The 57,671-nt window shown below is 56.8% G+C and carries 42 protein-coding genes and 1 pseudogene (1 of these 43 running past the window's edge); 29 read left to right on the top strand and 14 right to left on the bottom strand.

Features of this window, described 5'->3' with window-relative positions; translation table 11 throughout:
• Positions 1-515 carry the 5' portion of a catalase/peroxidase HPI gene (katG, locus tag ACR0AO_RS20245; protein ID WP_480607708.1) on the bottom strand. Its footprint begins 1,651 nt before the window's first position, so only the first 515 of its 2,166 coding nucleotides appear in the window; it begins with the start codon at positions 513-515; its stop codon lies off the left edge, out of view.
• A gap of 272 nt (positions 516-787) precedes the next feature.
• Between katG and ACR0AO_RS20240 the strand changes: the two genes are divergently transcribed.
• On the top strand, positions 788-1,693 hold the full coding sequence (locus ACR0AO_RS20240; RefSeq protein WP_480607706.1) for a beta-keto acid cleavage family enzyme: 906 nt from the start codon (positions 788-790) through the stop codon (positions 1,691-1,693).
• On the opposite strand, the gene ACR0AO_RS20235 is transcribed toward ACR0AO_RS20240, so the two are convergent.
• The 6 genes from ACR0AO_RS20235 to ACR0AO_RS20210 all read right to left on the bottom strand — a co-directional run bounded on the left by ACR0AO_RS20235 (position 1,685) and on the right by ACR0AO_RS20210 (position 6,053).
• On the bottom strand, positions 1,685-2,947 hold the full coding sequence (locus ACR0AO_RS20235) for a DUF4384 domain-containing protein (RefSeq protein ID WP_480607704.1): 1,263 nt from the start codon (positions 2,945-2,947) through the stop codon (positions 1,685-1,687). The two genes, ACR0AO_RS20240 and ACR0AO_RS20235, sit on opposite strands and share 9 nt — an antisense overlap.
• A gap of 113 nt (positions 2,948-3,060) precedes the next feature.
• Positions 3,061-3,471 (bottom strand): ExbD/TolR family protein, encoded by a 411-nt coding sequence (locus ACR0AO_RS20230; protein WP_480607702.1) that lies wholly within the window; start codon positions 3,469-3,471, stop codon positions 3,061-3,063.
• The gene (locus tag ACR0AO_RS20225) at positions 3,468-3,899 is read right to left on the bottom strand and encodes an ExbD/TolR family protein (RefSeq protein WP_480607699.1); all 432 of its coding nucleotides are present in this window, start codon (positions 3,897-3,899) and stop codon (positions 3,468-3,470) included. Before ACR0AO_RS20225 ends, ACR0AO_RS20230 begins: the two co-directional genes overlap by 4 nt.
• 12 nt (positions 3,900-3,911) lie before the next feature.
• Positions 3,912-4,532 (bottom strand): MotA/TolQ/ExbB proton channel family protein, encoded by a 621-nt coding sequence (locus ACR0AO_RS20220; RefSeq protein ID WP_480607696.1) that lies wholly within the window; start codon positions 4,530-4,532, stop codon positions 3,912-3,914.
• A 3-nt stretch (positions 4,533-4,535) separates the two neighbouring features.
• Positions 4,536-4,910, bottom strand: coding sequence for a hypothetical protein (locus tag ACR0AO_RS20215; protein ID WP_480607694.1), 375 nt, complete (start codon positions 4,908-4,910; stop codon positions 4,536-4,538).
• Between the two features lie 72 nt (positions 4,911-4,982).
• Positions 4,983-6,053 (bottom strand): hypothetical protein, encoded by a 1,071-nt coding sequence (locus ACR0AO_RS20210; RefSeq protein ID WP_480607691.1) that lies wholly within the window; start codon positions 6,051-6,053, stop codon positions 4,983-4,985.
• A gap of 207 nt (positions 6,054-6,260) precedes the next feature.
• Between ACR0AO_RS20210 and tssA the strand changes: the two genes are divergently transcribed.
• The 22 genes and pseudogenes from tssA (at position 6,261) to ACR0AO_RS20100 (ending at position 35,919) form a co-directional block, all read left to right on the top strand.
• The gene (gene tssA, locus ACR0AO_RS20205; protein ID WP_480607688.1) at positions 6,261-7,304 is read left to right on the top strand and encodes a type VI secretion system protein TssA; all 1,044 of its coding nucleotides are present in this window, start codon (positions 6,261-6,263) and stop codon (positions 7,302-7,304) included.
• Between the two features lie 62 nt (positions 7,305-7,366).
• Complete coding sequence (gene tssB, locus ACR0AO_RS20200; RefSeq protein ID WP_480607686.1) at positions 7,367-7,882, top strand: type VI secretion system contractile sheath small subunit; 516 nt, start codon at positions 7,367-7,369, stop codon at positions 7,880-7,882.
• Between the two features lie 2 nt (positions 7,883-7,884).
• Positions 7,885-9,381, top strand: coding sequence for a type VI secretion system contractile sheath large subunit (tssC, locus tag ACR0AO_RS20195; protein ID WP_480607683.1), 1,497 nt, complete (start codon positions 7,885-7,887; stop codon positions 9,379-9,381).
• Positions 9,382-9,455: 74 nt separating this feature from the next.
• The gene (locus ACR0AO_RS20190) at positions 9,456-9,965 is read left to right on the top strand and encodes an Hcp family type VI secretion system effector (protein WP_480607679.1); all 510 of its coding nucleotides are present in this window, start codon (positions 9,456-9,458) and stop codon (positions 9,963-9,965) included.
• Positions 9,966-10,045: 80 nt separating this feature from the next.
• A complete protein-coding gene (locus ACR0AO_RS20185; protein ID WP_480607678.1) occupies positions 10,046-10,861 on the top strand; it encodes a type VI secretion system accessory protein TagJ in 816 nt (271 codons plus the stop codon).
• Positions 10,854-11,348, top strand: a complete 495-nt coding sequence (gene tssE, locus ACR0AO_RS20180) for a type VI secretion system baseplate subunit TssE (protein ID WP_480607675.1) — start codon at positions 10,854-10,856, stop codon at positions 11,346-11,348. Before ACR0AO_RS20185 ends, tssE begins: the two co-directional genes overlap by 8 nt.
• Positions 11,349-11,351: 3 nt before the next feature.
• Positions 11,352-13,226, top strand: coding sequence for a type VI secretion system baseplate subunit TssF (gene tssF, locus ACR0AO_RS20175; RefSeq protein WP_480607672.1), 1,875 nt, complete (start codon positions 11,352-11,354; stop codon positions 13,224-13,226).
• On the top strand, positions 13,190-14,212 hold the full coding sequence (tssG, locus tag ACR0AO_RS20170) for a type VI secretion system baseplate subunit TssG (RefSeq protein WP_480607669.1): 1,023 nt from the start codon (positions 13,190-13,192) through the stop codon (positions 14,210-14,212). The genes tssF and tssG overlap by 37 nt, the downstream gene beginning before the upstream one ends.
• A 30-nt stretch (positions 14,213-14,242) precedes the next feature.
• On the top strand, positions 14,243-16,948 hold the full coding sequence (gene tssH / locus ACR0AO_RS20165) for a type VI secretion system ATPase TssH (protein ID WP_480607666.1): 2,706 nt from the start codon (positions 14,243-14,245) through the stop codon (positions 16,946-16,948).
• An 81-nt stretch (positions 16,949-17,029) separates the two neighbouring features.
• Positions 17,030-18,265 carry a hypothetical protein gene (locus tag ACR0AO_RS20160; protein ID WP_480607663.1) on the top strand — a complete coding sequence of 412 codons (1,236 nt, stop codon included), beginning with the start codon at positions 17,030-17,032 and terminating at the stop codon, positions 18,263-18,265.
• Between the two features lie 60 nt (positions 18,266-18,325).
• The gene (locus tag ACR0AO_RS20155; RefSeq protein ID WP_480607661.1) at positions 18,326-19,180 is read left to right on the top strand and encodes an ion transporter; all 855 of its coding nucleotides are present in this window, start codon (positions 18,326-18,328) and stop codon (positions 19,178-19,180) included.
• Positions 19,173-19,649: pseudogene (gene tssB / locus ACR0AO_RS20150) on the top strand (type VI secretion system contractile sheath small subunit); the annotation flags it as partial. The gene ACR0AO_RS20155 and the pseudogene tssB (ACR0AO_RS20150), both read left to right, overlap by 8 nt.
• A 504-nt stretch (positions 19,650-20,153) precedes the next feature.
• Positions 20,154-23,537, top strand: coding sequence for a type VI secretion system contractile sheath domain-containing protein (locus tag ACR0AO_RS20145; protein WP_480607799.1), 3,384 nt, complete (start codon positions 20,154-20,156; stop codon positions 23,535-23,537).
• A gap of 50 nt (positions 23,538-23,587) precedes the next feature.
• Positions 23,588-25,717 (top strand): type VI secretion system Vgr family protein, encoded by a 2,130-nt coding sequence (locus tag ACR0AO_RS20140; RefSeq protein ID WP_480607658.1) that lies wholly within the window; start codon positions 23,588-23,590, stop codon positions 25,715-25,717.
• An 11-nt stretch (positions 25,718-25,728) separates the two neighbouring features.
• On the top strand, positions 25,729-26,322 hold the full coding sequence (locus tag ACR0AO_RS20135) for a DUF6931 family protein (RefSeq protein ID WP_480607655.1): 594 nt from the start codon (positions 25,729-25,731) through the stop codon (positions 26,320-26,322).
• A gap of 2 nt (positions 26,323-26,324) precedes the next feature.
• Positions 26,325-26,630: a PAAR domain-containing protein gene (locus ACR0AO_RS20130; RefSeq protein WP_480607652.1), complete on the top strand. Its 306-nt coding sequence runs from the start codon at positions 26,325-26,327 to the stop codon at positions 26,628-26,630.
• A gap of 9 nt (positions 26,631-26,639) precedes the next feature.
• The gene (gene tagH, locus ACR0AO_RS20125) at positions 26,640-28,061 is read left to right on the top strand and encodes a type VI secretion system-associated FHA domain protein TagH (RefSeq protein WP_480607650.1); all 1,422 of its coding nucleotides are present in this window, start codon (positions 26,640-26,642) and stop codon (positions 28,059-28,061) included.
• A 48-nt stretch (positions 28,062-28,109) separates the two neighbouring features.
• Positions 28,110-29,450: a type VI secretion system baseplate subunit TssK gene (gene tssK, locus ACR0AO_RS20120; RefSeq protein WP_480607648.1), complete on the top strand. Its 1,341-nt coding sequence runs from the start codon at positions 28,110-28,112 to the stop codon at positions 29,448-29,450.
• A gap of 94 nt (positions 29,451-29,544) precedes the next feature.
• On the top strand, positions 29,545-30,942 hold the full coding sequence (icmH, locus tag ACR0AO_RS20115) for a type IVB secretion system protein IcmH/DotU (RefSeq protein WP_480607645.1): 1,398 nt from the start codon (positions 29,545-29,547) through the stop codon (positions 30,940-30,942).
• Positions 30,942-34,511, top strand: coding sequence for a type VI secretion system membrane subunit TssM (tssM, locus tag ACR0AO_RS20110; protein WP_480607642.1), 3,570 nt, complete (start codon positions 30,942-30,944; stop codon positions 34,509-34,511). The genes icmH and tssM overlap by 1 nt, the downstream gene beginning before the upstream one ends.
• Complete coding sequence (gene tagF, locus ACR0AO_RS20105; RefSeq protein ID WP_480607639.1) at positions 34,511-35,197, top strand: type VI secretion system-associated protein TagF; 687 nt, start codon at positions 34,511-34,513, stop codon at positions 35,195-35,197. The genes tssM and tagF overlap by 1 nt, the downstream gene beginning before the upstream one ends.
• Positions 35,194-35,919, top strand: a complete 726-nt coding sequence (locus tag ACR0AO_RS20100) for a PP2C family protein-serine/threonine phosphatase (RefSeq protein ID WP_480607636.1) — start codon at positions 35,194-35,196, stop codon at positions 35,917-35,919. Before tagF ends, ACR0AO_RS20100 begins: the two co-directional genes overlap by 4 nt.
• Positions 35,920-35,945: 26 nt before the next feature.
• Here ACR0AO_RS20100 and ACR0AO_RS20095 read toward each other — a convergent pair whose 3' ends face one another.
• Both ACR0AO_RS20095 and ACR0AO_RS20090 read right to left on the bottom strand, forming a co-directional pair.
• On the bottom strand, positions 35,946-38,114 hold the full coding sequence (locus ACR0AO_RS20095) for a serine/threonine protein kinase (protein ID WP_480607633.1): 2,169 nt from the start codon (positions 38,112-38,114) through the stop codon (positions 35,946-35,948).
• 40 nt (positions 38,115-38,154) lie between these two features.
• Positions 38,155-38,784, bottom strand: coding sequence for an OmpA family protein (locus tag ACR0AO_RS20090; RefSeq protein ID WP_480607630.1), 630 nt, complete (start codon positions 38,782-38,784; stop codon positions 38,155-38,157).
• Positions 38,785-38,903: 119 nt separating this feature from the next.
• Here ACR0AO_RS20090 and ACR0AO_RS20085 point away from each other — a divergent pair, with 119 nt between their 5' ends.
• Positions 38,904-39,749: a M15 family metallopeptidase gene (locus tag ACR0AO_RS20085; RefSeq protein ID WP_480607626.1), complete on the top strand. Its 846-nt coding sequence runs from the start codon at positions 38,904-38,906 to the stop codon at positions 39,747-39,749.
• Positions 39,750-39,819: 70 nt separating this feature from the next.
• Here ACR0AO_RS20085 and ACR0AO_RS20080 read toward each other — a convergent pair whose 3' ends face one another.
• Positions 39,820-40,566, bottom strand: a complete 747-nt coding sequence (locus ACR0AO_RS20080; RefSeq protein WP_480607622.1) for a hypothetical protein — start codon at positions 40,564-40,566, stop codon at positions 39,820-39,822.
• Positions 40,567-40,710: 144 nt separating this feature from the next.
• Between ACR0AO_RS20080 and ACR0AO_RS20075 the strand changes: the two genes are divergently transcribed.
• The 4 genes from ACR0AO_RS20075 (at position 40,711) to ACR0AO_RS20060 (ending at position 48,638) form a co-directional block, all read left to right on the top strand.
• The gene (locus ACR0AO_RS20075) at positions 40,711-41,091 is read left to right on the top strand and encodes a hypothetical protein (protein ID WP_480607619.1); all 381 of its coding nucleotides are present in this window, start codon (positions 40,711-40,713) and stop codon (positions 41,089-41,091) included.
• A gap of 530 nt (positions 41,092-41,621) precedes the next feature.
• A complete protein-coding gene (locus tag ACR0AO_RS20070; RefSeq protein ID WP_480607617.1) occupies positions 41,622-43,142 on the top strand; it encodes a ShlB/FhaC/HecB family hemolysin secretion/activation protein in 1,521 nt (506 codons plus the stop codon).
• Positions 43,087-47,577 carry a two-partner secretion domain-containing protein gene (locus tag ACR0AO_RS20065; protein WP_480607615.1) on the top strand — a complete coding sequence of 1,497 codons (4,491 nt, stop codon included), beginning with the start codon at positions 43,087-43,089 and terminating at the stop codon, positions 47,575-47,577. The genes ACR0AO_RS20070 and ACR0AO_RS20065 overlap by 56 nt, the downstream gene beginning before the upstream one ends.
• A gap of 629 nt (positions 47,578-48,206) precedes the next feature.
• Positions 48,207-48,638 (top strand): hypothetical protein, encoded by a 432-nt coding sequence (locus ACR0AO_RS20060; RefSeq protein ID WP_480607612.1) that lies wholly within the window; start codon positions 48,207-48,209, stop codon positions 48,636-48,638.
• A 2-nt stretch (positions 48,639-48,640) separates the two neighbouring features.
• On the opposite strand, the gene ACR0AO_RS20055 is transcribed toward ACR0AO_RS20060, so the two are convergent.
• The 4 genes from ACR0AO_RS20055 to ACR0AO_RS20040 form a co-directional block, all read right to left on the bottom strand.
• Entirely contained in the window at positions 48,641-50,017 is a 1,377-nt protein-coding gene (locus tag ACR0AO_RS20055) for a hypothetical protein (protein WP_480607609.1), read from the bottom strand.
• 3 nt (positions 50,018-50,020) lie between these two features.
• Positions 50,021-52,843 (bottom strand): peroxidase family protein, encoded by a 2,823-nt coding sequence (locus ACR0AO_RS20050; RefSeq protein ID WP_480607606.1) that lies wholly within the window; start codon positions 52,841-52,843, stop codon positions 50,021-50,023.
• A gap of 13 nt (positions 52,844-52,856) precedes the next feature.
• Complete coding sequence (locus ACR0AO_RS20045) at positions 52,857-54,587, bottom strand: thiamine pyrophosphate-binding protein (RefSeq protein WP_480607603.1); 1,731 nt, start codon at positions 54,585-54,587, stop codon at positions 52,857-52,859.
• Positions 54,588-54,816: 229 nt separating this feature from the next.
• Positions 54,817-55,842 carry a GlxA family transcriptional regulator gene (locus ACR0AO_RS20040; protein WP_480607600.1) on the bottom strand — a complete coding sequence of 342 codons (1,026 nt, stop codon included), beginning with the start codon at positions 55,840-55,842 and terminating at the stop codon, positions 54,817-54,819.
• A 165-nt stretch (positions 55,843-56,007) separates the two neighbouring features.
• On the opposite strand from ACR0AO_RS20040, the gene pdxR reads away from it, so the two are divergent.
• Positions 56,008-57,513 carry a MocR-like pyridoxine biosynthesis transcription factor PdxR gene (pdxR, locus tag ACR0AO_RS20035; RefSeq protein WP_480607597.1) on the top strand — a complete coding sequence of 502 codons (1,506 nt, stop codon included), beginning with the start codon at positions 56,008-56,010 and terminating at the stop codon, positions 57,511-57,513.
• Positions 57,514-57,671: the final 158 nt, after the last annotated feature.

Below are 57,671 nucleotides of genomic sequence, written 5' to 3'. Positions count from 1 at the left end.
CCAAACCCAAAAGTCCTGCCGCCCATCGATTCAATGGCGCAGTTTCCGGCCAAAATCATCAGGTCGGCCCAAGAGATCTTGTTGCCGTATTTCCGCTTGACCGGCCACAGCAGGCGGCGTGCCTTGTCCAGGTTGCCGTTGTCCGGCCAACTGTTCAGAGGAGCGAACCGCTGTTGCCCGGTGCCGCCGCCGCCGCGCCCGTCGCCGGTGCGATAGGTTCCGGCGCTATGCCAGGCCATGCGAATGAAAAGCCCGCCATAGTGGCCATAGTCCGCAGGCCACCAATCCTGACTGTCGGTCATCAGGTCATAAAGATCTTGCTTGAGCGCCTTGAGATCCAACGACTTGAACTCTTCGGCATAGTTGAACGCCTCGTCCATCGGATCGGACAACGAGGAGTTCTGGTGAAGGATTTTCAGGTTCAGCTGGTTCGGCCACCAGTCACGGTTTGAGCGGGTTCCAAGTGCCGTGCTTCCGTGCATGACCGGGCATTTGCCTATATCGTTACCGTCCATAATTCTCTCCTGCGTGTATGCGTTGAATGAGTTGGCCCAGAATGGTGCGCGCGTTTCGGGAGAAAGCTATCAGACCAATCCCATCAATTTAAGTTGCATTTATCAATCACACCGATAATCATTGATTATAGCTTAAAAACCTCTCTCGGCAGCTTCTGTCAGCATCATATTGCGACTGCCGTTCCGGCCTTTACGTTGCCACCTTGACTGACCGGTCTTCGGATACCTAGAAAATAACCAGCGGCCCACGCCTGCAAGACGGCATTTGGGCAATGGATATGTCAGCGGCGGACTCGATGATGGAAAAAGCGATTATCTGCTGTGCGTTGAACGGCGTTTTGACCGACCCCAGACAACATAATGTGCCGGTCACACCGCAGGAAATGGCGGAAGAGGCGCGCAGAGCATACGAGGCCGGGGCCGCCATCGTTCATATTCATTTACGGCAGCAGGATAAGGGTAAAGGGCATTTGCCCAGCTGGGACATTGATCTGTCACGCGAAGTGCAGGCCGCGATCCGGGATGCCTGCCCCGGTATCATCATCAATCACACATCCGGGGTGGTGGGCCTCGACTACCAGGGTGCTCTTGACGTCATCAGAGCCACAAAGCCTGAAATCGCGGCATGCAATGCGGGGTCGCTGAACTATCTGAAGACCCGAAAGGATGGGTCATGGGCGTGGCCGCCGATGCTGTTCGACAATCCGGTTGCCAAAATTCAGGACTTTCTGAACGCGATCCAATTTGCTGGTTCAATTCCGGAGTTCGAATGCTTCGATACCGGCATCGTTCGCAGTGTCGGGATGTACCGCCGGGCCGGTATGTTCTCGGGAACAGCGCAACTGAATTTCGTTATGGGCGTGGCGTCAGGACAGCCCGCGCGGGCAGATTTGCTGCCGATTCTTGCGGATTTGGCGCCGGACGATTCCAGATGGCAGGTGACAGCTATCGGGCGCGATGAAATCTGGCCCCTCCACCGCAAAGCTGCCGAACTTGGAGGTCAATTGCGCACGGGGCTCGAGGACACATTTTATTTGCCGTCCAGAGAAAAAGTGACATCAAACGGGCAATTGATCGAAGAAATGGCGCGTATGGCCCGAGAGATCGGGCGTGAAATCGCGACGCCGCAGGAAGCAAGGGAAAGTCTGGGCATCAGGGTGGTTCGGCCATCAGGGTGATGTCGTGACAAAGAAATACACCCATTCACCTTTGAAATCCGGGTTGTCGGCCCGAAGAGCGCGAACCCTTTCCCGCAGCCAGTTCAGATAGCCATCGGCAGGTTCACTCAGGGGACGGATGTCATCATATAGCGGCTCGGAAGTGGCGAAGGCCACCGCGATTTCCTGACCGAACGGGGGACCGATGGTGATGTACAGGCCAGGATCGCCGGGGTCTTCCGCTCCGACCCTGAGGGTCGATTTTGCCGGTGATTTTACAAGATCCACGCTTTCATTCGGGCTGAGATGAATGACCCTACCATCCGCGTCGAAATAGTCGACATAGACATAGGCGTCATAATCCGGTGCGGTCAGCTCGAGTACAAGTTGCTGGCCTTCGGAATAGCGAAACTCGCGGGCATGGGCATCTTCACCAACCAACAGAGGGTTAGTGATCTGATCCGTTGACTGTGGCAGGCCGACTTCGCCTATGCCCGCCAGGGCTCCACATTGCGGCCGCGGCAGGATCAGTAAATTGTCGGTTATTGCGATGCTTTCACCCATTTGGGCTTGCAGGGCTGCGACTATCGGCGCTTGCAGGCCGTGTTCGGGCACGTGCCCGACAATTTCCAGAGTATTGTTTTCGGGGTGAAACTGCACCTGCATCCGCGAGCAGGGAAGCCGGGACAGAACACCGGCAATCCCGTCCCGTAGTTCGACCGATGCGCGGCCTGCGCCATCGGGGTCGACAAAACTCTGAAACGCCGCGACTGAAACCGGATCAATGGCCGCGTCTCCGGCGCCGGCAAACGCCAGGGCTGCGGTCATCGCGGTTTCAACAGGCGCCGCTGCGACTAGGGGTATTGCCTGGGGTGTTCCGAGTTCGGCCGAAACCGTTTCTGGCCGGCCGGGGGCAACCGGATCGCCATATTCGGATTGGATCTGAACCGGATTGCTGAAATCAGAGGTTTGTCCGGCAACGATCACGATTGGTTCGGGAATGACAGAAGCTGGAATTGCTGCGTCGATGTTCTGCACTTGCGCCGCAACAGGCTGAAAAGGGGTCTCGGTGGCCTTGGCTCCATGATCCTGCAGGGGTTTCAGGGCAATCGTGTCCGGGGCCAGCTTTTTCCCGCTCGAATGTGGAATGGCGCCCTGTCCGATGCGGTGCCCGCTGGCATCTGAAGACGCCGCTGTCTGGCTTTCGGGTTCCGCTTCATGGGCATCTGAACGCTCGACTCGATAGGCCGACAACCGCATCTGCGTGTCTGGCACTGATTGTTCCTGAACCGGGTCCGGTTCGAGTGACCAAAGAAGAATTCCACCGAAAACAGTGTGTAATATTGCCGACCCAGCCAGCCCGAGCCCCCAGACAGCCGGTGCCCCGGTCATGACCCGTCCGGGGACGGCGTGACCACCAACACCACATCCCGCGCTCCGCGCTGTTCCAATCTGGCGATCAAGGGCAGGACATTGCGCAGTTCCGCATCTTTATGCGCATTAATGCGGACGAGAATATCAGGAGTGTCTTGCAATACCTCGATCAGAGTTTTGATGATCTTTTCGGCACCCGCCTCTATTCCATCCAGCGCCAATGCCCCCGTTGCGCTGACCGATACCGTCATGCCTCCGGCCGGCATATCCGCTCCCGTTTCCGCTTCGGGGGGCAAGACATCGAATGGCGCGGTTGCATCCATACGTCCAATGAGCATGAAAAACACCAGCAGAAAAAAGACGACGTCGATCAGGGCGATGATTGTCTCAGGCTGCGTTCGCGGGGTGGGGCGGGCGATCCTCATGGGCGGGCCTCCAGCCGCACGACCCTCATTTGCGTGACCCCTGCGCGTGTAATGGCGTCCATGACGGCCACCAGCGCCTGCATGGTTGCGCCTCCGGTTGGCAGGACAATCACATTCGGCGGGCGCTCTTGCGCGATACGGTTTCGTAAAATCTCGCTGAGTTCCTCCGTGCTCAACCCGCGCCCGCGCATCACGGGAACCCCGTCAGCCCCGAGCCGGATCAACATCGCTCCACCTTGATCCGGAGCAGATGCCGACGGCTCTTGTCTCTGATCTTGGTGAGACAGGGCAGGGATCATGTCGAGGTTCAGATAGGTCGACGTGACCATGAAAAAGACCAGCAGGATCAGCAGTACGTCGATCATCGGCACCAGCGAAATCAACCCTTTCTGATGCCGTGGACGTTTCAGGATCATTTCGCCAGCCATTGCCGCGTGCCCTCAGCCTGCGCCACGTTCTTCGATGACCATCAGCCGCCCCACCGCGTTTTCGATCGCCTGTGCCCCGCGTTCCGCGCGCGCATTCAGCAATGTTGCACCCACGGCCGCGGGAATGGCGACCAGCAAACCCGCTGCGGTCGTCAACAGCGCCTGCCAGATGCCCCCTGCCAGAACCGAGGCATTTGCCGACCCCTGCGCCATCTCCAGTTCCTGGAATGACTGGATCATGCCTGTAACGGTCCCCAGCAGCCCAAGCAGAGGGCTGATCATCGCAATGAGTTCGAGTGCGCGGATCATGCTGTTCATCGCGGCGAATTCCTCGTTTCCGCGACGGGTCAACTCCGCCAACAACGCAGGCCCCCTGAACCCTTCGGCCAAGGCCTGCATGGCATAGGCGCAAACGCGATCCGCCGGTGCGTTGCCTGCTGAGAGCCGGGATTGCGCCTGAGATTTTTCGCCCTCGGCCCATTGCGCCAGAGCAGCGTCCCGCATCGGGCCACCGGAGGTTACGGGCCACAAGCGTATCGTCTTGACCAGAATCAGCGCCAGCGAGAACAGGGAAAGGACGGCCAAAAGCGCGATGATCGGTCCTCCGGGACCCAGATTTTCGAACCCGCCCATGATCTATTTCGCCAAGGCTGCGGCAGTTTTACTGCTCAAGTCCAGGATCGGAAAACAATCCGTCGGCTCCGCATTCTGCGGCTTGCAGGCCGTCAGGTCGTGCAACAATATCTCGGAAATATTCCCACAGTCGATTTCGGGAATTTCAAACAGCTTCAGAACAGTGCGCTGAACAGGCAAAGGTGCCGCATCTATCGAGAGCAAACGATCGATGACCCCGCCGCCATCAAGAACGGCCAAAGACATTTCAAATTGTTCGTAGCTGTTGCCGGTTTGATTGCGAAACAGGAAAAACGCACGGCACCCGCCGGTTTCGATCGACTCGAACTTGTTAAGTTCGACAGTCAGCCGGCCATCCTCTGCGCTGGCACCGGACATAGTTCCAAGGACGGCGCCAAATACGGTGAGCGCCAGTTTCCTAAATTTCATGTTTCCCTCCGCTTTCCCTGATCATTTCATGTTTTTCAGGGCGTCGTTCACTTTCCTCAGCGAACCGGTGATTGTCGATCTGATGTTGGTTTCGACAAACCCGTTTTTGTCGACAGCCTTGAAGAACTCCGAGTTGGCGACATTCAGATGATTTCGCATCTGCTTTCTTGCAGCCACTATCAGCTTGCTGCGTTTGGTGTCGGAAGCTGCCCGCCCCAACTCGTCCAAAAGCGTTTCCAATGTCGTGTCCATCTGCGCAATCGGCCTGAACTGCCGCGCAATTTGGCTGGTGGCATTCTGTATGCCCGGCTCATCCCTGGTCGCAACATCTATTGCGCCAAGCAATGCACGCACATTCTTTGCCACGCCTTTTCGGGCGGCAATCCAATCTGTTCGCGCCCGTTCCAGAACCGCTGGATCGGGGCGCTCGGCATCAGTCGCGGACACATCCGCTTCCTGCTTCAGTTCGGTAATCCGTTGCGCCAGACGCGCCATCGACCGGGGCGCGGAGGCCAGATCGCCAGCCTTGATCATTTCCGCAATCACCTTTGCTTCGGACGTGGCGTGGCGTTGCGCTGCAGGTCCGATGCGGGCGGCGTGCAAGACCAGATCACGCAATTGCTGCAATGCTTTTTGTTTGGCCTGTCGGTCACCTTCCGGTTCGGATCGGTCGGAAACCGAAAGGTTTTCGGTCGCCTGACCGGGTTCCGCATCACCTGAATCGGGCTGCGCGGAATCTGTACGATCCTCACCATCGTCAAGCACCGCCCCATCAGCATCGGTCACGATGACTTTCGCAGAAATACTGTGCGACTTCAGGTATTTGCGGACCCGCTTGGCCAGATTTGGCTGCATCAGCTCGCAGGCGAGCGTCATCTGATTTGCCTCAGCCGTCAGCAAACCAAACGCAACTTTGGGAGAGCTTCCTTGTCTTTTGGCTTCTTTTCCCAGTGCCGATGGCGGCTTGCGCCGGTCAATGAAAAGCAGATCGTCATCCTTGGAGCCGATACAGAAAGCAAATCCCAAAGGCTGCTTTCGGGCGATACCCACCATCTGCCGCAACTCAGCGCCGGTAACTGGTTCGATTCCCATTGGAAACTGCCTCGCGCGCAATATGAATTTGACTTTGAAGAGACAATAAGGCTGACTGTGGGTCAAGACAGGAGCTGGGAATATCGATCTTGCAACAGTGGTTGTTTTTTTCGTATTGGCACACGCCTCGGCGATCAGAGGCAGTAGCATGTGCTGCAAAGAATTAATCAACTTCGAAAAAACTAAAAAAGACGCCCTGAGGAATGAATGGATCTGTCAGCCTATCTAGAACCCCGTGATGCAAACCCGCCAAGTGGCGAAAACCTTGAATACGAAGCCGTCTTTACGGATCTGGAATTGGCGGCACAGCCCGGCGAAGAACGGCAGATGGGCAGCGAGGTCGTGGCGGCGGAAGAGCAGGATTGGCCAGACGTCCGTTCCAAAGCTCTTGCGGTTATGGAGCAAAGCCACGAAATTCGTGCAGCGGTATTCCTGAGTGAAGCGGTCCTGCATTCGTCCGGTCTGCCTGAATTTGCCGTGTCGCTGGGATATATTCGCGGGCTTCTCGAAGAGTATTGGGAATCGTGCCACCCGGAATTGGACGAGGATGACGGCGACGCGACCATGCGTATCAACGCCGTGCAGGGGCTTGCTTCGTCGGATCGGGTGATACGCGCTTTGCGGCGGTGCCCTTTGACCGACAGCCGCATGTTCGGCCGCCTTACCCTGCGCCATGTCGACGTTGCCGAAGGGGCGATAAACGCACCCGGCGATATGGAAAACGTGCCGGACATGAGCGCAGTGTCGGCCGCATTCAAGGACACCGACGACGACGTTCTGGAAGCCAATGCCGAGGCAGTCAAATCTGCGCTTGAGCACCTCCAGGCCATTGATGCGGTATTCAATGAACAAACGCCCGGCGAAGGCCCCGACCTTGAAGCCCTGACGGAAGCCGCCAAGCAGGTTCAGCGCGTTCTGTCGCAACACGGCGGCGCCGGACCGGCACCTTTGGCCGAAACCGTGGACGAACAGGAAACCGCCGATACGCCTGCCGCATCGACGGGTGGGACGTCTGTTGCCGGTGGCGGCGCAGTCAATTCGGCGCGGGATGTGACGATGATGCTGGACCGGATTATGGACTATTACGCGCGGTGTGAGCCCTCCAGCCCTATACCGGTTTTGCTGGAAAGAGCAAAACGGCTCGTCAATGCCGATTTTTTGACAATAATCGAAGATATGGCGAAGGAAGGGCTGGACGAGGTTCGGCGGATCGGTGGGATCAAGCCAAAGGACGATTACGACTCGTATTAACTGCCAGCGTTTGACAGCGCGGGCAGATCAACAGAACTGAAGAATGGATTGAGGAGCAACAAATGGCCGACAGTTCACAGAAATTCATAGCGCGAAACAGGGCGCCAAGGGTTCAGATTGAATATGATGTGGAACTTTATGGCGCTCAGAAAAAGGTTCAGTTGCCCTTTGTGATGGGCGTCATGAGCGATCTGGCGGGCAAATCCGAAGTTGAACAGCCCCCGGTTGCCGACCGAAAGTTTCTGGAAATAGATGTTGACAACTTTGACGACCGGATGAAGTCGATGGCCCCGCGCGCCGCGTTTACGGTTCCCAATACGCTCACCGGCGAAGGCAACATGGCGGTCGACATCACGTTTGAATCGATGGACGATTTCAGCCCGGCCGCCATTGCCCGCAAGGTCGAACCGTTGCGCGAACTTCTGGAGGCCCGCACGCAATTGTCCAACCTGATGACCTATATGGACGGCAAGACCGGCGCCGAGGACCTGATTTCGAAAATCATCCAGGACCCGGCATTGCTGAAAACGCTGGCGGCTCAGCCCAAGCCGGGCGGTGAAGCGAGCGAGGAGGAATAAACATGGCCGATGAAGAAGCTCAAGTCCAACAGGCCGAAGGTCAAACCGCGTTCGGGTCGTCCGAGTTCGAGGCGCTGTTGCAAAGGGAATTCAGGCCCAAGTCCGATCAGGCGAAGACGGCGGTCGAATCCGCTGTAAAGACGCTGGCGGAACAGGCCCTGGCGAATACTGCGCTGATTTCGGACGACGCGCTTCGTTCGATCGAGGGCATCGTCGCGGAGATTGACAAGAAACTGACCGAACAGGTCAACCTGGTCCTGCATCACGAAGAATTCCAGCAGATGGAAAGCGCGTGGCGCGGCCTGCACTATCTCGTGAACAATACCGAGACCGATGAACAGTTGAAAATCCGGGTCATGAACATCTCCAAAAAGGATATGCACAAGACCCTGCGCAAATTCAAAGGCACCGCCTGGGATCAGTCGCCCATCTTCAAAAAGCTGTACGAAGAGGAATTCGGTCAGTTCGGCGGTGAGCCCTATGGTACCCTGGTGGCCGATTATCACTTTGACCACAGCCCGCAAGATATTGAATTGTTGGGGGAAATGGCCAAGGTCGCGGCGGCGGCCCATGCGCCTCTGATTACCGGGGCCAAACCAAGCCTGTTCCAGATGGACAGCTGGTCGGAACTTGCAAATCCGCGCGACCTGACCAAGATTTTCCAGACACCGGAATACGCATCCTGGCGGTCCCTGCGCGAAAGCGAAGACTCCAAGTATATTGGCTTGGCAATGCCTCGGTTCCTTGGCCGTTTGCCATATGGGGCCAAGACTGAGCCGGTCGAGGAGTTCGCTTTTGAGGAAGACACCGAAGGCGCGGACAGCAACAAGTACAGCTGGGTGAATGCAGCCTATGGCATGGCCGTGAATATCAACCGGTCGTTCAAGCAATATGGCTGGTGTTCGCGTATTCGCGGCATCGAAAGTGGTGGTGCGCTGGAAAACCTGCCATCGCATACCTTTGCGACCGACGACGGTGGCGTTGATCAGAAATGTCCAACCGAAATCGCCATCGGGGATCGCCGCGAGGCAGAACTCGCCAAAAATGGCATGATGCCGTTGATCCATCGCAAAAATTCGGATCTGGCAGCCTTCATCGGTGCACAATCCCTGCACAAGCCGGCGGAATACAACGATCCAGACGCCACCGCGAATGCCAACCTGGCCGCGCGGTTGCCCTATCTGTTCGCGACCTGCCGCTTTGCCCATTATCTCAAATGCATGGTTCGGGACAAAGTCGGGTCGTTCAAAAGCCGCAACGACATGCAAGACTGGTTGCAGGAATGGATCAACGAATATGTTGATACCAATTCGGAAATTTCTTCCGAAGCCGAGAAAGCACGCAAGCCCTTGTCGGCAGCCGAAGTCGTTGTTGAAGATGTCGAAGGAAACCCCGGATATTATACGTCCAAGTTTTTCCTGCGGCCGCACTATCAGCTGGAAGGCTTGTCCGTTTCGTTGCGATTGGTCTCGAAACTTCCATCGGAAAAAGGGGCGTAGAAAACGCCTTGCCATGAACATCCGCAGCACTGTTGTGCTGCGCTGCCCTAAACTCGCCTCAGGAAGGAAATAAAATGGAAAATGTATTTATCAAGATCGACGGAATTCCCGGTGAAGCCCGCGAATTGAAGCACAAGGATGGCAAGTGGATTCCAGTGAAATCCATCGAATGGAGCGCTGAGCGCACTCTGGACATGACCGATCTTGGAACCACGCAGCGCGGGTATGCCAACGCCAATTTCGGTAAGGTCACTCTGACCACCGAACTGAGCATCGCTTCGGCCAAGATTGCTCAGTATACTGCCAGCGGCAAGGTAACCCCCGAAGTCGTGATCCATATGTGTCGCGCGGGCGATGATGTCGCCAAGGGCATGGAACCCTATCTTATCTGGACTTTGCGCCATGCCATCATCGACAGCTATTCGGTAACCGGCGGGGAAGAGCAGATCCCGGAAGAAAACTGGACATTGGCCTATCGCGGGGTCGCGTTCGACTATTTTCCGTCCGACTTCGAGTCCGGCAAGATTCAGAAGGACAAAAAAGAAACCTTCAAGTGGAATCTGGAAACCGGCGACTACAGCTAATCCGGCTTGCACCTGTAGCCGGGCAGTTCTGTCTGCCCGGTTCAGCTTTGTTTTGAACCGTTGTCGCTGGAGTTGATTTGATGACGCCGGAAGAATTTCTGAAATCGGGTGATCTTGATGGAACGCTTGCAGCGTTGCAGGACAAGGTTCGCGCCAATCCGGCAGACGCGAAGCTACGCATATTTTTGTTTCAGCTGCTGTGTGTTCTGGGCGACTGGAAGCGTGCGATTACGCAGCTGAAGCTGAGCGCCGAGATGGACGAAGGCGCCACGATGATGGCCAAAACCTATCGTGAGGCAATTATCTGTGAAGTATATCGCGAAAAGGTCTTTGCCGGCGAAAAAGACCCACTGATTTTTGGCGAGCCGCAGGAATGGCTGGCCCTGCTGATAGAAGCCCAAAAGTTGCTGGCGCGAGGCAAGACCGAGGAGGCTGCCGCATTGCGCGCGCGGGCGTTTGAAGTGGCCCCCACGACCAAAGGCATGGTCGACGGAGAGCACTTCGAGTGGATCGCAGACGCGGACATGCGTTTGGGTCCGGTCCTGGAGGTGATCGTCAATGGCCGGTATTTCTGGCTGCCGTTTGCGCAGATACAGCAAATCGATATCGAAGCCCCGACAGATCTGCGCGACGCCGTCTGGACGGCTGCAGTGGTGACCTTGTCGAACGGCGGTGAAGTTGCTGCGCTGATTCCGACGCGTTATCCGGGGACACACCAGCGTGGTGACGACGCACAGAAGCTGGCGCGGGCCACCACATGGGAAGATGCCGGGGCCGATACCTTCGTTGGGCTCGGGCAAAGACTTCTAACGACCAACAATTCCGACATCGCGCTTTTGGATATGCGCGCGCTCACGCTGCAGGCCGATGGCGGAGAAACGGCCGACAATGGCTGACAAGACTCTCGCCGAGCGCCTGCAACCTTCGCTTTTGGATCGGCTGACCGACGACGAACCGGGAAACCTGAAAGAGGGTCGTGACTCGAGGGTGATCGATATTGTTCGTCTGCGCGAGATTATTCAGCGCGATCTTTCTGTTTTGCTGAATACCAGCGATCACTCGGATCTGATCGACGCCCAGACCTATCCGAACGCGTCAAAATCCGTGTTGAACTATGGCGTGCGCGAAGCTACCGGACGGTTTTCGACACTGGAACAGGCCCGCGAAATCAAAAGGCATATCCAGTCGGCGATCGAAACCTTTGAACCACGAATCGCCAAGGGCACGGTCGGAGTGGAATTGCGGTCAGAGGCGCGCGCGGGCGAAATGTTTGTTGAGTTCGACATCCGGGCCGTGATGTGGGCGCAACCGATGCCGCTTGAGCTGTACCTGCGCAGCAAGGTCGATGTGACCACCGGCGAGGTCGCCATCGAGCGGAGCTAGGGAATGGATACAAGGCTTCTCAAACATTACGAGAACGAGTTGGCTTTCCTGCGTGAAATGGGCGCGGAATTTGCCGAGGCCTACCCCAAGATTGCCGCCAGACTGGGCATGGAGGGGTTGGAGGTTCTGGACCCTTATGTCGAACGGCTTTTGGAAGGCAGCGCGTTCTTGGCGGCACGGGTTCAGTTGGCACTGGATCTGCAGTTTCCTGTTTTTACCAGCAACCTTCTGGAAATCGTATACCCACACTATCTGGCGCCGACCCCGTCCATGATGGTGGCAGAGTTTGTGCCGGACGTGGAAAATGCGGCCCTCACGGAAGGTTACCCGTTGCCACGCGGCTCGGTCATCCGAAGCCGCCTGATGGAAGGAGAGCAAACACCTTGCGAGTTTCGGACTGCTTCCAAAATGACTTTGTGGCCCGTCGAAATCACGGAAGCGGAGTATATCGATGGCCGGGGCGAGCTTGTTGCCGCGGGAGTGGCGCAGAATGTCAACGCCCGCGCGGCAATCCGGCTTAGGCTGAAGCGGTCGGACAACAAGCCCATTTCCGAGCTTACGATGGATTCCCTGATACTCCACCTGAACAAGCAAAGCGGTCAGGCATGGCGCCTGCATGAACTGCTGTCGTGTCAGTGTCAGGGTGTTGCAGGCAGGTCCACCGACCGCCGCGCCGACTGGACACAGCAACTGCCGAAGGGGGATATCGTGCCACGTGGATTCGAACGCGATGAGGCGCTTCTTCCCACGCCACGCCGTTCATTCGACGGGTATCGGTTGTTGCAGGAATATTTCGCAATGCCCGAACGGTTTTTGTTCGTCGAACTCAAAGGGTTGCAGCCAGCACTGAAACGATCGGAAGGCACCGATGTCGACATCTATGTCCTGCTAGAGGAAGGGATGAGCGATGTCGCGCCTGTAGTGACGCCATCGGCGTTCACATTGAATGCGGTGCCCGCCATCAACATGTTCCGCCGGCGATGTGACCGTATTCAGGTGACTTCCAAGGACACCGAATTTCATGTGGTTCCCAGTCGAACCGCCGGCTTGGATTTCGAAGTCATTTCGATCGAGGCCGTGCGCGGCATTCGCAGCGACGATGAGGGCGATCTCGATTTCCGTCCCTTCTATTCTGCCACCGACCTAACCGCGGCTGGCGACAGTCACAGCGCCTATTACACAATTACGCGCAGGATGCGTCAGCGAAACGAAAAAGAGCGATTGCGGGGCGTGCGCACGACCTATCTTGGCTCCGAAGTTTACCTGACTCTTGTGGACCGAACGCAAGCGCCGTATTCGCCGGACCTCAACCAACTGGCCATCGAGGCGGTCTGTTCAAACCGTGACCTGCCCATGTTGCTGAGCAATGGCGGCAGCGGAATGTTCCAACTGCCCGAAGGCGGGCCGGTCAAGGCCATCCGGACACCGGTCACTCCGACGCGACCTCATGCGACATTGGCGCAGGGCGATGCCGCCTGGAAGCTGATAAGCCATTTGAGCCTGAACTATCTGTCCATCGCCGGAGAAGGCGAAAGCGGTGTGGGTGCGCTGCGCGAATTACTTGGGATTTATGCGCCGCTTGGCGACCGAGTGATTGAAAAGCAGTTGGAGGGCATTCTGTCGGTGAACAGCCGACCTATCGTGCGCAGGATGAGCGACGAGGTGCTATCGACAGCCGTCCGCGGTCTGGAGATCACCGTCACCTTCGATGATGATTTTTTCGAGGGCACCAGCGTCTATGTTCTTGGCGCCGTGCTTGAGCGATTTTTTCAGAAATACACAACGATAAACAGCTTCACCGAAACGGTGCTAAAGACGGAACGACGGGGAGAAATTGCAAGATGGAAACCGGCGACCGGCCTGGGCCGGATCATCTGAGCCGACTGGCGTCCGAGCCTGAAAAACACCATATCTTTCAGGCGCTGCGGGTGATCGAAGCCCACTTCAGGGATGCCCCGCGCCTTGGGGAATCCCGCCGCCCGAGTGAAGACAAAGTGCGGTTGCAACAAGATGCCAGTCTTGCCTTTGCACCCACAACGGTAACCCGTTTCGTTCCGGGAACAGAGGACAAACCGGCGCAACTCGGCAATCTGTGGTTCGGTTTTTTTGGGCCGCAAGGCCCGCTGCCGCTGCATTTGACTGAATTCGCGCGTGACCGGCTGCGCAATCATCGTGATCCGACGCTCACCGCTTTTGCGGATATGCTGACGCATCGCCTCATGAGCCTGGTGTACAGGGCCTGGGTCAGCGGGCAGCCGGCACCGAGTTTCGACCGGGCAAAGGACCCGTTCGAACAGCGTGTCGCCGCCCTTGCCGGCTTCAAAGGCGCCCGGATGCGGGATCGGGACGCAATGCCGGATCATTCCCGAAGGTATTTCGCGGGTCATTTGGCATCGGGTACGAAAACGGTCGAAGGTTTGGTTTCGATCCTTTCGGCCTTTTTTCACGTGCCGGTTTCCGTGCAGCAGTTTGTCGGATCCTGGCTTGACCTGGAACCGGATGACACCTGGCGTCTGGGTGCACCCGCCGGACTGGGCCAGTCGACCAGCATTGGCAACCGGGTCTGGTCGAGATCCGTCAAGTTTCGCATCAGGCTGGGTCCTTTGTCGTACGAAAACTACCAGCGTCTGTTGCCTGGCGGGGCCTCTCAGAAGCGACTGCAGGCCATCGTGAGAACCTATGTGGGCGATACGCTGGACTGGGATGTCAACCTGGTTCTGGCCGGGGATGAGATCCCACGCGCATCACTGCGCGGGTCGACCCGGCTGGGCCACACGAGCTGGTTGCGCACACGCGACGACGGTGAAGAAAAAAGACCGGATGCGGAGGATCTGCTCCTCTATCCGGATTTCAATCATGCATGATCATGCAGAACCGCATGGAGGGAACTCGACATGACAGAAATCAGCCGCGTGGCGCTTTTCGGAAAGTTGAACAAGCTGGGGTATCAGGCAATCGAGGGGGCGACCGTGTTCTGCAAGATGCGGGGCAATCCCTATGTAGAGGTCCAGCATTGGCTGCATCAGATCCTGAACACACAGGACAGCGACATTCATCGGATCATCCAGCACTACAACCTTGATCCCGGCAAGATCGCTTCGGAATTGACCCGCTCACTTGACATGCTGCCACGTGGGGCTTCGTCGATTTCGGATCTGTCCGATCACCTGATGGATGCGATGGAGCGCGGCTGGGTCTGGGGCTCGCTGCTCTATTCCGACAGCAAGGTGCGCACCGGCTATCTGATATTGGGAATGCTCAAAACGCCTGCCTTGCGTAACATTCTGAAATCCATGTCACCCGAGTTGGGGAACATCGGACCCGACGATTTGGCCGACAATTTCCAAGCAGCCACTGACGGTTCGCCCGAGGCCGGCCTGGGCGCGCAGGACGGCACGAAAGTCGGTGGCGGGGCCGAACCGGGAGAGGCGAGCGGGGCGATGGCCCCGGGTGCAATGGGCAAGGGCGAGGCGCTGGAACAGTTCTGCACCGATCTGACCGAACAGGCCCGAAAAGGCGAGATTGATCCGATTGTGGGGCGTGACGAGGAGATCCGCCAGATCGTTGACGTACTCATGCGGCGGCGGCAGAACAACCCGATCCTGACCGGTGAAGCCGGGGTGGGCAAAACCGCCGTGGTTGAAGGGTTTGCACTGCGGATCGCCCGTGGAGACGTTCCCCCGGCTCTCAAGGACGTGCGGCTTCTGGTGCTGGATGTGGGTCTTTTGCAGGCCGGGGCCAGCATGAAGGGCGAGTTCGAAAACCGCCTGCGGCAAGTCATCGACGAAGTTCAGGCAAGCCCCACGCCGATCGTGATGTTCGTGGACGAGACACACACACTCGTCGGCGCGGGCGGTGCTGCCGGAACCGGTGATGCGGCAAACTTGCTCAAACCAGCCCTCGCGCGCGGCACTCTGCGCACCATCGGCGCAACCACTTGGGCGGAATATAAGAAATACATCGAAAAAGATCCCGCGCTGACCCGCCGGTTCCAGGTCGTGCATGTGGAAGAACCGGATATTCCAAAGGCTGTTCTGATGATGCGCGGCATCGCCTCGATGCTGGAAAAACACCACCGGGTGCAAGTGCTCGACGAGGGGATAGAAGCCGCTGTGACATTGTCGGCCCGCTATATCCCGGCACGGCAATTGCCGGACAAATCGGTAAGCCTGCTGGACACCGCCTGTGCCCGAGTTGCTGTTTCACAGCACGCGGTTCCGGCCGAGGTTGATGATAGTCAACGCCGGATCGAGGCATTGACGACCGAGTTGGAAATCATCGAACGCGACGAAACCGCCGGATACGATGTGGCTGACCGCCGCGTCGCGGTGGCCGCTGCCAGAGAGGCGGAACAGGCGCGGCTGTCGGAACTAACCCAGCGCTGGGAAAGTGAGAAGAAAGTTGTCGAAGAAATTCTGAACCTGCGAGCCAAACTGCGCGAAGGCGGTGCTCCCGTTGACGCACCGATTGCCGAAGGAGAAGGCATCGAAAGCCCGTTGAGCGAAGAAGATCGCGCCGGGCTGCTGGACGATCTTAAAGCCAGAAACAAGGAGCTGGAAGAAGTGCAGGGCGACAGCCCCCTGATTCTGCCGATTGTCGACCATCAGGCTGTGGCCAGCGTTGTGGGCGACTGGACCGGCATCCCGGTCGGCCGCATGGTCAAGGACGAGCTCGAGACAATCCTGAACCTGGAAGAGCGGTTGGCGCAACGGGTGATCGGCCAGGATCACGCGATGAAGATGATCGCCAAACGTATCCAGACCAGCCGGGCGGGGCTCGACAACCCGAACAAGCCCATTGGTGTCTTCATGCTGGCTGGCACCAGTGGTGTCGGCAAGACCGAAACGGCCCTTGCGCTGGCCGAGGTGCTGTATGGCGGCGAACAAAACGTCATCACCATCAATATGAGCGAGTATCAGGAAGCCCATACTGTCAGTTCGCTGAAAGGTGCGCCCCCCGGATATGTCGGGTACGGTGAAGGCGGGGTCTTGACCGAAGCCGTCCGGCGCAAACCCTATTCAGTGGTGTTGCTGGATGAGGTTGAAAAAGCACACCCGGATGTGCACGAGATATTTTTTCAGGTTTTCGACAAGGGCGTGATGGAAGATGGCGAAGGCCGTCTGATCGACTTCAAGAACACGCTGATTCTGCTCACTTCGAATGTCGGCACCGAGATGATCATGGATATGTGCGCCGATCCCGATCTGATGCCTGATTCCGAAGGTCTGGCCAAGGCGCTGCGCGATCCGCTGCTCAAGGTTTTCCCGCCCGCGTTGCTGGGGCGTCTGGTTACAATCCCTTATTTTCCGCTCACCCCGGACATGCTGGGCGAGATTACCAAATTGCAATTGGGTCGGATCAAGAAGCGGGTTCAGGAAGCGCATGGCGTGCCGTTCGAATACTCGGATGCGGTGGTCGAAGAAATCGTCAACCGATGCCAGGAACTCGACAGCGGAGGACGGATGATCGACGCGATCGTGACCAACACCATGCTACCCGATATCTCGACCGAATTCCTGCGTCGTATGATGGAAGGAAAAGAGGTGGCCAAAGTTGTGATCGACCTCACTGACGGCGACTTCACTTACCGGTTTGACTAAGATGGCAACGACGAAAACCGATAGAAAGTCGACGACACCAAGCCCCGTTCGGCAAGCAAGATCACAGGGAGACTAAAACGAATGTCCAAATCAACAGTCACGACGGCGAAACTGCCGATTGTCGATCTGGTTCGAAACAAGCCCAAGCTGAAGCACATCGAAATCCCGGTATACCGTGCCGACGTCCTGATCGAGATTACCCGGACGAACAAACTCAAGAAGCCCTCCGAAGTGCCCAGCACGTCGATGAACCGCTACAAGGCTGTCGCCGAAGCGGTGATGCTGAACTATGAAAAGGTCATCAAGGATGAAGCGGTCCGGCTGGACAAGAAAATCGACGACCTCATGCAGGAGCCGTCGAAGCAGAGCCTCAAACAAGCCGAGGAAATGATCCGCGAGACCAACATGAGCATCAAGAATGCTCTGGCCAGCGCGGAACCGGCGGCTCAGAAGGCCATCGAAGCGGAAGTCAAGAAAGACAAAAACCTCAAGGCTTTGTTGAAAGAAACCCGGATCAAGACCACGGTGAAAACAACCTTGGGCGTTATCAAGATTTCAGGTGCCGTCGCCAAGCTGGTGGCAACAGCCGGGGCGGACGTTACATCGTATAAGACTATCGTTGTCGAAGTGGCCAAGTTGGGCCTGGAAGTCAATCAGCAACTCAAGAACGAGGCCAAGCTTCGCAAGGATCTGCAAAAAGGGCTAGCCACCTTTATCAAACTGCGGGAATCCTCTGTGCAGCAGGCCCTGGAGCGGCAGGGCTTGCACGACGTCATGGCCAAGGATTTTTCGAACCCGATGAAGGCCATCAAAGACACTTTGTCGGGCGCGCAAAAGGCTGGCGAAGAGATCACCAAGGGACGGGACATAAAATCCATCGGAAAAAGTGTCCTTGAGTTTGCGGTAAAGAAGGTCAAAAGCCTGATCGGCGATGTTGAAAAGGCGCGGGTCGCCTATCGCAATCACACTGCCAAAACGATTGAGAAATCGGAAAAGCTGGGCGCGGCGGCAGACAAGCTGATGAAAAAGATGAAAGAGCAGAAGACGCTCAAGGATGGTGTCAGAATCGGTGCCAAATGCATGGAACTGAAACGTCAGGGCGCGGCTATGAACAAGAAACTGGCGGAACGTCAGGCGTTCCTGGAGGAAATTCAGGAGATGATGAAAGGCAACGGTCTGGAAATTGACGACCGCACCACGATCCAGAAAATCAAGGATCTGGAAAAACTGACAATCGCGGAAGAAGGAAAGGGCATCATCGATGCCATCAAGGATGTGAAAGACCTTGTCGACAATGTCGCCTCTGCAGTTGCCTGATGTGGAGATGACCGGACCTGACCCGAAACCTTTTCGCGCCTAAGGGAAGGAAACAGAAATATGGACAGACAGATCCACTCCGAAATGACCCTACGGGACCGCGCCCGGGAGTTCATCGAGCGGCGGTCGGTCACCAATACTATTCTGGGTGTCATCATCTTCAACGCGATCACCTTGGGTCTGAGCACGTCAGGTGAAGTGATGGCCCATGTCGGCGACCTGTTGAAAACCATCGACAGGATCGTTCTTACGATCTTTGTGATCGAGTTGCTGATCAAGTTCTATGCTTACGGGTGGCGGTTCTTCAGCAATGCATGGAACGTGTTCGACCTGATCGTGGTCAGTCTGGGTCTGCTGCCCGACAGGTCCGGCCTTTCCGCTCTTCGGGGTCTGCGCGTGATACGGTCCTTGCGCCTGTTGTCGGTGATCCCGCAGATGCGCGCGGTGGTTCAGGCGCTGCTGGACGCCCTGCCTGGAATGGGTGCCGTGATCGTTATGATTTCCATCGTGTTCTATGTCTTTGGCGTGATGGCAACATTGATGTATGGTGGGGTTTTCGACGAATGGTTCGGCACGCTCGGCCGTTCGCTTTACTCGCTGTTCCAGATCATGACGCTGGAAAGCTGGTCGATGGGGATTGTCCGCCCCGTTATGGAGGAATTTCCCTTTGCTTGGGCATTCTTCGTTCCATTCATCGTCATAACCGCATTTTCGGTTCTCAATCTTTTCATCGGTCTTCTGGTGAACACAATGCAATCCGCAGTGGAGGCCGAAGCCGAAGTCGAATTCGAGAACATCCGCGAACTGGTGCGCAGCGAGACCGACATTGTGGACGAACACGTCCTGGCAATGCATGACGAACTGCGTGCGTTGCGGCGGGAAGTGGCCGAACTCAAAGGACGCACCGATGGTTGACAGTTCTCAAAAGTTCATTGCACGAAACCGGGCACCAAGGGTTCAGATCGAATATGACGTGGAACTTTATGGAGCGACGAAAAAGGTCCAGTTGCCTTTCGTCATGGGCGTGCTGAGCGATCTAAGCGGGAAATCACAAACCGGGCAACCGCCGATATCGGATAGAAAGTTTCTGGAGATTGATGTCGACAATTTCGACGACCGAATGAAGGCGATGGCGCCACGCGTTGCGTTCGCGGTTCCCAATACCCTGAGTGGAGAGGGCAATCTTTCCGTCGATCTTACCTTCGAGAAGATGGCGGATTTTTCACCGGCGGCGATCGCTGCGAAGATCGAACCCTTGAAGGAGCTGCTTGCGGCGCGCATGCAGTTGGCCAACCTGATGGCCTATATGGACGGCAAGGCTGGTGCCGAGGCCCTGATCGAAAAAATCCTTGCCAACCCGGCATTGCTTGCTTCGCTGGCGTCCGGAGACACAACCCCGGCCTTGCAGGACGCGGCATTGGAATCTTTGCGAGCTGCGGACATACCTGAAGAGCCGGAGAAAGACGAACAAGCCCAGGCGCTCGAGGCGCTCAGGACTGCCGACGTCGCTGAAACGGTTGAAGACACCTCCGTTTCCGAGGCGCTGGCATCCCTGCCGGAGGCAGTCGAAGCAACCGACGATGACGGTTCTGCCGACATTCTTTCAAATCTGACAAACGAGGCTCCTGAAGCGGAGGACCGGGACACCTCTGTAGCCGATGCGCTTGCATCTTTGCCAAACGCTGAGATTTCGGAAGAGCAAGACGACTCTGCGAAGGTTCTGGAACAACTTTCAGAATCTGCTCCGATCCCGGAAGAAGATACATCCGTCGCGGATGCTCTGTCGTCCCTGCCTGACGCCGAGAACGTTTCAGAAGACCTTGGTTCGGATGGGATTCTTGCCAATTTGGCGGAGGTCCCTACCGAAGTTGAGGCCGAAGATACGTCGATGGCGGATGCTTTGTCTTCTCTGCCGCAACGCGAAGAGTCCGATAACTCTGACAACACCGATGAATACTCTGATATTCGTGAAGGCTTGTCGAGTGCGCCGGCGGAAATCGAAGACACATCTGTGTCTGACGCGCTGTCATCTTTGCCGGAAATCGAAGAACCGCTGGATACGGATTCGTTGGACGGTGCTCTCGACAGTTTGACGCGTGACGTGTCAGAATTGGAAAGTGAAGACACATCTGTTCCCGACGCGTTGTCTTCTCTGCCCGAAATCGAACCGGCAGATGTTGAAGATGAATTTGACGATATTTTCAGAGATTTGTCGGATTCGACGACCGAAACTGAGAACGAGGATACGTTCGTTGACGATGCCTTGTCATCGCTTCCCGATATTGAAGACATAGAGGCTAGAAAACAGCCACGCGACATTCTCGAAGATCTGGCCGACGGCGGACAAAACGCCGAAAGCGAGGAGATTTCCATTTCAGACGCCTTGCGGTCATCGGAGAAACTGGAAGACGCCGTACCTGACACTGAAGCCGCCGACATCTTGGAAGGTCTTTTGGATGATGAGCCGGAGCAAGAGGACAAGAACACAACGGCCGCGGATGTACTGTCTTCCATTCCTGAACCGGAGGTGACCTCAAAGGAAGACGTCGCGGATGACATACTCGCATCCTTGCCGGATCTTGACGTAGATTCACAGGACCCAACAGCACCGTTGGACGACGCCCTGCCTTCCTTGCCCGAGGCAGGGGCCGAGCCGGAACTGGCAACGGAACTTGATAACCTTCTGGACGACCTGACCGGGTCGGAATCGACGGAAGAACCGACAGAGGAAACCGATCTTGATGAGTTTCTGAGCGATTTGGATGCCTCAGACGAAAACCATTCCGACGATTTTGACGAACAAGATGACCTGCTGAACGATTTGAACCTGTCGGAAGATCAATCGGAAATGTCAGCCGGGCCTGAACTGCAAGAAACAACGAATGACCTGCCGGAGACAGCGGAAGCCGAAGAAACCGACACGTCGATTGACGATCTGCTGGATGATTTTTTGGGCACGGAAGATGAAGCTGAAGAACCCACCGCCGATGCGCTTTCCGATTTGGATGATTTGCTCGACGATCTGGACGAGCCGGACGTATCTGACGAGCAATCGGTGCCGGAAACTGGGGGTGAAGAAACCGCAGCGGTCGATATCGAACCCGATGAAGGTTCGGATGCGGATGACGAACTGGACGATCTGTTGGCCGATCTGACTGATTTGGGGGATGACGTCGACGCGGCGAAAACGCCTCCGAGCGCTCAGGATGAAGAGGCCTTGCTGCACGAACTGGAAGCCATCGAGGACAATGAAGAGGACGACATTGGCCTGAGTGACTTGCTGTCGGATTTGGACATCGCCGAAGACGAGGATACGTCTGACGACCTGGACGATCTGGATGACTTGATGCCGGATGCCGAAGAGGAGAATGCCGGGCAAGCAGACACCGATGACGATCTTGATGCCCTGTTGTCGGCACTGGAAGATGATGAACCTGCGGACCTTGATAAGGTTCTGGCCGTGGTCGGGGAGGATGACACTAGTGGTTCGGAGCTTGACGATCTGCTTGGTGATCTGGACGCCGAGGCTTTGGATGACCAGCCATCCGCCGTCTCAAAAAGTACGCAAAAGGGTTCCGATCCGGAATTCGCCTTTGGCACATTGAGCGCCGACCGCCCGGAACCGCAAAAACTGAACCGAAAACGTTTTCGCATAGCCCTCTTTGGCGATTTTTCGGGACGCGCGGCGCGCGGTGATCTTGAGATTGGTGACGCTCTGGCCGGTCGCAAGCCAATCCTGCTCGACCCCGATACTGTCGAGGATGTAATCAAACGGTTCGCAACCAAGCTCGTTTTGCCCATCGGCAAGGACGGGGCCGGGATCGAGGTTCTATTGGACGAGCTTGACGACCTGCACCCTGACGAGTTGTTCGAGAAAGTTGAACTGTTCGAAGGCCTGACGAGCCTGAAGCGTCAGTTGTCCTCTGGCGCGACGGCTCAGAATGCCGCCAAACAACTGGCCGCCTGGGGCGAGCAGTTCGGTCAGGCCATCGCGCCACCGCGCAAAAGCTCGGGCGGCAACACGGTGCGAGCAGACCGGAAACTCAGCGAGTTTCAAAAGCTGATCGGGGATACCTCTGACCAGTTGGCACAGGCATCGCCGCTGGACGATCTGTTGGCCCGTATCGTCGGGCCGCATATCAGACAGTTGCCTGACGCCGATACGGTCGCGATGCAAAACGCAGTGGACGAGGCGTTCAGCGTGGCCATGCGTCTGGTCTTGCATCACCCCGAATTTCAATCGCTCGAGTCGCAATGGCGGTCGCTCGACCTGATTGCCCGAAGTGTCGAAACCGACGATACGCTGGAGGTTATGCTGTACGATATTGCCGCCGATGAAATCGCGGCGGATCTGGCGACCGAGGATGATCTGTCCAAGGCAGGCATCGTGCGTCTGCTGACCGAAGACCCGTTGGACGAAGAGAACGGGCGCGGCGGCTATTCTGCCCTGATTGGCCTTTACACCTTTGAGGAAACTCCGCCCCATGCAGAAATTCTGGCCCGCTTCGCACGCGTTGCCGCCCATATCGACGCGCCTTTTTTCAGTGCCGTCACGCCCGCCTATCTGGATATCGATGCCAAGGACAGGCACCCATTGGTGGCGCAGGCCTGGGATACGCTGCGGGCGATGCCCGAAGCCGGGCATCTGGGCCTGGCCTCGCCGCGTTTTCTGTTGCGGCGGCCCTATGGCGCGAAATCCGAACCCATTTATGAGTTTGAGTTCGAAGAATTCACCATGTCCGAGGGGCTGCGCGGAATGCTCTGGGCCAATCCGGCGGTTCTGGTTCTGATATTGCTCGCCCGCTCGTTCAAACAAAACGGCCCGTCAATGGGATTGGGGCAGATCATGAGCCTTGGGGGAATGCCCTATCATTTCGTCAATGACCGCTACGGAGATCAGGTTGCCCTGCCTTGTACGGAACGAAACCTTTCGCTGGCCAAGCATGAACATTCGGTCAATCGGGGTTACATGCCTGTATTGTCGGTCAAAGGGCGTGACGAGATCAGGTTGGGGTCGTTCAATTCGGTGGCCGGAAAGGAAATTTTGGGCCCCTGGACGGGAATGCCACCGCCAGAACCTTCGCCACCCCAGCCCGTTATTCCAAAGCCACAAGAAGGTGAATCGCAGGATCAGGGCGAACCCTCTATGAATGAAGATGATGCGCTCAGTGACCTGGACGATCTGCTGGCAGAATTCGCGGATGATACGACCGAGGATACGGATTCAGACGATATTGACGCCGACCTCGCGGCACTTTTGGATGATCTTTAAACCCGTGATGACGCTGCACCCGATGCTGGAAAGCCGGGAGAGGAGATGAAATGGCCAACACCCGAGAAGAAAAGCTGCTTTGGGTCACCGGAGATTTCGCGAAAGAGGATTGCGAACTTCGTCGCGCAGTCGTTTTTGATGGTATTAGCCAGCTGACCGAAACGCGAATAGAAGTCGTTTGGGCCAAATTCGACGTGAAACTTGAAGAATTTCTCGGCAAGCTGATGACCATCCATCTGGAAACCAGCGAGGGCAACGAACGGCTGTTCACCGGCATGGTGGTCAGCGCCAAAGTCGTGGATATTGCTGCCGGTGGCGTAATGATCGACCTGGAACTGCGGCCCAAGCTTTGGTTGCTTACCCGGCGGCGGAATTCCAGAATATTCCAGAACAAGACCGCGCCTGTCATCATTGATGAAATCCTGAACGACCACGGTGTATCACGCACTCGCAAATCGACATCAGAAACGTATCAGGAACGCGAATACTGTGTTCAATACCGCGAAACGGATTACGACTTCATCTGCCGGTTGATGGAAGAGGAGGGCATGTACTTTTTCTTTGATCACGCGGATTCCGACGGCTCGGGCGAAACGCTGGTGATTGCCGATGGGTCCGGGGCGCATTCGGCTTTGCCCGAAACTCCGAAACCGGAATTCTTCGATCGTGATGCAAGTTCGGCACGCCGGGGTGATCACATCTTTGAAATGACCAGCAATCAGCAGATCACAAGCGGGGCAGTGACGCTTAGGGATTTCGACATGGAAACCCCCTCTGCGGATCTGACCGTGGCAAGCAATATCGCCAAGGGCAGCCACAGCTACAAAAACAAAGAGAATTATGACTATCCCGGCCACTATCGGCGGGACACGGGTTTGGGTTCGACACGCGCCCGCGTGCGCATGGAGGCCGAGGCGGTCAAATTCGCAACCTGGAAGGGCGCGTCCACCGTTCGTACCATGGCAGTGGGTGGGACGTTTCAGGTTGATAACGCCGACAACCTCAAAATTCAGGATACTGCGACCGACTATCTTGTCATCAATGCCGTCCACTTCATGCAGGCGCCGGGTCAATACACCGCTGATGCCGAACGCAAGGACATCGAAAAAGACGCCTTCCCGTTCCCCAAAGAAGCCAAAGAGCTTTATTCCAACGAGTTTCAGGCCATCCCCAAGACGGAGCCGTACCGCACACCGCTGACGACACCCTGGCCCGAAATCAGTGGGCTGCATACGGCAATTGTGACAGGCCCATCCGGCGAGGAGATCTGGACCGACGAACACGGTCGGATCAAGGTTCAGTTTCATTGGGACCGCGATGGCCAGATGGACGAGAACACGACATGCTGGGTGCGGGTCGTGACCCCATGGTCGGGCAAGAACTGGGGTATGGTGCATGTTCCGCGTATCGGCCAGGAAGTCGTAATCCAGTTCGAAGAGGGCGACCCGGACAGGCCAATTTGCACGGGCATGCTTTACAATGCGGAAACACCTCCGCCTTACGAGCTTCCGGCCAATGCCACTCAATCGGGCATCAAATCCAATTCGTCCAAAGGCGGAGATGGGTTCAATGAATTGATGTTCGAGGACAAGAAAGATGCTGAACTGGTCCGTTTTCAGGCGGAAAAAGACTATGAGCAGATCGTCAAGAACAACGCCACGATCACCATCGGCATGGAAAAACAAGACGCCGGCGATCTGACCCAGACGGTGTTCAACCACGTTACCGAGACCATCAAGGAAGGCAATCACACCTTTACGATCGAACAGGGCAATCAGGCGATCACGATCGAACAGGGGGATCAGACCTTCGACATCAATACCGGCAGCCAGACTGTCACGATCAAGACCGACCAGACCGAAACCATCGAAGGTAAATCGACGCGCACCGTTACCGGTGATCATTCCGAGACGATTAAGCAGGGCAACAAGGAAACCACCGTTAGCTTGGGCAATATCACGGTCGACGCCAGCGCAGGCAAGATCACCATGACGGCGGCGCAATCGATCGAATTGAAGGTCGGTTCATCGTCGGTGAAACTCGATCCAAGTGGGGTTACAGTAAAGGGAATGATGATCACGGTAGAGGGCACCGCGAAGGCCGATATGAAAAGTCCGATGACCACCGTTGAGGGCAGTGGAATGCTGACGCTCAAGGGTGGCTTAACGATGATCAATTGAGGGGTTTGATCATGACCTCGAAATGGCAAAACTTGACCAAGGTGCCGCAACAACCGGCCGCACGTATACTGGCTGGCGCGAATGCGAAGCTGACAACCAGCCTTTCAACGCCCGCAAGCGCCATGCCGGACATAGTTCTGGCCGAGTTGGAGGAAAAGGCCGCACCGATAGATATATTGAGGTTGATGTCGGTTCTCTTGCCGCCGCGCGAACGGATTTGGTGGGCATGTCTGGCGGCCCGCGATATCATTGGCCCGGCTCCGGACAACAACACCCCATCCCTTGCCGCCGCCGAAGAGTGGGTGTTTCGCCCGTCGGCTGAAAATCGTGAAAAGGCGGCGGCGGCGGTGGATACCGCCGAACTGGACGACGAAACCGCAAAATGCGCCCAGGCAGTGGTTTATTCCGATGGTACATTGGGGCCGGGTGAGCTGTCAGAACACGCGGCCCCGCCCGGCGCAGGCGAGATCCTTGCCTTTGCGATGAATCTGGTAGCGCTGGAACACCATAAAGATGATTTTGAAGCGTATCTGCAGTTGCTTATCGACCGCGCAGTCAATATCGCCAAGGGTGGAAACGGCAAGATCGAAACACAGGAGGGCTGAACATGGGTTTCCCGCAAGCCAGAGTAACCGACCTGCACCCCTGCGTTCTGCTGGCTCCACCGCCGGCACCACCTTCGCCGGTTCCGGCTCCGATGCCGATAATGCCGCCCTGCATGACCACGGTTCTGGTGGGGAAACTGCCCGCAGCACGACTGACCGACCTGGCAACACCCGCTGCGCCGCATCCGATCATCAAAGGTTCGGCTACCGTTCTCATAGGCAAGCTGCCCGCCGCGCGGGTCATGGACAATGTCGCCTGTGGCGGCATGATCGTGAAAGGTGAATTTACCGTTCTGGTAGGAGGTTGATCACAAAGCATGTCTGTCACGCTGAAATTTCAGTCCACGGGAACGGTGCCGGGAGACGGTCGTCCGGTCGCGATGCGCGGCGGGTCTTTGACCGTCGGTCGCGCCGAAACGAACGATCTGGTGTTGCCCGACCCGGACAGAATGCTTTCGAAGAACCATTTTGTGGTCGAAGACCACAACGGCAACGTCGTCGTCGTCGATCTGAGCACCAACGGAACCTTTCTGAACTATTCCAAACATCCTTTGGGGCGCACGCCGACGCCGCTGAACAATGGCGACGTACTGATCGCCGGAAATTATGAAATGATAGTCGAAATCGGCACCGGGCAGGGCTCGTTCGAAGATGCGATCCCGGCGCCGCTGGATCAGGGCGGCATAAGCCACGGGCAGGCGCAGAACGCCCCCGACCCGTTGGCATTGCTGGACGATGCGGGACCTGAGGGCGATTTTCTGGATGATCTTCTGGGCTCAGGCGATGGCCCCAAAGGGCATTCGCAGATTGAACGGCAGGACCCGATGGATGAATTGCTGCCACCGCTGGAAGACGACGATCCGTTCTTTGGTGAACCTTCCGATCCGCATGCCGACCAGGGGGCAAGCGAGGCAACACATAATCCTTCGGCGCAGGACGCATTTTCCTCTCCCACTGCCAGCGCAGATTTTATCCCGGAAGACTGGGAAGAAGATCTGCTGTCTCCGTCAGCTTCGCCGCAGGCACCACCGAGCGATCCTTTCGCTGAATCTCCGCCACCTCAACAAGCGCCGGAGCGGCCACCGGAACCGACCCCGGGGATGCATGCCCCCGAAAAGGCGCCCCCTGCGCCATCCCAGACATCCGGGCAACCCGTCGACCATTCGGCGGCGCGGGCTTTTCTGGAGGCGCTGGAAGTCGAAGAACTGAGGATAGACGATGCCGACCTGCCCGCCACAATGGGTAGGATGGGGCGTGTTCTGCGCGCGATGATCACGGGTCTGAGGGAAATCCTGATGACCCGAACCTCGATCAAAAGCGAGTTTCGCATCGATCAAACTATGATCAGCTCGGGCGGGAACAATCCTCTGAAATTCTCGATCAGCCCTGAGCAGGCGATCGAAGCGATGGTCAAGCCGCGTGCACGTGGATATCTGGGTTCGGAAGAGGCGACCGAACAGGCGCTGACGGACATCAAGGCGCACGAGGTTGCGATGGTCACCGGTATGGAGGCCGCCCTGAAAGGGGTTCTGGCCAAACTCAGCCCGGATGAGGTCGCCGGAAAGATCGAAAGCTCTGGCGCGCTTGGAGGGCTCTTCAAAGGTAAGAAGGCACGTTATTGGGAAGCTTACGAAAATCTCTTTGAAGAAATTTCCGATCAGGCTGAAAATGAATTCCACGACCTGTTCAGCCGCGAGTTTGCGCGCGCCTACAAAGAGCAGTTGGAAAAACTGAAATAGCGTCGCAATGTCGATAATGCGGCGGCATAGAATGAGGGAGGATCGGGTTTGTCCTGGGACAGCAAGGTACTTTGGACCGAGGGGTTGTTTTTGCAACCCCACCATTTCCAGCAGGCCGACCGCTATACCGAGGCGCTGGTCGCCGGGCTGGCCCGACGGATCACGCCTTGTGCCTGGGGCGTCAGTTCTCTGGAACTTGACGATGAGGTTCTCAAGGTCGGTCAGATTGCGCTGAAGTCCTGCTCCGGGCTGACCCAGGACGGAACCGTTTTCCGGATACCGCAATCCGATGCCCATCCGCCGGCGTTGGAAGTGCCGGAAACTATCAAAGATTGCGTGGTCTACCTGACTGTGCCGCAGCGCCGCCAGGGCGCGTCCGAGGTCGATTTGTCGGGTGCCGAACAATCTGCCAGCCGCCTGCGTCCAACGGAACACGAAGTCACCGACGTGATGAGCCAGCAGAAGAAACCGGTGACTATCGGTGTAGGCACATTGCGCCTGCAATTCGCGCTGGAGGTTGACGACCTGGCGGACCGTCTGGCCATTCCGATTGCCCGCATCATCGAAGTACGCCCGGATCGTGAGATCATTCTGGATCGGGGCTTTATACCAAGCTGTCTGGACCTGCGCGCAGCGCCGGCTCTCAGCGGGTTCATGAACGAGTTGGAAGGGATGCTTGCCCACAGGATGCAGGCACTGGCCGGCCGCCTGTCCGAGGGCGGCCCCGCGAAGGGCGCGGCGGAAATATCCGATTTCCTGTTGCTGATGACCATCAACCGGGCGCTGCCGACGGTCCGGCACTTTGCCAATATCGAGAATACCCACCCCGAAACGACCTATCGTTTTTGCGCATCGCTTGCCGGTGAACTGGCGACGTTCATGAGTGCCGAGAAAGAAGCTCCGCAGTTTGAGCCCTATCAACACGACAAGCTGACCGGCACTTTTGCGCCGGTGATCCGCATATTGCGGCAATATCTAAGCTCGGTTCTGGAACAGACCGCGATTTCAATTCCACTGGAACCACGCAAATACGGGATCAGCGTCGGTGTCATCGCCGACCGCAAGCTCATCAGCAATGCGGGGTTTGTTCTGGCGGTCAGCGCCGATATCCCGGCCGAGGATGTGCGCCGCCATTTTGCAGGTCAGGCCAAGACAGGCCCGGTCGAGGAAATCCGACAACTCGTAAACTCGGCCTTGCCCGGCATCACGCTCAGGCCGTTGCCGGTCGCGCCGCGCCAGATCCCGTATCATTCGGGTGTCGTCTATTTCGAACTGGACGCGGCCAGCCCGTATTGGAACAAGATGACCACATCGGGCGGCATCGCAGTGCATGTTTCTGGCCAATATCCGGGGCTCACGATGGAGCTTTGGGCCATTCGCAACCAATAAGCAGCCAACCAGGCGTCGCGCTGTTTTCATTTGATAGAGTGATCCCTCTGGGCCAGACTGGCAGGGAAAGCTCGGGAAGATCAGGTGTAGCTTTATGTCAGATGACGATCCGTTCGCAGAACCGAACGACACCGACAAGACAGTGATACGTCCAAATCCGGGGGGGCGACGCACGGTGCATGGCGCACCGCAGCAACCCGCGGCCCCTCAGGTCGACGCGCAACCGGCACCGCCGGGTGGTGGCGATGCCTATGGCATCCCACAGTCGCGCACCGCACAGCAGCAATCCGCACGTCCGGCGGAACCTGTGGTCATGACCGGCATGAACCGGTTGAATGCCTGTGCGACCCCTTTGTTTTCCCTGATCAGCCGCATTCGCAATCGGGCACAGCACATGGACCCGGACAAGCTGCGGCAAAGCGTGGTGGCGGAAGTACGCGCGTTTGAAAACGCGGCACTTCAGGCCGGGATACCGGCGCAGACCGTGAAAATTGCGCGTTATGCCATCTGTGCAACGCTGGATGACGTGGTGTTGAACACGCCTTGGGGTGAGCAGTCCAGCTGGGCCACGCAGTCGCTGGTCGGAACTTTCCATCGCGAAACGGTGGGCGGGGACCGCTTTTATGATTTGCTGGCGCGGCTGGAGAAAGAGCCCAGCACCAATATCGAGCTTTTGGAGTTCGTCTATATGTGCCTGTCCCTCGGGTTCGAAGGCAGGCTTCGTGTCGAACAGGGGGGAACCGACAGGCATCTGCAGATTCGACTTGGTCTTGCCCGGCTTATTCGCGCGCAACGAGGCCCGCTTGAACATGACCTGTCCCCGCATTGGGAAGGTGCAGACAAACCTTATCGCGCGCTCAGCGCATGGAAACCCGTCTGGATCGCCGTTGCGGTTACCGCCGCACTTCTGGTGGCGGAATTTGCCGGGCTTTCCTATTTTTTGTCTTCCAAAACGGAAAATCTGATCGGACAACTTTCGGTGATCGATTCCGGACCGGTCGCCGAACTGCAGCGCCGGGCCCCGCCGCCGCCGCCTCCACCGCCGGAACAGGCCAAGATGGAAAAGGTCGCCGAGTTCCTTCAGCCCGAAATCGAAGAGGGGATCGTCAAGGTCTTCGAAGCCGGCAACACGTTGGTCATCCGGATTACCGGATCGGGCATGTTCGGCTCAGGCTCGGACCAGTTGCAGGACGCTTTCGTCGACCCTGTCAATCGTGTCGCTGCGGCACTGAACGACGAACCGGGTCCGGTCATTGTGGCGGGGCATTCCGACAATGTTCCGATCCGATCCTCGCGCTTTCCCTCGAACATGCATCTGTCACTGGCGCGCGCCAAATCCGTGATGCAGCAAATGGCCGGGGCCTTGCGTGATCCTTCGAGACTCAGCGCCGAAGGCCGCGCAGATAACGAGCCGATTGCCGACAATTCGACCCGCGAAGGACGGGCTGCAAACCGCAGAATCGAAGTCTTGCTGGTTCAGGAGCAGAACTGATGCTGATCAACCGACTTGTCATGCCACTGTTCCGTTCGATCTATACCATCTTGCTGGTTGTCGCGGTTGTTCTGGCTGGATGCCTGTTCTATTTCGGCCCCTTGATCGGTTGGGATGAGTGGCGTCCGTTCGATAGCCTGGCCAGGCGCCTGATCTGGGGCGGGGCGATCTTTGGCTTCTTTTTCCTGATCATGTTGATCATTTTCTTCGTCCGGCGGCGCCGCGAAAAGAAAATGACCGAAGAAATCGTGGAAACGGTTGACGAAACCGATGACATGATCGGCTCCGAAATCGGAGAATTGCGCTCCAAGTTGAAAAAGGCGATGTCCGAGCTACGGAAATCCAAAAACGGTCGCCGGCATCTGAATGAACTGCCCTGGTATGTGATGATCGGCCCGCCGGGCGCGGGCAAAACTACGGCCATCGTGAATTCCGGCCTGAATTTCCCTCTGGCCAAGGAAATGGGCAAGACCGCAATTGGTGGGGTCGGAGGAACTCGAAACTGTGACTGGTGGTTTACAGAAGACGCGGTTCTGATCGACACTGCGGGCCGCTATACGACGCAGGAAAGCGATGCCGAAATCGACAATGCGGCGTGGATAGGCTTTCTCGGGTTGCTCAAGAAGTACCGAAAACGTCAGCCCATCAACGGTGCGATGATCGCCATCAGCCTGAGTGATCTGTCGCTGCAGGACGAGTTGACGCAAAAAGAGCATGCCAAGGCAGTTCGCCGCCGTCTGGAAGAGCTGCGCGAAAAGCTCGGCGTGCGGTTTCCGATTTACGTCCTGTTCACCAAGGCCGACCTAATTGCAGGCTTTGCCGAGTTCTTTGACAATCTGGGCAAGGAAGAACGCGAGCAGGTCTGGGGATTTACCCTGCCGCTGGACCAGGCCAAGGGCGAGCATTCTCCTGTTGTCGCCTTTGACGAAGAATTTGCAGGCCTTTTGGAGCAATTGAATGCTCAGTCTCTGGAACGGATGCAGACGGAAACCGATCCACAACGGCGCGCGCTTGTCGCCGGCTTCCCGGTTCAGGTCGCCTCTGTCCGCAAGGTTGCACGGGAATTTCTGAATGAAGTCTTTCAGGAAAGCCGCTATCAGCATCGCCATATGCTGCGCGGCGTGTATTTCACATCGGGAACTCAGGAAGGAACGCCCATCGACCGCCTCATGCTGGGTATGGCGCGGACATTCGGAATTGGCCGGCAAGCCATCGGGTCGGGGCAGGGGACCGGACGGTCTTATTTCCTGACCCGCTTGTTCGAAGGCGTGATCTTTCGCGAGGCGGGACTGGTGTCGGCCGATGATAAGGTCGAGCGTCGATACAAGGTCGTCAAGTGGGGTTCGATCGCGGCGACCATTTTGGCGGCAATTGGGGCAGGTGCTTTGCTTGTACGCAGCTATCTGGGGAATGCCGACCTGATTACCGACGCACAGGACAGTGTTGGTGCCTATCAGGCCGCCGCCGCAACGCTTCCGCCCAGCCCGGTTGGGGATACCGATCTTGTCCCCGTGGTGCAGGCGCTCAACAATCTGCGCGACATGCCTGCAAATCCGGTTCTTGACGACCCCGATCCTGAACGCCGACTGACATATGGTCTGTATCAGGGCGAGGTGATTGGCACCCAGGCCGCGCAAACCTATCGCGCCGCTCTGAACCGGCGCTATTTGCCGCGGTTGCTTTTGCGGCTGGAAGAGCAGATGGCAGCCAATATCAACAATCCTGATGTCCTGTACGAGGCGCTCAAGGTCTATCTGATGCTTGGGTTGCAAGGCCCCATGAACAAGGACTTGGTGCGGGAATGGATGAATATTGACTGGACCGTATCTTATCCCGGCCCGTCGCGCGATCAGCTCAGGAACGATCTGAACGATCATCTGGATGCATTGCTCGGCCAACCCATGCAAGAGATTGCTTTGAACGGCCCCATGGTCGCGCAGATTCAGGGTATCTTGTCCGAGATGCCGTTAGCGCAAAGGGTTTACAATGGGATCATCGCCAGTCCCGTATCAACAGCGCTACCCGAATGGCGCTTGACCGAAGTTGGCGGCCCCGCAGTCACCCGGGTTCTGGTCCGCAGTTCCGGCAAGCCTCTGAATTCCGGGATCGAAGGGATATTTACCTATCGCGGCTTTAATGAGGTTTTCCTGGGTGAGGCCGTGGGCGTCGCAAAGCGCGTTCAGCGGGAAAGTTGGGTGCTGGGTCCGCGCGGCGAAGCCGAGCAGACGGAACTTGCGCTTGCCGCACTCAGCCGTGATGTGCTGGACCTGTATTACAACGACTACATCGCCCGCTATGATGCCATTCTGGGTGACATCGATATCATCCCGATGGAATCGCTCAGCCATGCCGTCGAAGTCACCAATGTCCTGTCCGGTCCGACCTCGCCCATTGTGAATATTCTGACGGCGATATCCGACGAGACCCGGCTGACCGAGGACCGCTCGGCGCTGGCGGATACAGAGGTCAGCAACAAGTTGTCTACCGTGGCCGGAATCGAGTTGCAGTCCAACACATCGGTCCAGACCCAGATTTTGCTGGAGGCGCTGGCCAAGACCGCGACAGGGCAGGGCGCACAGCCCATCGCACCCCCGGGCACCTATGTTCAGGATCGGTTCGATTGGCTGCACCAGCTGACCGCGCGCCCAGAGGCGCAGCCATCGCAGCTGGATCTGCTGATGGGGTCTCTGACCGAAGTCTATCAGGACCTCAACAAATTATCGTTCAGCGGTGTGTCCGGGGCGGATGGAGGTCAGGCGATGCAGCGGTTCCAGCAAGAAGCAGCCCGGGTTCCGGGACCGATGGAACGTTGGGCCACCCAGATCGTCAACGGGTCATCCGGCATCACCACCGACAGCACCCGTGCCTCGATCAATGCGCGGTGGCAGGCCAATGTACTGCCGTTCTGCGAGCAGGTTTTGGAGAACCGCTATCCGTTTGACCGCCGTGCCCGAGCGGATGTCGCGATCGGTGATTTTGCGAAACTGTTCGGCCCCGGCGGGATGATCGACACGTTCATGACCGACAATCTGATCAAGCATGTAGACATGCGCACGCGCCCGTGGACATGGAAAACTGGGTTGAACCAGACAGATTTGGGCATCAGTCAGGCGGTGTTGCAACAACTGCAATACGCTGCTGAAATCCGCGAAGCGTTCTTTGCAAACAGCCCGCAACCGGCAATAAATTTCCAGATCATGCCCGAAGCGCTGGACCCCAAGGCAAAAGGCGTAACATTGGAAATTGATGGTCAGGCGCTGGAGTTCCGCCACCGTGGCGGTCTTCCATCCCCCATGGCGGTCGTTTGGCCGGGGCCCGTCGGGCTTGCGCGGGTCAGTTTCGATCCGCAAAAGAAGAATATCGAAAGCGTTCTCGGCCGCGATGGACCCTGGGCCTGGTTCAGATTGCTGGATGCGGCCGAGGTGCGCCGCACCAATGTGTCCGACCGCAAGAAAGTGATCTTCAATGTCGGAGGCCGAATAGCAATCTTTCAGTTGCAGTCGGGTTCGGTGATCAACCCGTTTGCATTGCCAGCGCTTTCAAAATTCCGCTGTCCCAAGTCGTTCTGATGCCGCAGCAGGGGTTCGGAGCATTCGGCAAGATGCCATCGGCAGGCGACTTTTTCCGCCTGAACCTGCCCCAGGCCTTTGTCGCCGCTTGGGACGAGTGGTTGCAGCATTGTCTGTTGCAAGGGGCCGGTGCGAATTCCGGCCGCTGGGACGAACTTTATATGTCCGCACCGATCTGGCGTTTCTGTCTGGCGCCGGGATTGGCCGGACCGCAAAAGATCATCGGAGTGTTGATGCCCTCGGTCGACCGGGTGGGCCGCCGGTTCCCACTGACACTTGCCGCACCATTGAACAACACCAGCAGTGCTTTTCTCGATCATTTCGAGGGAACCGGAGTGTTCGAGATTCTGGAAAACCTCGCCCTTGCAGCGCTCGAAGATGACATGACCCGTGACAGGCTGAGCGCAGCTTTGAACGAAGTTGTCGCTCCACTCTCTCGGCCAGCCGCAACTCTGCAAAAATCCAACAACGGCTTCCTTTTTCGGCAGGAAACGGGGCAGGGCCATTTCCTGCCCGATCTGGCATCCGGGTTGATGTCGGGCTCATTTCGCAGTCCGAGTATTTGGAGCACAGTCGTTCAGGACTGTTCCCGCATGATGGTCTGTGAAGGTTTACCGGCAGGATCAAACGTGCAAGGCTTGTTCGACCTTCATGCCGAAATCTGGACCGAGGCAGGGCCTGCATGACTACTTCTTCCCGGGTACGTTACAGCGCACGCACGCATGTCGGGCTGAAACGCAAAGTCAACGAGGATGCGGTTCTTGCCCTGCCGGATGAAGGTATCTGGCTGGTCTCGGACGGTATGGGAGGGCATGCCGCCGGGGATTTTGCCAGCCGTCTGATAGCGGACATGGTGGCCGCTATTCCGTCGGGCTTGCTCCCGTCAGAAAAATTGCATGCTCTTCGCGGCATCTTGCGCGACGCTCATGAGAGGATACAAAAAGAAGCTTCGACAAGGGGTGGGCAGACGATCGGCGCAACGGTGGTCGCGCTGATGATGGCCAATGGCCATTTTGTCGGCCTCTGGGCGGGTGACAGTCGAATCTACCTGCTGCGGGATGGTGAAATCCAGATGCTGACATCCGACCACTCATTTGTCGCCGAGTTGGTATTGGCCGGTCAGTTGACCTGGGACGAAGCCGAGCAACATCCGCAATCCAACGCTATCACCCGCGCCGTCGGTGTGGGGGACACGCTGGAACTCGACAAGGTTCGCGGCGCACTGCAACCTGGGGACCGCTTTCTGCTGTGCTCCGACGGGCTGACGAAATATGCAACATTCGCAACGCTAAAGCGCGCCACGTCGGAAATGCCGATTGAAACCATCTCGGACCGTTTGGTTCAGCTGGCGTTGGATGGCGGGGGCGCCGACAACATTTCAGTCATCGTGGTTGATGTAATCCGGTAATCAGAAATCCAGCGGATTGGTACGCTTCACTTGCTGAGCGTGGTCAAGATCCGACTGTCCAGAGACAGAATTTGCGCGCTTTGGTTTCGGCTTTGATCCCGCAGCGCTTCGGCATACCCCACAGCGGATTCCGTTGTTGGCCGCATGTTTTCAAACAGCGGCTCATCCGAGTGAATGGCGATCACCTTGCTTTTGCCAAGCGTGCTGTCATCCACCTGAAATGCAATTCCGCCGGTCTCCTGACTTTCGGCAATGGAATAGGCGACACGGACGGATAACGGACCGCTTTGCCCGTCGCGAAGTTTCGTGATGTCGTTGTTCTGGCGGGAAACGTTCGGCAAAAGGTGGAACACATTCCCGGACACATCCAGCACGGAAACGGACAGATATCCATCCCGCGCATCGTCCGGTAGTACGACGTCGATCACCGGGTTTTCCCCCACAACAAAATCCCCGGTGGGATTGGGGGCGTTGCCCGCTTCCCCATTGCTGAAATCGATGCCGATTTCACCTGCGGGTGCCGCCGGCAGGAAGTTCTCGATCAGGCACAAGGTCGGATTCAGGACATTGGTGTCAAGGGTTACCGGACGCTCTCCTGCGACGGCGCGCAAGGCGTCGAAAAGGTTCGCCCGGGTCTGAGCTGTAGCCACGGTTCCCTTGGCCAGTATCTGGCTTTCGGGGCCGTAACCGGCGGTTGGTGGGTTCACCAGCGCCAGTTCACCACAATCGGCAAATTCCCGGAGAACCGGTGTGATGGCGTCTGCCGACAAAAACAGTTCAGTGAAATCGATGGAAACATCGCCTTGCAATCCTCCGGGCAATCCGGTGCGAAATACCTGTTCGACCTGTTTCTGAATTTCCCTGTCTCCGGTCAGACCGTTGATATCGGCCTCATTTCCGTTGAGCTCCAGCCTCCAGGAATCCAAAGGTTCAAGCGCCTGGACCGCAGCCAGCACGTCTGCACCCCAGGTGTCGGCAATGTCGCCGGATGACAGGGTGAGCTGGGCGAAACCCGCATTGTTTTCTACAATATCGGTCAGTTCTTCCTTGAGTTGCTCGGACGGCACATTGCCAATCGCGCGCGGCACGCCGTTTTCCGGTGTCTCGACAATTAACGTATATGGGCTGGCTAGCGGATAGGATGGCCCCATCAAGTCATCAAAAAGCCCTGCCACGTATCCTCCGGCACCGGCCAGTGCCAGAATCACAACGACCAGAACCGCGACGAACCCGCCGCGGGATTTGGACGTCTCTGCCTTTGGCGCAGGACGCGACGGTCGCGTTTCCCTTTCCGGCGTGGCTTGCCCTGGCTTTTCAGCACTTCGAGGCACTATGATTGTGGCATCTTCCAATGGCGCCGCAAGATCAGTTTTACGGTTGGACAGCGCCTGCAACACTTCGGACGCGCTTTGAAAGCGGTCATCCGGGTTGGGGGCGGCCATCTTGTCAATGATTGACTTCAGCGGCTCGGGCACCCCATCCGTGTCCAATGGCTTTTTCTTGTTCTCCACCACCTCCATCGGGTTTCGTCCGATATCCGGTGACTTACCACGAAAATTCGCCAGCAGCAGCGCACCTAGTGAGTAAAGATCCGTCCGGGGATCTGTCTTGCCCGAAAGCTGCTCGGGGGCCGCATAGGCATACTTCCCGGCAAATTCGTTGCCGACGATTGTCTCGGCGCCGGGGTTGGTATCTTTGGCGATACCAAAATCAATGATCACGGCCTGCGCCGGATCGCCATTACGCAAGATGATATTGTCAGGGCTCAAATCCCGGTGGACAATATTCCGGGCATGCGCCGCCTCAAGACCTTCGCACACGCGTGTGCAAATGGTCAGAAGATCTGCAGGCGACATTGGACCTTCCTTGAGCTTTTCGTCCAGTCCCGGCCCGTCCACATAGTCCATCAACAGATAAACGTGACCTTCGGCCGTCCGATGGTTTTCAGAGTACCGCACCACCGCATCGTGCCTGATTTCGCGAATTTCCTCTTCGCGCGTCAGCAGAACCAGATAGTCGTCGTTGCCCGAAAACTCGGCTTTCAGAACCTTGAGCGCGACCTGGCGGCCCGATATTACCGACTTTGCCCGATAGACATCCGATGTTCCGCCCCGGCCCAGGATCGCTTCGATACGGTATGTGTTGTTCACCAGATCACCTGGCTGGAACAGGTCGCCGGCACGGGATTCGGTCATTCGGCCCCCAAAAACTCAAGTGGTTGATATTGACTGGTATTCAGCCAAGCGCCTGGAATTCCACACGGCGGTTTTCGTCGGCACGAGGGTTATCCGAATTGTAAGGAACGGTTTCACCCAACCCTATGGCTTCCAGCCGGTTTTCAGGAATGCCGCAATCACTCACAAGATGGCGTTTGACCTCTTGCGCACGCAACAGCGACAGGTTCTGGTTATAGTCCGCCGACCCGGAACTGTCCGTATGTCCGATGATCTGGAAAACCTGAACGTTCACAGAATTCATGGCCTGGCACAGCGAGGCAAGTTTGGGTTTTTGATCCTCCCGCAGCGCCGCCGAGTCAAAATCGAAGCTGATCTGCAGATTGACCTGATCCTCTTTCGCAAGTTCCTGATAGTCGGTCGCCGTGGCTGCCACAGTCGTGCCGCCGCTCTCTTCGGTGTCCGTGGTCGTCTGTTGCGTTGACGGCACAATTACCAAGCCACGCGTCTTTTGTTTGTTGAATGCATCCGTGATCTCTTCTGCCGTCATTTCGTCCGACGTTTGCGCGCTTGCACCTTGCAAGGCGACAAGCCCGACCAAGGCTGATGCACAAATCCCGGCGAGTGATGATTTAATGAACATTGTCCGGCTCCCTGGCGCCAAATGAGAAGTTATCCAGAGATTAACCAACGTGAAATGGTGCCACAATCATTATATGTATTTGTTGCGTGTTCGACGTGACAGGTGCGGATGAGAGCCCTAGAGTATGGACGAGCGGTAAAGACAGCAACTCACAGGATAAACTGTTCATGCGTATCGTGCCTGCCATCATTCTGGCGACAGCAATCCTGCTTGCACCTGTAATCTGGTATGTATTTCCGATGCTTGTCCGTTCCGGCGAGACATTCGAAGGGCCTGCCATCGATTCAGGCGCGCGGATCGAGATCGAAATGCTAAGTCAGCAGATCGAAGATCTGAGAAACAGGCTGGAAAAGGTTTCCAGCGAAGTCGGGCGTCTTCAATCGGGTGGTGGCGCACCATTGCTGCAGCCCGATAGCCTTGACGCGGATTCCTATGGCTACGACAGCACATCGCCGAATGAAATCATCGATGCCTATGCGCAGGTTGTGCTGATTGCCAACAGGAACAAGGTAAACCGGGAGTTGGAGATCGCGACGCCATCATTTCTGGCGCAAACCTTCGGTCCACCGCGTGAAAATCTGACGGATACTTGCCAATCCATGACCAATGACCGGCTGGCCAGTCAGTTGGTTCTTGAGCAGGTGGGGCCGGTCCGGGTCCGCATGCTAAAACCTGCAATCGACTCGCTCCGTCAGGTATTCGACAACATCCGCCGGACAGATCCGGATCTGTATGCCAGAATCAATACTGCCGGGTCGCTGTGTGTGAGGCTGATCCGGGGGTCGACGTCATCGGCTTCTACCCATGCCTATGGATTGGCGGTTGATTTGAATATAGATGGCGTTCTGGACACGCTGGGCGATGGAAAAACGCAATTGGGTCTGACGATTCTGGCGGATTTCTTCCGCGAAGAAGGCTGGGTATGGGGTGCCGCCTGGGGCCGCGAAGATTCCATGCATTTCGAAGTTAGCCGGACGAAAATCGAGGAGTGGATCGAAGAAGGCCTGCTCTAGCAGCCGCTTCGGTCACCGGGGAAACTTGTCAATCGACAATTCAAACCCAGAAGGAAAGCCTGGCCTGCGGTTATCCCGCCGGTGCGTTTTCCGCCAGAACATGCGCCTCTTCAGCAAGCTTTTTTGCGAGATCAAGATCGCGCGCCCGAAAGGCCCGATCCAGTTCGGTCAGCAAAGTTTTGGCTTTGTCGCGGTCTATCGTCATCGTGGCAAATTCCTTGCGGGCAGGGGCGACAAACTCCAGATACGCATGGGCGGCGGTATTGCCAATTTTTATCGCGCCCTCCGCTGTTTCCAGATAACCAAACGCCGCCAAGAAATCGCGGGCGCGAGCCGCCTGATCCGCTTCGGTCAGGGCTGCGTGAACCTTTTTGAGTTCAGGCTTTACGCAATTGTCTTCATTTATCCGTTGTAACTCTTTTGCCTGAACAGCCACCTGCCTGAAGGCGCTGGTGTACTTGCCGTCGTCCAAAACTTCTCTCGTTACTGTCTCAATTGACTGGCGAGCGGACTCGAGCAAAGCCAACGCTCCCGCCTGATCGGGAAGAGTGGCCCGGGCATTCCGGAGCATTTTGATGCATTCTGACAATTCCGCCATGAACTGCCGGGCAGCGGACATTTTCCTCAACCCATCTACCATAGCGAAAACTCGGGTATAGACCTCGTCAAAGTCATCGTCTTTTTCCACGGCCGGCAGCCTTGACATCAACTCCAGACCCTTGGTCGCCACACGCAGTTCGGTGCGCGCTTTCCGCAGCATGATCACCGCACCAACCCAATTGTCGCTTTTGGTAAAACTCTCGGCATCATCCATCATTTCACGCACGTCCTTGAGAATTGGCCGTGCCTGACCGCCGCCGGGTGCCAGAGATTCAATCCGGGCTATTTCCGTTTCCAGTTCCGACCGCAGGCGAGTGAAATCGGCACCGCGAGAGGCCTCTTGCATCATGGCAGAGTGACGATGATCCTGCCCCTCACAAACCACCAGCGCCTGCCCGATGTCACCGCGGGCAATGGCAGCTTGCCTGCGCTTTTCGTCAGTTTTCATTCTCACGAGATAGTCGGGGATCGCTATATCTCCGCCAGTGTTTTTTTGCGCCAGTGTTTGCCTGAGCCGAACTTGAAACTTTTTCTCTTCCTCCAGATACAATATTGCTGCATCGAACTCACGATCCAGTGCGCGGGCTGTATCCTGTTCCCGGTCCAATATCGTTTCTGCTGTTTCCGGGTCGCCCTGATCGATAAGGCCGCGCGCTTTGGACACGGCGTTCACGAGCGGGTCGGTAAATGGTTGCAACAATCGCGCGCCGCGCGGTGGCATGGCCTGCACGCGCATCAATAGCTGCTCGAACTTCTGCAGAACCCGTTCGGGGCTTACCTTGTCATCGGCTTGCCGAGGGTCCGCAGGCCGCGGAGTATCTGCAAATCTCTCCAGAAAAGCCCTTTGGGACTTGGTCAGCATAAACTTGAGCTCCGGTTCAGACCTGAAGGGGGCACGATCAACCTACAAGTCAAATTGTGGCGGAATTTTGTTGCGCAGCCAACATACTTGGTTCCAGATATCACCCTGAAAGTCACCTTTGGGCGCTTTGTGCTTGCCCAAACACACAAAAAAAGAGTTCCCTGTCGAAGACCAGGTCTTTCAAATATAGTAAGGCGTCTATGCGTTTTTTCCGGTTAGCTATCCCGTCCCAATTCGTCGCACTGTGTATCTCCGCTTCGCTGGTCGGTGCGAATTACGGACCGGCAATGGCGCAATCGGCTGCAAACCTTGCTCCATCCACATTCCAGCCGCAAAACCAACGTGCCACCACGGGCCCTGTAACAGTGGCACGCGATCCGGGGGCGCAGACCCCCCCCGGATCAGACAGATTGTTCGTCACAATCGGAAAGGTCGAAATACAGGGGGCTTTGCCCCAAATGGCAGGCGCAAATCAGAATTTCATAAATACATTGGCCGGCAAGCGTGTTCCGGTATCCGAGATATTTCGGGCCACGCGCTTGTTAGAAAGCGAATATGCGGATGCCGGTTATGTACTGGCCCGGGTTGTATTGCCCCAACAAACCGTCCGGGACGGCGGGATGCTCAGGATCGTGGTGGTTGACGGATATATCGAGAAAATTGACGCGACAGCCGTCCCCGAACCCGTGCGGAACCGGATCGTTCGCCTTACGGATCCTCTTGTCGGGAAACGTGGCATCCGGCTGCAGCAGATCGAGCGCGCGCTTTTGCTGGCGGGTGATACATATGGTGTGAGATTGTCCTCGACCCTCTCAGCGGGCCAGCAGGACGGTGGCACGTTGCTCACACTTGATGGCGAATATCAACGGGTGACAGGGTCTTATGGATTCGACAATTCGCTTTCCGACGAACTCGGGCCGCTCAATCTGAGCGCGGGTGTCGAATTGAATGGCGCGCTCCAAATGGGTGAGACATTTTATGCCCGGCTGGGAGGGTCCCCGACCCGGTACTTCTCGGATTCGGCTCAATACCGTATTCTTGCCGCCGGCGTCGTTTTCCCGATCGGGCTGGACGGGTTGACCTTCAACATTGAAGGCACGTCAAGCAGGTCCACACCAGACAATGAACTCATTCCGACCAACAGCAGTTTCGACCGGCTGTCGTTCCGGTTTTACTATCCCTGGATTCGGTCACGCCGCTTTAACCTCTCCTCACAGTTCATTCTTGACCGGATAAGTGACGAGCAGAACCTCATCGGATTCAACACAGAATTTCCGATCTACGATGACGAGTTGAGTGTTTTGCGCGCTTCGCTTGATGGTAGCTGGAACTATGACGACGGCTCTTACTTGCAGGCAAGCGCGGTCTTGTCGCAGGGAATCGACGCGTTCGGCGCACGGACAACGCCGGGGCCAGGGGAAACTCCGTTGTCGCGTCAGGGGGCGGACGCGGTTTTTACCAAGCTGGTTTTGGGGTTCCAATATCTGCGGCCATTCGACAAGGACTGGAGCTTGTCGCTGCGCGGTCGCGCCCAGAGCAATTTCGGAGATCCGCTGGTGTCGTCAGAACAGATCAGCCTTGGCGGTCTCGGAGAGCTTTCGACATTTGATGCAGGCACGATCCAAGGGGATGACGGCTGGGTTCTGCGGGCCGAGGTGGCCCGGCAGTTGTCACTTTCCATTGGCGGGTATCCGTTTATTGGCAAACCATATTTGTTCGGAGCCACTGGTGTGGTAGGACTGGAAAATCCGACTGTTTTCGAACAGAGCACAACCAAAGCTTCTAGTTACGGACTTGGGATCGAATTTTTGACGATTGAAAACTCCCCGTTCCAGTCCGGTTCATTGCGAGTTGAATATGGGAGAGGGTTAAGAGATGATCTCGAACCAGATGAGAACCGCTTCAGCATCGTCGCGAGCCGAAGGTTCTGAAGTTACAAACTGCGGGTACTCTTCGCCAATCTTTCTGGGGACGATTGCAATTTTGTTGTCCTCAACCGCCCTGGCCGGTGATTTGCCAACGGGGGGGACGGTAAGCGCAGGGTCCGTAACGATTGCGTCCCCGTCTTCGTCCCAGATGAATATCTCTCAGGGGTCGGATGCCGCCATTGTCAACTGGAACAGCTTTTCCATTGGTCAGGAGGCGCAGGTCAACATAAACCAGCCTTCGGTGAACAGCGCGTTGTTGAACCGGGTGACCGGGAACACCACTTCGGAAATTCACGGTCAATTGAATGCAAACGGCCAGGTGTTCGTCGTCAATCCCAACGGTATTTTCATTGGTCCAGCCGGGCACGTGCAAACAGGCGGATTTGTCGCGTCGACTTTGGATATCACCAACGAGGATTTCCTGTCGGGCCAGTACCGTTTCAACGGCCAGGGTCAATCCGCGGCGGTTGAAAACGCAGGGCAGATTTCGATTGTTCCGGGCGGTTATGCGGCGTTGATCGGCGGCAAGGTCAAGAACTCGGGCCTCATTCGGGTGCCCCTTGGCAAGGTTGGCCTCGGCGCCGGAGAGCGGGTCACGCTGGACGTGTCCGGTGACGGTTTCCTTCAGGTTGCCGTTCCGTCGGACGGTGACGACAGCATGGATGCGCTGGTCGAGAATTCAGGATTGATCGAGGCCAATGGCGGTCAGGTACATCTGCTGGCAGCCAGCGCACGGGACGCGGCGCGGCAGGTCGTGAACATGTCAGGCGTGATCGAAGCGCAGACCGTCAGCGGACGTTCAGGCGCGGTGGTTCTGGGTGGAAGCGGTGGCGGCGTTCATGTCAGCGGAACGATCGATACCTCGGCAAAGGTCGAGCTGGTTGAAACCAGCCCACGCCCACTGGCCCGCCCGGCGCCGGGCGGGGACATCACGATTACTGGTGAGCAGATTACGCTCGCGGGCGCGAACCTGACCTCGGACGGGGCCGGAGAAGGGCAGGGCGGCCAGATCCGCGTGGGTGGTGATTATCAGGGCGGCGGTGACCTTCAGCGCGCCACCAGCGTTTATGTCGATGACGCTTCAAGCCTTTCCGCTGACGGTGGCGAAGCCGGTGACGGCGGTCGGATCATTGTGTGGTCCGATGTCTATACCGAGTTCGATGGCCTGATTTCGGCACGCGGAGGTGATCTGGCGGGCGACGGCGGATTTGCCGAAGTGTCGGGCAAGCTGGACTTGCGCTATCGTGGTCTGGCGGATCTGCGGGCACCGGACGGCGAGATCGGCCTTCTGTTGCTTGACCCGACAAACATCACCGTGCCCGGCACCATTGACGTGGCTACAATTGAATCGAATTTGGCCACCACTTCGGTTGAACTCAATACCAACGGCACCGGATCCTTGGTCATTGGAGGCTCGGGCACGGATCTTGGGGGTTCGGGCACGGATCCCGGCGACATTACAATCAACAGCGCGATTACCTGGAGCAGCTTCAGCGAATTCCGGCTGACGGCCAACCGAAATGTCATTTTGAATGCTGGGATCACTGGAACTTCTGGTGATTTCGCCATCGACGCCGGCGGCACGATCACAACCGGCGCGGGCGGAACCGTAAATGTAGGGACCTTCCGATTGGAAAATGGCACTTGGTCTCAGGTGAGCGGAACGTTGCCCGCATTTCAGGCTTCGGATTTTCAACTTGGCGGTTCCACCACCTTTTTGCGTGCCCTCGGCGGAGACGGGTCTGCTGCCAGTTCGTATCAATTGACGGACATCTACGGCGTACAAGGGGTGAACAGCACTTCGCTATCTTCGTCGAATTTCGTGCTCGCCAATGATATCGACGCCAGCGGAACATCTGGGTGGTTCGATTTTGGCGAAGGTTTCGAGGGATTCCAGCCGATCAGTTCGTTTGACGGAATATTCAATGGGGCTGGCCACACGATTGACGGGCTGTTTGTGGACCGTTCCGGCGCCGTGGGCGGGCTTTTCACCACATTAGGGAATAGCGCGGTCGTAACAGCCTTACGGCTCGAAAATGCAGACATCGTGACCGGCGGCGGAGGTATCCTTGCCGCTGTCAACAACGGAACGATTGAAGCCTCATCGGTCACGGGTTTGATGAGCAATCAATCTCCGGACGGTTTTGAGTATGCGGACTCTGGGCCATTCGGTGGCATGGTTGGAACGAATAACGGCACCATACGTGACAGTTTTTCGCTTGCGACCGTCAGTTATGAAGAACCAGGTTTCGGCTCGGGGCTGGTCGAAATCGGTGGGCTTGCCGGGGTGAACACCGGGATCATTTTCCGGTCTCACGCGGGAGGCTCGGTTATCGGGTCCGATCCGGGTTTCGGTTCAACAATCGCAAATTTCCATGCAGGTGGTCTGGTCGGTGAAAACCGGTCGGCGGGAACGATTCAGAGTTCTTATTCCATTGGTGATCTAGCATTTACCCTCGCTGGGGGCGGGGCGACAGCGGGCGGTCTGGTCGGCGACAATGCAGGCGGGACGATATCCACGTCGTACTCCACGGGCAGTGTCTCTGTATCCAACGGGACCGCAGTTACAGGCGGTTTGGCCGGCGCCAACATAGGCACGGTAAATGGTTCGTTCTGGGACACGGACACTTCCGGGCAAAGCACCAGTGCGGGCGGTACCGGGCTGTCAACGGCCCAGTTCCAGGACACGGACGGCTTTGTCGCACTTGCCGGCCCTGCGGCGTGGAATTTTGTGAATAACTGGGCCCCCGGGGCATTCGGACTCTATCCGCAGAACTACACGACCAGCCCTGTGGTTTATGTGACCTATGATCCATTATCCGCCCAGTACGGCAGCACTTTCTCTGCGACTGCAACCGGGACTGTTGCAGGTGGTCCGGGAACCTATTTGTTCGGACCCGCAGGTGACACACTCGATACATCACCGGCATTCACCAATCTTTTCTTCTCCGATGAATCCGTGGGCAGCACAACGTTTGTGACATCAACGACAACGCTCAGCAGCGCTCAAGACGTTACATACGATGTCGCGGCCTTGTCCGGAGTTGGAACCGTTACGCCCGCGCCATTGACGATTACGGCAAATGACCAGTCCAAAACCTACGGCACAACCTTCAGCTTTGCAGGAACCGAATTCACGGCTACCGGCTTGGTCGTGGAAGATTTCGTGTCCGGCATCACACTGACAAGTGCCGGCGCCGCCGAATTTTCCGATGTCGCGGGTAGCCCCTATTCGATCATCCCCAGCGACGCGACCGGAGGGGGGCTGAGCAACTATGACATTACCTATGTGAATGGTCAGCTGACCGTCGAACCGGCGGTTCTGTTCATTTCTCCCGATTTTCTGAGCCGAACCTATGGTGACGGGTTCACTTTCTCGGGGACTGAGTTTTCCACGATGGGTCTTCTGGGAACCGATACGGTGACAAGCGTAACGCTGACCAGCGATGGCGCAGCCCGGTTCGCTCCGGTGTCAGGAAGTGACGGATATGTGGTCACATCCAGCGACGCCGTCGGATCGGGCGTTGGGAATTACGACATTTTCTATGATACCGGGCTTTTGTTCGTAAACCTGGCGCCACTTACGATTACGGCACGCAATCAGGTCAAACCCGAAGGGTTTACGTTTGTCTTTTCGGGCACCGAATTCAGCACGTCGGGTCTTGTAAATCCTGCCGACAGAGTAACGTCGGCGCAGTTTCAAAGTGATGGTGCGGATGCGGACGCGACCATAGACGGGTCACCCTATACCATCTTTGTGTCCAATGCGCAGGGCAACGGTCTTTCCAACTATGACATCAGCTATGCCACCGGGATCTTTGAAGTCGTGGAAGAGATCAACGTTCCAACTCCACCGATCCCGTCGATAGAAATAACTCTTACAGTCGATACCAAGATGAGTACTGGCGGTGGGGGTGGCGGTGGCGGATCTGCCACAGGTGGTACAGCGGTAACTCCGGTCGAAGAGGCCGCCAAGACGTTGGACACTGTCGAAATCGTTTCGGACGACCATGAAGCACGGATTTCTTCCTGCGGCGGGCAGGGTGACGATGTCGCGTTGTATCTGGCCTGTCTTGCCGATGCGATGGATGACTATGCGGGTGATCTTGAAAGCATAGCCTCTGACCTGCCGCCAGGATTGGAAGGCATCGGGGATATCGTCCGTGGCGCAGCTGCCGGGGTACGAGAGGCAGGCGAGAACGCCAATCGCCGTCTGGCACTGGCAACGTCGGCCGCCGAACGCGAAGCTATCCGCCGCGAGGCGGCCACCGAAGCGCGGCGCGCAATCCAGTCAGCCCAATCCGAAATTCGCAAAGCCATCACTCTGATCCGTGCCGATGACCCGGAATTGGCCGGTTTGCAAAGACAGCAGGTCGAGACAATTGTACAAGCTGTGGGCCGCGCCGAAATCGGGTTGTCCCGTGTGCTGGAACTGTAACTCAAACCTGCCAGCCGCGTGCAAATCCGGCGGCTTTGCCCGGGAAACTTGTGGCAGGATGTTAAGCGTTTCCAGTTCGGCGACAATTTTGCCGATTTTCGTGCAATTATTCCCGGCCGCCCAATGCGCAATCCTTCAATGCCCCATGAAGTTGTTTACGCAATGCGCTGATAGCATGAGAATTATTACGATCAATGGGTTGAAGTATAATCGTGTAGACATCGAACTTTGAAAAAGTAGTTCGGGCCGTTGGTCTTGTGTGATAGTTTGAATCGCACGGTTGCTGTTTTTGGGGGGAGCCGACCGCTGCGAGTTGAAGCGGAAAGGCAAGAGCCGCGCCGCGGGATTTGCTGAAGCCAAATCGCGCTCTGTCGGGACCCCAAAAGGAATTGCGCCGTTGTGACGGTTGCGGAGATGTGATCCGTAACGCGTTGTTGTGTGGGTCGTCGTGTTAGGCGATGCGTTGTTATTGGTTTTGGGAGGGGTATCCCAATGAGTGGGGTCAAGCAAATGTGCTTGCCGTTTGTGCCACGCACAGGCAGAAACGGCAGAGGGAAGGCAGGGATTGTCCCGGTCTTTTCAAGCCGATGTATCATCTCGACCAACACCTCTGTTCGGAGGGCTGGCGGATGACAGTGTGTTACCTGCCCAGAGCGATTGATGACATTCCCGTGCCTCGTCGCATGATGCAATGGCGCCTGCCTTTTTGCTTGCTTTCACTTCTGACGGGTTATGCGCTGTATGCAGCGATGGTTTTCACCGGATTGCACCCTTTGCTCGCGCTGACCGCGCAGTTCACGCTGTGCTGGGAATTCAACCTGCGTGGCCCCGCAAGTCACGTATTCCGCATGCGCGCAGCGGCAAGGTCAGGCTTGTATGTCGCGACCAATATTGTCGTGTACCTGTCGAACGTGTACCTGTTGCATCTGATTTTGAACGCGGGTCTGGATGCTTATTTGGCGCAAGCGCTGGCTCTTGTGCCGATTGCAATCCTATCACACGTTCTGAATTCTCATACTTTGGGGGTGCAACCGCGCTCTTGTTGTTGGGACTTACTTTGATCTTAGGAAGGCCAGTTCGCATCGTGCGCACGCTGAGCCTCGGTCAGTCCGTTGTCAAAGTAGGTTTCATAGTATTCGTTTTCGACCCGGTGTGCCTGCAGCCAGATACCCGGCGCGTGAATCGCTTCACAATGCGCGGGGAACCGCCCGTGAGTGTCATGGATATACGCGCATATATCGCGTGCACAGTTTATGACGTCTTCTTCGTATTCTCCGGCTTCTTCCAGATACTTGTCTCCAAACTCGCCTTTGTAGATCTTCGCAAACAGTTCCCGGTTCTTGTAAATACCGCCCTCTCCGAATTTGCCCGCGATGACCGCGTCCACGGCATCGGACATTGAGGCGTAGTATGGAGGGCATTTGCCCTTGATCAGGTGTTCGCCATGATGGCGGAGTCCAACCGCATGAGCGCGGATGTCCCTCATCCTCGCGATTGGCAGCGTGTGCCAGCGGAACAGGTCCATGAACCGCCATTTCGGCGAAACATAGTCAAAGTTCAGCATGTTCCCAAACTTGTCCCGAAACTTGGGATCGCCAAGCAGAACCGGCGGAGAAATGGCAGCGTGAATCCAACCACCCAAGCCTAGGGCCTCGGTGACCAGAAACAGGTTTTGAATCAACAAGTCCGCCTCGATCTGGGTGCGCATCTGGCCCAGAACACCCAAGGGGATCTTGATATCCGGATTCAAAAAGCCCTTTTTGATCCAATCTTTCACTCCGGCCGGCTGATAGAAGTTCCGGTCATCCACGATCACCGGGCGGGCATGATCGGGTTGGGTTAGCAGGTACATCAACGCGTTGATGTACTGGTGCGACAGATCCACCACCGGAAAGAAAATGGTGGATCCGGGTCGGTTGGACAAGAACCGGTTGGAATCGAGATAGGCGGGAAAATCGCGCATATCGCCGGGCACATCGACGCGGCGGTTCAGAATGCGCACCTTGGCCTGCTCGGCCCGATCCAACAGCACATCCGGCGTCCAGTTCGTGGTACCGCCCGTCAGCGGATCAAGACGTCGCAGGAAATACGTGCCGCTGTCATTGATCATGAAAAAATGCGTGCCCTGCGCGTTGTCCGGGCTTCCGGCCGTGCGCCCCTCCATCACCAGATTCGGCTTGGACATGATCGGGTCACCGCTTTCGTCGTCAAAAAACGGTCGGTCCGGCATGGTCATCCCCGACGCGCCGGTTGCTGCTATCAGAATGGCCTCCTGCAGTGGGTCGAGCGGCGAAGGTTCGTTTGCCGATTGCCAGCCGAGTGAACCAGCGACCACGTTCGATCCACGGCCGACCCGCTTGGTTCTCCGGTTCCAAAGGGTGTGTGCAAGCGGCGCTTTCAAAAACGCATCAAGACCTTTCGAGGGGTTTGATTGTGCCATTGTTCACCCTCCGTCCACAACGCGCCACGGCGCAAACGCCGTACCCGTTTTCGGCAACACCGGGGCAAATTCCGGGAAATGGCGCAACAGGACCGATTTCATTCCGTTCTGTTCAATCCAATCCATGCCCAGGGGCGTGTAGACCTCTGGCCTGAAATCCGTGGTCAGAAAACGGTCCGACTGCAACCGGCGCGAGGCCATCAGGACGAAAACGCGAAACGCCGTATCGGAAAATCCAAATCCGTCGGGTGGTGTTTCCCCAAGCAGGCCGATCACCGTGTCGACATTGTCAATCTCACCGTAAAGTTCTCGGAGTGTCCGATTGGTGCCGGGGTCCGCTGTCAGGTCCTCCCATCGGGTGACCGGCGGCATGTGCAAGCCCTTGCGGAACTCGTTGTAGCGCGGCACGCGCCGCGCACGTGTCCTTACGATGTCGACCACCGACAGATCTATCAGTTCGCCGAAACGCTCGAAATTCTGAAGTGATTTCGGAAAGTTGTGCAGCGTGATCGCCCCGGGATGGGCAATTGCCAGCGAGTATAGCGCGTCCCTCAATCCCAGATTGCGTAACTGATCGTCGGTCTGCTCGCCTTGTATTTCCAGAAAACCGCGCCGCGCTTTTTCTTTTCCGGTCTCGAAATCATAAAAAACATAGTCATCCGGGATCAGAGGGTGCATCCGATAGACCGTGGCGAATTCCTCGGTCAGCGCATATCGGGCTGTGTGGTGGTCGGGCAGGGTTTCCGGGATGCCTTTCAGAGCGTGCACATCGGTCAGCCAGATACCCAATCGCGTGAGCCACGACTTCGGCGGACCGTACCAATTGGTTTTCATACCGATTTCCAGCGCCTCGGTGCCAAGAATGGCCGGGGTCCATTCGACCGTATGTATCTTGGCAATCAGGGCAGACACGATCAGCCGCGCGGTTTGATAAATCCTCTCATCTTCCATGAGCGGGTATTCACCGTGCAACGCCTCGCAGATCACATTATGCTCGCGGGCAAACAGCGTATGCATGGTCGACAGTCCCAACCACCAGCTCTCGTTAAAGCCGGTCATCTCAAAGCCATGAACATTGGTTGGCAGATACCCATCTTCCAGTTTGAGCTTCGCTCCGGCTCTCAATAACTGCGCTGCCTCCGAGTTGTTGCCATAGACTTCTGACCCGTCCCACCAATGCGAGGTTTCGTTCGCAAACAGGAACGGATCGTCACCATCGCCCAGCGGGATGTTTCCGGCTATACGCATGTCCCTTTCGTGTTCACCATCAGGCGTATTGCGCCAATCCGGATAGGCATCGGGGATTGGCACGACGTCGTCCTTTTCGCCCAGCTTTCGCCGTTCGTGTGCGACCCAGTCGTGAACCTGAAACTGTATCCAGGACGCAGCCAGAACGTTCAGGATTCTTGCGGGGATGAAGGATTTGCGATCCATCAACCTGCGGGCCACCTCTATCGGGTTGGGGCTGTTCTCCGGTTGGATCTGCGGCGGCATATTGCGTCCGAAACTTGCACCCACCGCCCCCATATTCGGATCAGACAGATCGTTGTACGTGCCGTCATAGGTTCGGTACATACGCTGGTCGGCCGTGGGCTCTGGCGGAACTTGCCGGGTAGAAGGAGAGCTTTCTTCGGGATCGGTATCGAGCAGGCTTTTCTGCCGCAAATCGTATCTCAGAGCGTCCAGATTCAGCAGTTGAATCAGCAAAAACGGGATTTTGTGCCAAGGAACGCGCCGATTTACGGCGCGCAGGGCCGAACGGGCCAAATTCCCGAAAATTCGGTTCTGCAATGGCGGCGGATGCGCCTTGAAACGCTTGCCCTGCCGATGCGCCGCCGATGCGTCATAGACCAGTTTGCGCGCGCGGTTCAGGTTGCCCAAGGGCCGGAATTCTTCCGTCGTGTTCCACGGGTTGAACGCCATCGCATCAACGGCCACGGCTTCGGCCAGTGCATCCGGGGTAGAAAGATCGCGCCGGGGTAAAACCAGTTCGGCCACCCTGATCGGGGGGCTGACCGTTTCTTCCCACTCATGCGCCGCATCTTCGATCGGGGTCTGAACTTCTGAGACGAAGCGTTGAACAAACAGTTCAAAGCGAATGTCCCCCATAGCCTGCCGAACTGCAAATTCGGACGAAAGGCGCGTCGCTCCGGCAAATTCGCCGGCAACACCGGGCGTGCCCGGCGCAGGCTTGAACGTATAACGCACGGCCTCGCCACCCCAGGCAATGGCGCCGCGGCTCCAATAGCTTTCAAGGGCGACGCTGTCGCAAATTCTCAACGCTTCACGCACGTTTTGCAGCATCCGCCATGTCTCGGACGGACCAAGCACGAAGATCAGGCGCACGAGGCCAATCAGTTTCGATATCGTGCCTCCTGCAAGCGCATGGGCGAAGACTACGAATTGACGGGCGTTACGCGCATGAGGAACGGGAAAGTTGGTCGCCAGAAGATCGTGAGCGGTGCCTTCGTCCGTTTCAACACGAACGGCAATTCCGCGCAGGTCTTTTTCCTCGTCCGACTGCGTTCTCGAAGATGCGTTGGAAAAACGAACCAACGCGGGGTAACTCGCCCCGGGTTTGGCAAAGCCGAATTGCAGATCTTCGGGCAGATCTTCGGCAATTCGCAGTTCCGCACCTTTCAATGCCGCGATCGATTTGGTGTGAAAGGCCCGATCAACATGACGCGCCTTTGCGGCCGCCTGAGATTTGAGCTGGGCGGCCATCATCAGTTCGGCAAGTTCCTTGGTTTCTCTTCGCTCGGCCTCCCGAGAGCCGCCGGAAAAGGTTTCGTTCCAATTGCGAAAAGTTGAGGTTTTGCCAGTCATATGGGCCTCCCAGTCACAACCCAAATCGTTTGCGTACTCCCGACCAGAGTGCAGCCAGAATTCCTTCGGGGTGAGGCGAGTAATGCGGCAGCGCCAGACGTGTGATCCGTGCGTCGATCAATGTCGGTTTTCCGCTGGTCAGGGCGGCGCGAAACGCCTCTTCAAAATCTTCGAGCGTGTCGACGGTAAACCCCTGTGCTCCGCACGCGCGGGCATAGGCGGCATAGTCCGGATTGTCGAACTCGACGAGGCCTGTCTTGAAAAATGCAGACAACTGGTAGAGCTTGATCAGCTTGAATTCGCGGTCATTGAAAATGACCCAAATGACCGGAATGTCATATTGCACCGCTGTCATAAGCTCGAATCCGGACATCAGATATGACCCGTCGCCCACGGAGGCGACAACAGGCCGGTGCATTTGGGAATACTTCGCTCCGATGGCGCCGCAGACACCGATCCCCATCGGCCCGTATGTACCGGGTTTGCGGAAATTCTGGCCGTCCTTTAACTCTAGGTAATAGGCGGTCCAGGCGGCATGCGCCCCGGCATCTGTCAGAACGATCCCGCCCGGCGGAAGCATCTGCGAGATTTTTTGCACCATTTCGCCAGGATGCAACTCTTTCTGAGGCGAAATGATGAACCGTTCATCGTAGTCCTTGGGCCGGTAATCCTTGTTTTCGACCTGCCCGACCTGGTGGTCCAGCCGCGCGAACACCTCTTCCAACGCCAGCCTGGCATCTCCTTGGATGACATAGTCGGCCTTGTAGAATTTATCGAACTCGCCCGGATCGATATTGACGTGAATCAGGGTCTTGTTCGTGAACAACTCGTCAAAGAAATCGAAGGTGGCATGCTGAGCAAATGAGTTTCCGACAGCCAGAATTACATCCGCCGTTTCGAACAATTCCCAAGCCGCCTTGTGGCCGGAATCGCAGTATAGTCCGATGGCGAGCGGGTGCTCCTCGTCCACAATACCCTTGCCGTCCATCGTCGTCAGCAGCGGGATTTGAAAACGCTCCATGAACGTTCTGGTGATTTCGTTCGCCGCAGCGCGAATTGCCCCGAAACCAGTCAGCAAGACAACAGTTTTGTTTTCTTCAAATGCCTGCCTAAGGTACTCGACAACTTGCTTTACCTGCGTCGGATCAGGCCGCGCAACGGCCTTGGGCCGTGTCAAAGGTCGGAAATTCATGACCTCGATCTTTGGGTCGGTGATATCTTCGGCAATTGCGACATGAACCGGGCCGGGACGTCCCTCGAAAGCGACGTCGACGGCCCGCTGCAATACATCCATCAGATCGCCCGGGTCGGTGACAAGATAGTCCGCGGACTCGCCGGTGGCGGGGTCTTTCTTGGTCACCGCACTAAAGATCATGCGAGAATCCGGCGTGCGGACCAGTCCGGAGGTTTCATTAAGGCTGCCACGTCCTTGCCATGCCAAGGTCGAGTAACCACTGATCGCGAGCAACGGATAGCTGTCGGTCAGTGCCACGGCCAGGCCCGATATCAGGTTGAACGCCCCCGGGCCAGCCGTTGCGAAACAAACTCCCAGCTTGTCGGTGAACATGGCGTGTCCGCATGCCATAAAGGCCGCACCTTGTTCGTTCTTGGCGATGATCGGCCTGATTTTGTCAGAGGCATCCAGTGCCAGCATCATTCCGGCGGCGTTTTCTCCTGCGCCACCATATGCGGCATCGACACCAATGGATTCGAGCGCGGCGACAACCGCTTCGTACACCCGCATTCAATGCACTCCGTCAAAATGTTCTCTAGTATAGTTTGAGTAATTTACCAAAAAATCGCGGATTAAGATAGTGATGGCTAAACCCAGTGGTGAAAATCAGCCAATTGAGGGCGCTTCTAAATTTAACATAATATCGATTACAAGGGGCAGATGTGAAGCATCAAAGCTAAAATGTCACCCATGAGCAATTCAGGAACTTCACTCTCCTCCCGACATCAGGCAAAGAGGATCAGACCAATGGTTGGTGCATAGACCGCAATCTGGTTGGCGCGATCCCGAACTGTTTCCTGAATCCCCGGCCAAATGCCGAGAATGAAGAAAAGCCACAGGCCAATGCAACCTCGGTCACCGTCATATTGGTGTCTTCGATCAGCACCCGGGCCTGTTCGTACTGCTTTGCGCGATAGAATTTGACTGGTGAAGTGGAAAGGTAGCGGGCGAACAACCGCTCGACCTGCCGGACTGACAATCCAACTTTGCGCGCCACAACCGCCATCGACAGCGGTTCTTCAAGGTTGTCCACCATGATCGCGATGATGTCCTGAAGTTGCTTCGGCGCGCTTTTGTAGGTATCGGGGACCGTGCATGTTTGCGCCCGATCCGCGCTACGTGACGACGAAGCAAGCAGGTGATTGCGGATCTTGGCCGCCACACCGGTCGAAAGATTCTCGCTGACCCAGTTGAGTGCAAAATCCATTGCACCAAGCTCTCCCGAACAGGTCACGACGTTTCCGTCTTTGACAAAAATCGCGTTTGAGAACTCCATGTGAGGCAACATTTCGCTGTTGGCCGGCAAGCGCGTCCAGAGGTCGGTGCCTTTGGCCAATTTGCCTGCGCGCGCAACCGTGCGTACGGCCCCGCCCATTATACAAATCGGAGTTGCAGATTGCCGGCACCGCCGCACGACCTTCATTGTCGCAGCGTGTTCACAGTCGCTCAGAACTGGGCCGGAACATATGACAATGGCGTCCTTGGCGGAAAATACACCCTGAACCGGTCCCAACGAGTCCAGTGATCCATCAGGAAGGATACGACCACCAGAGCGCGCTTGCACCGGTTGCCCGTCAACTGATACCAACCGTACCCGTACTTGCTCCTGGTGGCCGATTGTTCCAATTGCATCAAACACATCCGTCAGGGACGCAAGGCTCAACAGCGAAAATCCATGCGTTATCAGGATCGGGATCTCGAACCGGGCGTTGGTCTCGGAAAACACCTTGATGCATTTCTTGTTAAAAAAATGATGCTTGGTCATTTTCCCGCTCCCTACATCTCCCAGCCGGTTCGGCCGGATGTCCTCGCCACAAAGTTCACGGGAATGCCCGCTTTAAAACATGTTCCCTATTGCTGTTGAAAAGTGGGTATGTGAAAATACCCAATCGGAATTTTCAGGTATATCCAATTATGGGATGTTTCTTTGATGAACGACAAAATGAAGAAAACCGGCGGTGCGTTTTTGTCGATGTTGCACCTGGACAGGCAAAGCACAACTCCGTTGACCCGCCAACTTGAAAACCGAATTCGAAAGGCAGTTCTGGATGGCTCTCTGCCTCAAACCACACGCCTTCCTTCGACCCGCCAACTGGCCCAGGATCTCGGGGTTTCCCGACTGACGATCAAGAATGCGTTTGAACAGCTTGTCACCGAAGGCTTTCTTGAATCACAAACTGGATCAGGTACTTACGTGGCGAACCTGTCATCCGGAGATCTTCCGATTGAAATCACCCGCGCGCGGAGACGACGGCGGACGACCGGTCTCGGCCCGATCTCGCCACATGTCGAACAGATCCAAAGCTCGCGCTCCACAACGCGCCTTTCCCAGGTTTCGGCGTTTCGACCGGGTATTCCGGCGCTTGATCTTTTTCCGCGCCGTGCCTGGGCCGAGGCCCAGTCTCGTGCGATCCGCAACCGCGACACGTCTCTTCTTGGTTACGGGCCTCCTAGCGGGCTTGAAGAGTTGAAGGCCACGATTTCCGCCCATGTCAGGGACTGCAGGGGAATCGAATGCGGCACAGATCAGATCGTTGTCACAGCAGGCGCCCAGCAAGCGTTTTCCATTGTACTTATGACACTGTTGACGCCCGGCAACACTATATGGATGGAAGATCCCGGTCATATCGCGTTCCGGGACGCGGCGCGTCTTCAGGGGCTGAACGTCCGCTCCGTACCGCTTGATGGCGAAGGGTTCTCGATCGCGCATGCGGTTGCCCATCACGATCCTTGCAACCTGATTTTTGTCACACCCTCCCATCAGCACCCGCTCGGAATGACCATGAGTCTGCCTCGCAGGTTGGAGTTGTTGGAACTCGCCCGCGAACAAAAGGCATGGATCGTCGAAGACGACTATGACAGTGAATTCCACTATGAGGAACGTCCTCAGCCCGCCCTCAAGGCGTTGGATCCGACTGCGGGGGTTCTCTATGTCGGCAGTTTTTCGAAAACTATGTTTCCCGCCATTCGGCTTGGCTATCTGATTTGTCCGCCCGGGTTGAGCCATGCCTTTGCGGCAGCGGGAACGTTGCTAAGCCAGAACGTGCCGGTGCTTCAACAAAAGGCGATGGCCTATTTCATGGAGAATGGCAGTTTCAATGCTCATGTCCGAAAGATGAAACAGGCCTATCGGCAACGACGCGATCTTCTGGTCGCGGCATTGGAAGACCAAGCGGCAGACATCCTGCAACCCGAGCAATGTAACGCCGGAATGCATCTTGTTGCCAGGTTCAAAGATGCCTCTTTGTCCGACCACGATATGGCAAAACGGCTTTGGGCTGCGGGTATCGACTGTCTGCCGGTTTCGATTTTCAGGGATCTGGCACCCTTGGATCCTGCTCTTTTGCTGGGTTTCGCCTGCGCACCGGAATCACAGATTGACGGCAAGACCCGACAAGCTGTCGATTGCCTGTCTCGGGACGTCCGGCTTGACTGACACCTCCGGAAAAGACCCCGTTGCCGGGGTCTTTTTACGTTTTTGCTTTGTGATCGCCTGTTATACTGGCCATGGCAGCGAATAGGTTTTTACGTTTGTGAAGAATTTCATGGCTTCGATGACGCCTTCCTTGACGCCGTTTCCTGAGTCCTTGATGC

It is taken from the genome of Ruegeria sp. AF8 (assembly GCF_056541825.1).
The sequence above is the reverse complement of the archived record's forward strand: the minus strand, read 5'-3'. Positions and strand labels throughout refer to the sequence as shown.

Coding starts and splice junctions, on each gene's coding strand:
- ACR0AO_RS20240 (WP_480607706.1), top strand. CDS start 788: ATGGATATGTCAGCGGCGGACTCGATGATGGAAAAAGCGATTATCTGC.
- ACR0AO_RS20230 (WP_480607702.1), bottom strand. CDS start 3,471: ATGAGGATCGCCCGCCCCACCCCGCGAACGCAGCCTGAGACAATCATC.
- ACR0AO_RS20225 (WP_480607699.1), bottom strand. CDS start 3,899: ATGGCTGGCGAAATGATCCTGAAACGTCCACGGCATCAGAAAGGGTTG.
- ACR0AO_RS20220 (WP_480607696.1), bottom strand. CDS start 4,532: ATGGGCGGGTTCGAAAATCTGGGTCCCGGAGGACCGATCATCGCGCTT.
- ACR0AO_RS20215 (WP_480607694.1), bottom strand. CDS start 4,910: ATGTCCGGTGCCAGCGCAGAGGATGGCCGGCTGACTGTCGAACTTAAC.
- ACR0AO_RS20210 (WP_480607691.1), bottom strand. CDS start 6,053: ATGGGAATCGAACCAGTTACCGGCGCTGAGTTGCGGCAGATGGTGGGT.
- tssA (WP_480607688.1), top strand. CDS start 6,261: ATGGATCTGTCAGCCTATCTAGAACCCCGTGATGCAAACCCGCCAAGT.
- tssB (WP_480607686.1), top strand. CDS start 7,367: ATGGCCGACAGTTCACAGAAATTCATAGCGCGAAACAGGGCGCCAAGG.
- tssC (WP_480607683.1), top strand. CDS start 7,885: ATGGCCGATGAAGAAGCTCAAGTCCAACAGGCCGAAGGTCAAACCGCG.
- ACR0AO_RS20190 (WP_480607679.1), top strand. CDS start 9,456: ATGGAAAATGTATTTATCAAGATCGACGGAATTCCCGGTGAAGCCCGC.
- ACR0AO_RS20185 (WP_480607678.1), top strand. CDS start 10,046: ATGACGCCGGAAGAATTTCTGAAATCGGGTGATCTTGATGGAACGCTT.
- tssE (WP_480607675.1), top strand. CDS start 10,854: ATGGCTGACAAGACTCTCGCCGAGCGCCTGCAACCTTCGCTTTTGGAT.
- tssF (WP_480607672.1), top strand. CDS start 11,352: ATGGATACAAGGCTTCTCAAACATTACGAGAACGAGTTGGCTTTCCTG.
- tssG (WP_480607669.1), top strand. CDS start 13,190: ATGGAAACCGGCGACCGGCCTGGGCCGGATCATCTGAGCCGACTGGCG.
- tssH (WP_480607666.1), top strand. CDS start 14,243: ATGACAGAAATCAGCCGCGTGGCGCTTTTCGGAAAGTTGAACAAGCTG.
- ACR0AO_RS20160 (WP_480607663.1), top strand. CDS start 17,030: ATGTCCAAATCAACAGTCACGACGGCGAAACTGCCGATTGTCGATCTG.
- ACR0AO_RS20155 (WP_480607661.1), top strand. CDS start 18,326: ATGGACAGACAGATCCACTCCGAAATGACCCTACGGGACCGCGCCCGG.
- ACR0AO_RS20145 (WP_480607799.1), top strand. CDS start 20,154: ATGGCGGATGCTTTGTCTTCTCTGCCGCAACGCGAAGAGTCCGATAAC.
- ACR0AO_RS20140 (WP_480607658.1), top strand. CDS start 23,588: ATGGCCAACACCCGAGAAGAAAAGCTGCTTTGGGTCACCGGAGATTTC.
- ACR0AO_RS20135 (WP_480607655.1), top strand. CDS start 25,729: ATGACCTCGAAATGGCAAAACTTGACCAAGGTGCCGCAACAACCGGCC.
- ACR0AO_RS20130 (WP_480607652.1), top strand. CDS start 26,325: ATGGGTTTCCCGCAAGCCAGAGTAACCGACCTGCACCCCTGCGTTCTG.
- tagH (WP_480607650.1), top strand. CDS start 26,640: ATGTCTGTCACGCTGAAATTTCAGTCCACGGGAACGGTGCCGGGAGAC.
- icmH (WP_480607645.1), top strand. CDS start 29,545: ATGTCAGATGACGATCCGTTCGCAGAACCGAACGACACCGACAAGACA.
- tssM (WP_480607642.1), top strand. CDS start 30,942: ATGCTGATCAACCGACTTGTCATGCCACTGTTCCGTTCGATCTATACC.
- tagF (WP_480607639.1), top strand. CDS start 34,511: ATGCCGCAGCAGGGGTTCGGAGCATTCGGCAAGATGCCATCGGCAGGC.
- ACR0AO_RS20100 (WP_480607636.1), top strand. CDS start 35,194: ATGACTACTTCTTCCCGGGTACGTTACAGCGCACGCACGCATGTCGGG.
- ACR0AO_RS20095 (WP_480607633.1), bottom strand. CDS start 38,114: ATGACCGAATCCCGTGCCGGCGACCTGTTCCAGCCAGGTGATCTGGTG.
- ACR0AO_RS20085 (WP_480607626.1), top strand. CDS start 38,904: ATGCGTATCGTGCCTGCCATCATTCTGGCGACAGCAATCCTGCTTGCA.
- ACR0AO_RS20080 (WP_480607622.1), bottom strand. CDS start 40,566: ATGATGGATGATGCCGAGAGTTTTACCAAAAGCGACAATTGGGTTGGT.
- ACR0AO_RS20075 (WP_480607619.1), top strand. CDS start 40,711: ATGATCCTGCCCCTCACAAACCACCAGCGCCTGCCCGATGTCACCGCG.
- ACR0AO_RS20065 (WP_480607615.1), top strand. CDS start 43,087: ATGATCTCGAACCAGATGAGAACCGCTTCAGCATCGTCGCGAGCCGAA.
- ACR0AO_RS20060 (WP_480607612.1), top strand. CDS start 48,207: ATGACAGTGTGTTACCTGCCCAGAGCGATTGATGACATTCCCGTGCCT.
- ACR0AO_RS20055 (WP_480607609.1), bottom strand. CDS start 50,017: ATGGCACAATCAAACCCCTCGAAAGGTCTTGATGCGTTTTTGAAAGCG.
- ACR0AO_RS20050 (WP_480607606.1), bottom strand. CDS start 52,843: ATGACTGGCAAAACCTCAACTTTTCGCAATTGGAACGAAACCTTTTCC.
- ACR0AO_RS20045 (WP_480607603.1), bottom strand. CDS start 54,587: ATGCGGGTGTACGAAGCGGTTGTCGCCGCGCTCGAATCCATTGGTGTC.
- ACR0AO_RS20040 (WP_480607600.1), bottom strand. CDS start 55,842: ATGACCAAGCATCATTTTTTTAACAAGAAATGCATCAAGGTGTTTTCC.
- pdxR (WP_480607597.1), top strand. CDS start 56,008: ATGAACGACAAAATGAAGAAAACCGGCGGTGCGTTTTTGTCGATGTTG.